This window comes from Microcoleus sp. PH2017_09_SFU_O_A (assembly GCF_020738625.1).
GTDB lineage: Bacteria > Cyanobacteriota > Cyanobacteriia > Cyanobacteriales > Microcoleaceae > Microcoleus.
Genome location: NZ_JAEQCF010000008.1, coordinates 1 through 57,671 on the forward strand (window position 1 = coordinate 1; position 57,671 = coordinate 57,671).

At 46.5% G+C, this 57,671-nt stretch carries 48 protein-coding genes and 1 pseudogene; 24 read left to right on the forward strand and 25 right to left on the reverse strand.

What is annotated here, in order from left to right; genetic code table 11:
* The 3 genes and pseudogenes from JGK16_RS05525 to JGK16_RS05535 all read left to right on the forward strand — a co-directional run.
* Nucleotides 1–345 (forward strand): annotated as a pseudogene (locus JGK16_RS05525) (RNA-guided endonuclease TnpB family protein); the annotation flags it as partial.
* A gap of 124 nt (nt 346–469) precedes the next feature.
* Nucleotides 470–3,772: an Ig-like domain-containing protein gene (locus JGK16_RS05530; RefSeq protein ID WP_293184075.1), complete on the forward strand. Its 3,303-nt coding sequence runs from the start codon at nt 470–472 to the stop codon at nt 3,770–3,772.
* Between the two features lie 34 nt (nt 3,773–3,806).
* Nucleotides 3,807–6,884 carry a calcium-binding protein gene (locus JGK16_RS05535; RefSeq protein ID WP_293189869.1) on the forward strand — a complete coding sequence of 1,026 codons (3,078 nt, stop codon included), beginning with the start codon at nt 3,807–3,809 and terminating at the stop codon, nt 6,882–6,884.
* 162 nt (nt 6,885–7,046) lie between these two features.
* Here JGK16_RS05535 and JGK16_RS05540 read toward each other — a convergent pair whose 3' ends face one another.
* Nucleotides 7,047–7,751: a rhomboid family intramembrane serine protease gene (locus tag JGK16_RS05540; RefSeq protein ID WP_293189867.1), complete on the reverse strand. Its 705-nt coding sequence runs from the start codon at nt 7,749–7,751 to the stop codon at nt 7,047–7,049.
* A 137-nt stretch (nt 7,752–7,888) separates the two neighbouring features.
* Nucleotides 7,889–9,490: an MFS transporter gene (locus JGK16_RS05545; protein WP_293189865.1), complete on the reverse strand. Its 1,602-nt coding sequence runs from the start codon at nt 9,488–9,490 to the stop codon at nt 7,889–7,891.
* 159 nt (nt 9,491–9,649) lie between these two features.
* Here JGK16_RS05545 and JGK16_RS05550 point away from each other — a divergent pair, with 159 nt between their 5' ends.
* Nucleotides 9,650–10,246: a TetR/AcrR family transcriptional regulator gene (locus JGK16_RS05550; RefSeq protein ID WP_293189863.1), complete on the forward strand. Its 597-nt coding sequence runs from the start codon at nt 9,650–9,652 to the stop codon at nt 10,244–10,246.
* Between the two features lie 814 nt (nt 10,247–11,060).
* Here the strand turns inward: JGK16_RS05550 and JGK16_RS05555 are convergent.
* From JGK16_RS05555 to JGK16_RS05570, 4 genes are all read right to left on the reverse strand, one after another.
* A complete protein-coding gene (locus tag JGK16_RS05555; RefSeq protein ID WP_293189861.1) occupies nt 11,061–13,076 on the reverse strand; it encodes a family 10 glycosylhydrolase in 2,016 nt (671 codons plus the stop codon).
* A 185-nt stretch (nt 13,077–13,261) separates the two neighbouring features.
* Nucleotides 13,262–14,668 carry an N-acetylmuramoyl-L-alanine amidase gene (locus tag JGK16_RS05560; RefSeq protein WP_293184088.1) on the reverse strand — a complete coding sequence of 469 codons (1,407 nt, stop codon included), beginning with the start codon at nt 14,666–14,668 and terminating at the stop codon, nt 13,262–13,264.
* Nucleotides 14,669–14,837: 169 nt separating this feature from the next.
* Complete coding sequence (locus tag JGK16_RS05565; RefSeq protein WP_293184090.1) at nt 14,838–15,935, reverse strand: DJ-1/PfpI/YhbO family deglycase/protease; 1,098 nt, start codon at nt 15,933–15,935, stop codon at nt 14,838–14,840.
* 170 nt (nt 15,936–16,105) lie between these two features.
* The gene (locus JGK16_RS05570; RefSeq protein WP_293184092.1) at nt 16,106–16,864 is read right to left on the reverse strand and encodes an SDR family oxidoreductase; all 759 of its coding nucleotides are present in this window, start codon (nt 16,862–16,864) and stop codon (nt 16,106–16,108) included.
* 148 nt (nt 16,865–17,012) lie between these two features.
* Here JGK16_RS05570 and JGK16_RS05575 point away from each other — a divergent pair, with 148 nt between their 5' ends.
* The 4 genes from JGK16_RS05575 to pip all read left to right on the forward strand — a co-directional run bounded on the left by JGK16_RS05575 (nt 17,013) and on the right by pip (nt 22,321).
* Nucleotides 17,013–17,966: an NAD(P)-dependent alcohol dehydrogenase gene (locus JGK16_RS05575; protein WP_293184095.1), complete on the forward strand. Its 954-nt coding sequence runs from the start codon at nt 17,013–17,015 to the stop codon at nt 17,964–17,966.
* Between the two features lie 853 nt (nt 17,967–18,819).
* Nucleotides 18,820–19,587 (forward strand): twin-arginine translocase subunit TatC, encoded by a 768-nt coding sequence (gene tatC, locus JGK16_RS05580; RefSeq protein ID WP_293189875.1) that lies wholly within the window; start codon nt 18,820–18,822, stop codon nt 19,585–19,587.
* A gap of 241 nt (nt 19,588–19,828) precedes the next feature.
* Nucleotides 19,829–21,211: an IS200/IS605 family accessory protein TnpB-related protein gene (locus JGK16_RS05585; protein WP_293189859.1), complete on the forward strand. Its 1,383-nt coding sequence runs from the start codon at nt 19,829–19,831 to the stop codon at nt 21,209–21,211.
* Between the two features lie 165 nt (nt 21,212–21,376).
* Complete coding sequence (gene pip, locus JGK16_RS05590) at nt 21,377–22,321, forward strand: prolyl aminopeptidase (RefSeq protein ID WP_293184098.1); 945 nt, start codon at nt 21,377–21,379, stop codon at nt 22,319–22,321.
* A 200-nt stretch (nt 22,322–22,521) separates the two neighbouring features.
* Here pip and JGK16_RS05595 read toward each other — a convergent pair whose 3' ends face one another.
* Nucleotides 22,522–22,830, reverse strand: coding sequence for a carbon dioxide-concentrating mechanism protein CcmK (locus JGK16_RS05595; protein ID WP_106149684.1), 309 nt, complete (start codon nt 22,828–22,830; stop codon nt 22,522–22,524).
* Between the two features lie 46 nt (nt 22,831–22,876).
* On the opposite strand from JGK16_RS05595, the gene JGK16_RS05600 reads away from it, so the two are divergent.
* Entirely contained in the window at nt 22,877–23,026 is a 150-nt protein-coding gene (locus JGK16_RS05600) for a hypothetical protein (protein ID WP_293184100.1), read from the forward strand.
* A gap of 255 nt (nt 23,027–23,281) precedes the next feature.
* Here JGK16_RS05600 and JGK16_RS05605 read toward each other — a convergent pair whose 3' ends face one another.
* Complete coding sequence (locus JGK16_RS05605) at nt 23,282–23,599, reverse strand: DUF3067 family protein (RefSeq protein WP_293189857.1); 318 nt, start codon at nt 23,597–23,599, stop codon at nt 23,282–23,284.
* Nucleotides 23,600–23,805: 206 nt separating this feature from the next.
* On the opposite strand from JGK16_RS05605, the gene petC reads away from it, so the two are divergent.
* The 6 genes from petC to JGK16_RS05635 all read left to right on the forward strand — a co-directional run bounded on the left by petC (nt 23,806) and on the right by JGK16_RS05635 (nt 29,434).
* On the forward strand, nt 23,806–24,348 hold the full coding sequence (gene petC / locus JGK16_RS05610; protein ID WP_293184104.1) for a cytochrome b6-f complex iron-sulfur subunit: 543 nt from the start codon (nt 23,806–23,808) through the stop codon (nt 24,346–24,348).
* 202 nt (nt 24,349–24,550) lie between these two features.
* Complete coding sequence (gene petA, locus JGK16_RS05615; RefSeq protein WP_293184106.1) at nt 24,551–25,540, forward strand: cytochrome f; 990 nt, start codon at nt 24,551–24,553, stop codon at nt 25,538–25,540.
* A 312-nt stretch (nt 25,541–25,852) separates the two neighbouring features.
* Nucleotides 25,853–26,704, forward strand: coding sequence for an alpha/beta fold hydrolase (locus tag JGK16_RS05620; protein WP_293189855.1), 852 nt, complete (start codon nt 25,853–25,855; stop codon nt 26,702–26,704).
* 91 nt (nt 26,705–26,795) lie between these two features.
* Complete coding sequence (psbQ, locus tag JGK16_RS05625; protein ID WP_293184111.1) at nt 26,796–27,239, forward strand: photosystem II protein PsbQ; 444 nt, start codon at nt 26,796–26,798, stop codon at nt 27,237–27,239.
* Nucleotides 27,240–27,604: 365 nt separating this feature from the next.
* On the forward strand, nt 27,605–28,774 hold the full coding sequence (locus JGK16_RS05630; RefSeq protein ID WP_293189853.1) for an FAD-dependent oxidoreductase: 1,170 nt from the start codon (nt 27,605–27,607) through the stop codon (nt 28,772–28,774).
* A gap of 177 nt (nt 28,775–28,951) precedes the next feature.
* Complete coding sequence (locus JGK16_RS05635) at nt 28,952–29,434, forward strand: hypothetical protein (protein WP_293189851.1); 483 nt, start codon at nt 28,952–28,954, stop codon at nt 29,432–29,434.
* A gap of 252 nt (nt 29,435–29,686) precedes the next feature.
* Here JGK16_RS05635 and JGK16_RS05640 read toward each other — a convergent pair whose 3' ends face one another.
* From JGK16_RS05640 to JGK16_RS05650, 3 genes are all read right to left on the reverse strand, one after another.
* Nucleotides 29,687–30,103, reverse strand: a complete 417-nt coding sequence (locus JGK16_RS05640) for an NUDIX hydrolase (RefSeq protein ID WP_293184117.1) — start codon at nt 30,101–30,103, stop codon at nt 29,687–29,689.
* Between the two features lie 321 nt (nt 30,104–30,424).
* Nucleotides 30,425–33,355, reverse strand: coding sequence for a M1 family metallopeptidase (locus JGK16_RS05645; protein WP_293184178.1), 2,931 nt, complete (start codon nt 33,353–33,355; stop codon nt 30,425–30,427).
* Complete coding sequence (locus JGK16_RS05650; protein ID WP_293202859.1) at nt 33,336–33,584, reverse strand: hypothetical protein; 249 nt, start codon at nt 33,582–33,584, stop codon at nt 33,336–33,338. Before JGK16_RS05650 ends, JGK16_RS05645 begins: the two co-directional genes overlap by 20 nt.
* Here JGK16_RS05650 and JGK16_RS05655 point away from each other — a divergent pair.
* Nucleotides 33,583–34,665 (forward strand): class I fructose-bisphosphate aldolase, encoded by a 1,083-nt coding sequence (locus tag JGK16_RS05655; protein WP_293184119.1) that lies wholly within the window; start codon nt 33,583–33,585, stop codon nt 34,663–34,665. The genes JGK16_RS05650 and JGK16_RS05655 overlap by 2 nt on opposite strands.
* Before the next feature lie 454 nt (nt 34,666–35,119).
* Here the strand turns inward: JGK16_RS05655 and JGK16_RS05660 are convergent, their stop codons facing one another.
* The 4 genes from JGK16_RS05660 to JGK16_RS05675 all read right to left on the reverse strand — a co-directional run bounded on the left by JGK16_RS05660 (nt 35,120) and on the right by JGK16_RS05675 (nt 39,087).
* Nucleotides 35,120–35,887: a glucose 1-dehydrogenase gene (locus tag JGK16_RS05660; RefSeq protein ID WP_293189848.1), complete on the reverse strand. Its 768-nt coding sequence runs from the start codon at nt 35,885–35,887 to the stop codon at nt 35,120–35,122.
* Between the two features lie 774 nt (nt 35,888–36,661).
* The gene (locus JGK16_RS05665; RefSeq protein ID WP_293184123.1) at nt 36,662–37,222 is read right to left on the reverse strand and encodes an MFS transporter; all 561 of its coding nucleotides are present in this window, start codon (nt 37,220–37,222) and stop codon (nt 36,662–36,664) included.
* Nucleotides 37,188–38,315: a transposase gene (locus JGK16_RS05670; protein WP_293184125.1), complete on the reverse strand. Its 1,128-nt coding sequence runs from the start codon at nt 38,313–38,315 to the stop codon at nt 37,188–37,190. The genes JGK16_RS05665 and JGK16_RS05670 overlap by 35 nt, the downstream gene beginning before the upstream one ends.
* 55 nt (nt 38,316–38,370) lie before the next feature.
* The gene (locus tag JGK16_RS05675; protein WP_293184127.1) at nt 38,371–39,087 is read right to left on the reverse strand and encodes an MFS transporter; all 717 of its coding nucleotides are present in this window, start codon (nt 39,085–39,087) and stop codon (nt 38,371–38,373) included.
* A gap of 531 nt (nt 39,088–39,618) precedes the next feature.
* Between JGK16_RS05675 and cas6 the strand changes: the two genes are divergently transcribed.
* Nucleotides 39,619–40,500 carry a CRISPR-associated endoribonuclease Cas6 gene (cas6, locus tag JGK16_RS05680; RefSeq protein ID WP_293189846.1) on the forward strand — a complete coding sequence of 294 codons (882 nt, stop codon included), beginning with the start codon at nt 39,619–39,621 and terminating at the stop codon, nt 40,498–40,500.
* Here the strand turns inward: cas6 and JGK16_RS05685 are convergent, their stop codons facing one another.
* On the reverse strand, nt 40,501–40,827 hold the full coding sequence (locus tag JGK16_RS05685) for an antibiotic biosynthesis monooxygenase (protein ID WP_293189844.1): 327 nt from the start codon (nt 40,825–40,827) through the stop codon (nt 40,501–40,503).
* Between the two features lie 260 nt (nt 40,828–41,087).
* On the opposite strand from JGK16_RS05685, the gene JGK16_RS05690 reads away from it, so the two are divergent.
* Both JGK16_RS05690 and JGK16_RS05695 read left to right on the forward strand, forming a co-directional pair.
* Entirely contained in the window at nt 41,088–41,558 is a 471-nt protein-coding gene (locus JGK16_RS05690; RefSeq protein ID WP_293184134.1) for a response regulator, read from the forward strand.
* Nucleotides 41,559–41,657: 99 nt separating this feature from the next.
* Nucleotides 41,658–41,951 carry a DUF2103 domain-containing protein gene (locus JGK16_RS05695; RefSeq protein WP_293184136.1) on the forward strand — a complete coding sequence of 98 codons (294 nt, stop codon included), beginning with the start codon at nt 41,658–41,660 and terminating at the stop codon, nt 41,949–41,951.
* Here the strand turns inward: JGK16_RS05695 and JGK16_RS05700 are convergent.
* The 9 genes from JGK16_RS05700 to JGK16_RS05740 all read right to left on the reverse strand — a co-directional run bounded on the left by JGK16_RS05700 (nt 41,940) and on the right by JGK16_RS05740 (nt 50,032).
* Nucleotides 41,940–42,566, reverse strand: coding sequence for a HEAT repeat domain-containing protein (locus tag JGK16_RS05700; RefSeq protein WP_293184138.1), 627 nt, complete (start codon nt 42,564–42,566; stop codon nt 41,940–41,942). The genes JGK16_RS05695 and JGK16_RS05700 overlap by 12 nt on opposite strands.
* Nucleotides 42,567–42,740: 174 nt before the next feature.
* Nucleotides 42,741–44,669: a hypothetical protein gene (locus JGK16_RS05705; RefSeq protein WP_293189843.1), complete on the reverse strand. Its 1,929-nt coding sequence runs from the start codon at nt 44,667–44,669 to the stop codon at nt 42,741–42,743.
* Between the two features lie 402 nt (nt 44,670–45,071).
* Nucleotides 45,072–45,911, reverse strand: coding sequence for a HEAT repeat domain-containing protein (locus JGK16_RS05710; RefSeq protein WP_293189842.1), 840 nt, complete (start codon nt 45,909–45,911; stop codon nt 45,072–45,074).
* Between the two features lie 383 nt (nt 45,912–46,294).
* A complete protein-coding gene (locus JGK16_RS05715) occupies nt 46,295–47,164 on the reverse strand; it encodes a phycobilisome linker polypeptide (protein ID WP_293184144.1) in 870 nt (289 codons plus the stop codon).
* Between the two features lie 174 nt (nt 47,165–47,338).
* On the reverse strand, nt 47,339–47,446 hold the full coding sequence (locus JGK16_RS05720) for a phycobilisome linker polypeptide (protein ID WP_293184146.1): 108 nt from the start codon (nt 47,444–47,446) through the stop codon (nt 47,339–47,341).
* Nucleotides 47,447–47,789: 343 nt separating this feature from the next.
* Nucleotides 47,790–48,092, reverse strand: coding sequence for a phycobilisome rod-core linker polypeptide (locus tag JGK16_RS05725; protein WP_363319182.1), 303 nt, complete (start codon nt 48,090–48,092; stop codon nt 47,790–47,792).
* A 151-nt stretch (nt 48,093–48,243) separates the two neighbouring features.
* Nucleotides 48,244–48,732 carry a phycocyanin subunit alpha gene (gene cpcA, locus JGK16_RS05730; RefSeq protein ID WP_293184148.1) on the reverse strand — a complete coding sequence of 163 codons (489 nt, stop codon included), beginning with the start codon at nt 48,730–48,732 and terminating at the stop codon, nt 48,244–48,246.
* Between the two features lie 106 nt (nt 48,733–48,838).
* Nucleotides 48,839–49,357, reverse strand: a complete 519-nt coding sequence (locus JGK16_RS05735) for a phycocyanin subunit beta (protein WP_293184150.1) — start codon at nt 49,355–49,357, stop codon at nt 48,839–48,841.
* Nucleotides 49,358–49,891: 534 nt separating this feature from the next.
* Nucleotides 49,892–50,032, reverse strand: a complete 141-nt coding sequence (locus JGK16_RS05740) for a hypothetical protein (RefSeq protein ID WP_293184152.1) — start codon at nt 50,030–50,032, stop codon at nt 49,892–49,894.
* A gap of 53 nt (nt 50,033–50,085) precedes the next feature.
* Here JGK16_RS05740 and JGK16_RS05745 point away from each other — a divergent pair, with 53 nt between their 5' ends.
* From JGK16_RS05745 to JGK16_RS05765, 5 genes are all read left to right on the forward strand, one after another.
* Entirely contained in the window at nt 50,086–50,220 is a 135-nt protein-coding gene (locus JGK16_RS05745; RefSeq protein WP_293184154.1) for a hypothetical protein, read from the forward strand.
* Between the two features lie 271 nt (nt 50,221–50,491).
* Nucleotides 50,492–53,311 (forward strand): cation-transporting P-type ATPase, encoded by a 2,820-nt coding sequence (locus tag JGK16_RS05750; RefSeq protein WP_293184156.1) that lies wholly within the window; start codon nt 50,492–50,494, stop codon nt 53,309–53,311.
* A gap of 221 nt (nt 53,312–53,532) precedes the next feature.
* Nucleotides 53,533–54,786 carry a DNA replication/repair protein RecF gene (locus JGK16_RS05755; protein ID WP_293184158.1) on the forward strand — a complete coding sequence of 418 codons (1,254 nt, stop codon included), beginning with the start codon at nt 53,533–53,535 and terminating at the stop codon, nt 54,784–54,786.
* A 294-nt stretch (nt 54,787–55,080) separates the two neighbouring features.
* Nucleotides 55,081–55,479: a photosystem II protein Psb27 gene (psb27, locus tag JGK16_RS05760; protein WP_293184160.1), complete on the forward strand. Its 399-nt coding sequence runs from the start codon at nt 55,081–55,083 to the stop codon at nt 55,477–55,479.
* Nucleotides 55,480–55,900: 421 nt separating this feature from the next.
* Nucleotides 55,901–57,550, forward strand: a complete 1,650-nt coding sequence (locus tag JGK16_RS05765; protein WP_293189841.1) for a family 10 glycosylhydrolase — start codon at nt 55,901–55,903, stop codon at nt 57,548–57,550.
* The last annotated feature ends 121 nt before the right edge of the window (nt 57,551–57,671 follow it).

Here is a 57,671-nt window from a genome sequence, read left to right on the forward strand (position 1 = left end):
GTCAAAGATAGACTACAACAAGAGTGCGCTCTCAGAGGATGGAGATTTGTAGAGCAAGACGAATCCTACACCTCAAAAGCTAGCTTCTTGGATCGAGACGTACTGCCAGTGAAAGTTGGTGAAAAACCCGACAATTGGCAACCGTCTGGTAAAAGAATTAAACTAGGTTTATACCGTTCTGCTCAGAAATCAATTCTGAATGCAGATGTTAACGGTGCGGCAAACATCATTAGGAAATCAAAAGTAGCCATAGACTCAATAGTTGAGCGAGTGGGTAGCGGGTTACTGACTAACCCTTTAAGAATTAAACTTTGGGCGGATTCATCCCCCAAAGTTTGTCCTTAAGAATCCCCGCGTCTTCAGACCGGGGAGTGTCAATAATCAATTTTAGGCCAGATTTGTGGCAACAAGCTGATACTAATCACTTCTTAAAGTTAATCGGGATCGTCTTTGATAAGGAGCCAAAATAATGCCCAGTGCAGTACCAATTATTATAGTTGAGCCAACGCCAACGCCAACGCCGGAGACAACGCCAACGCCGACGACACCAACACCGACGACGCCGACACCGACGACGCCGACACCGACGACGCCGACACCGACGACGCCAAGGCCTTCCGACGACACATTGGGCGGCATAGACGACACATTGGGCGGAGGAAAAGGTACCGTACCCTCAATCATCGGGGGCGTACTTCGGGGAACAGAAACCAACGACTCGTTAGTTGGCAGTCCCGGCCCCGACGTGATTTCCGGGCTGCAAGGCAACGACAACCTGCAAGGATCTAGTGGCGATGATTTAGTTTTTGGCAATGATGATGAGGACGTATTGTTTGGTGGCCCCGGCAACGACGTGCTCGACGGCGGTTCAGGACTCGATACCCTGTACGGAGGCAAAGGCAGCGATTCCCTCGACGGGGGAAATAACCCCGATTTGTTGTACGGCAATGACGGCAACGATACGGTAATTGGAGGCGAAGGCAAAGATACGACTTACGGCGGCAAAGGCAGCGACAGCTTGCGCGGTGGGTTGGGCGACGACAGCTTTTTGGGCGATCGCGGCGATGACGTTCTCTGGGGCGATCAAGGTAATGACTCGCTCTTCGGTGGCGAAGGCGAAGACTTGCTATTTGGCAACGAAGGAGGCGACTGGCTCTACGGCAATGGCGGCGCGGATACCATTTTTGCAGGTGACGGCGATGACATCGTGTTCGGCGGTGCTGGGGACGACATCGTGGACGGTGGTGCTGGCAACGATATTCTTTGGGGCGAAGCAGGCAAAGACATAGTAGCAGGAGGCGAAGGGAGAGATGTCTTCGTTATCGGTACCTTCAGTACCCCCGGTGGCAGCAGCAGCAACGGCACTAACCCAGCATTTCTCACCACAGGCGGCCCGGATATCGCCGATGCTGATATTTTCACAGACTTTCGCCAAGGTGAAGATGCGATCGGGCTGAGCGGCGACCTCAAGTTTGAAGATTTGGTAATCTTCCAAAGCACCGACAGCAAAGCCGGCAGCACCATTATTCGCAACGGCGTCAGCGGCGACTTTTTAGCAGTATTGCCCGGAGTAGACAGCAGAACCTTGGGACGCAGCTCATTTGTAATTGCCCCCATAGTTCCAGGCAGCGCCACCCCACTACCAGCTCCGACGCCGACTCCGAGTCCGACGCCGACTCCCACACCGACGGCAAGTCCGACTCCCACACCAACTCCGACACCGAGTCCGACTCCCACACCCACAGACACTCCGACTCCCACAGACACTCCGACGCCGAGTCCGAGGCCAATCTTCCCCACGCCGACGGCAAGTCCGAGTCCAACGCCGACGCCGACAGGAAGCCCGACACCGACAGGAAGTCCGACGCCGACAGGAAGTCCGAGTCCGACACCTGTCAATCAGCTTCCAGTCGCAGTTAACGACAACTTCACTACGGTTTCAGGTCAAGGTCTCACTTTCAACGTTCTGTTGAACGACACCGATGCAGACAAGAACCCTTTGACGGTTACGACTTTTACCCCAACAGCCAAAGGAACTCTGACTCCCTTGGGCGGCGGCGACTTCCAATACACCCCAAATGCTGGCTTCTCTGGTTCTGACAGCTTCAGCTACTCGATCTCAGACGGCAACCGCGGCACTGCTCAGGCAACAGTAACTATCAACGTCAGCAACCCCCCACAGCTAGTTATTAACGATGGTGTGGTGGTTGCCAAAAGTGCTCCGACTCAGACAATCACCGCCGCCGATTTGTTGGTGACAGATCCCGACAACCCTCCATCGGAAATTGTTTACACGATTACTAAAGCCCCCGACGCTACCAGAGGTTTTGTGCAAAGGGGCACCACATTTCTCAACGTGGGCGGCAAATTTAGCCAAGACGATGTCAACAACAACATTGTCAAATACAACTTGTTAGCAGGAGGTGGCAGCGACAGTTTCACGTTTACAGCCTCCGACGGGTCTTCAAAGATCGGGCCGGCATCCTTCAGCATTACGGTGGTAGATAATATTGTCGATCGCACCGCACTTCCTGCCAGCAGCTTTACAGGCAGCAACATCAGCGACTACATCATCGGCGGGGCAGGCAACGATACCATCTCAGGCGGTGCCGGGGACGACATCATCGACGGCAGGGGCGGCGACGACTTTGCATTCGGTGATGCAGGCAATGACTCGCTGCTGGGTTCGATCGGCAACGACAACCTCGACGGCGGACTGGGCAACGACACCATCGATGGCGAAGATGGCATAGATTCGCTAGTTGGCGGACTGGGCAACGATTTGATGTTCGGCGGCAATGACAATGACATCATCTCGGGCGGTGACAACGGCGACACCATTGACGGCGGCGCTGGGAATGATTCGATATTGGGAGAAGCCGGCGAGGACTCGATACTTGGAGGCAGCGGCACCGACACATTATTGGGTGGAATTGGCGATGACTCGATCGAGGGCGGTGCCGGCGACGACATCCTCGATGGCAGCATCGGCAGAGACTTGCTCGATGGCGGTATCAATAACGATTCGATCTCCGGCGGCGATAGCGAAGACACCATTTTAGGTGGAGAAGGCAGCGACACCGGACTCGGAGGTGCGGGCAACGACTACATATTAGGCGAGGGCGGCGGCGACTCCCTGTTGGGCGAAGCGGGCGACGACACTGTAGACGGCGGCGCCGGTAGCGACTGTCTCAGCGGCGCCTTCGGCAACGACTTGGTATTGGGTGGCGATGACAATGACTCGCTTTCCGGCGGTGCGGGCAATGATATTTTGGGCGGCGGGAACGGTTCTGACTTGCTCACCGGCGATGCTGGTAATGATTTCTTCTACTACGAAACTCCGAGTGAAGGTGTAGATATCATTACTGACTTTAATGCTAATGGCACCGGCACCGACAGATTCTTGTTCAGGTCGTCAAATTTCGCAGGTTTAACAAACTCGGGAACTACTAACGATTTCACCAGTTTTATCGTCAGGAATATCGGCAGTGGCGGCGACAACATCAGCAAGCAAGAAGTAATTTTGTTTGAATCTAAATTTGACAACGCTCAAGCAATCAATGCAGTGTTGAAGAATCAAAACGGTTCGAGCAAAACTGGAGCTTTCTTCGTGTACCTGAACAATACTTTTAACCAGTATGTTCTTGGCTTTGACCCGAATGTGGCAGACGACAGTCTCCCAGCTTTCGATTTGGCAGTGTTGAATTCTATTCCTACAGTGCCGGGAGCTCTTAGCACCGTCATTACTGCCTCTGACTTTAAGTTTATCTAGTCGTTTTTGAGTAGCGTCGCAAGGAGTCCGAAAAATGCCCAGTGCAGTACCAGTAATTATTATACCGGAGACCACTCCTACGCCGTCGCCGGGGACAACTCCGTCGATGACGGGGACTTCTCCGTCGATGACGGGGACAACTCCGTCGATGACGGGGACTTCTCCGTCGATGACGGGGACTTCTCCGTCGATGACGGGGACAACTCCGTCGATGGCGGGGACAACTCCGACGATGACGGGGACAACTCCGTCGATGACGGGGACAACTCCGACGATGATGGGGACAGGCCCGGGGATTTCGATCGTACCGGTGCCTCGACCAACTCCGACTGTACCCACGCCTCCCCCACAGCCGCTGTTTGTCGATGGTGTAGTTGTCGCCAATGACGGGAATAACTATTTAATCGGCAGCTTGTTCAACGACACGATTTCCGGGCGCGACGGGGACGACACGATTCTGGGTCGGGACGGGGACGATATCATCAGGGGCGAAGACGGTAACGATTCTCTCAATGGTGGCGCTGGTAAAGATATCGTTGAAGGCGGACGCAGTAATGACACCGTGCGGGGCGGCAAAGGCGATGACTTGGTTTCTGGCGACCAGGGCAACGATGCAGCTTTTGGCGACCAGGGCAACGATGTTGTCTTGGGTTCGGAAGGCAACGATACGCTGTACGGCGGTAAAGGCAATGACTGTCTGCGCGGAGGTGCGGAAGACGACCTGATTTTTGGCGACAAGGGCAGTGACACTGTTTTTGGCGACACGGGCAATGACTGCCTGATCGGCGCTGCGGGCAATGATATTCTTTTGGGCGCCGACGGTGGGGATGTCATCAGCGGCGGTGTTGGTAACGATACTGGTGAGGGTGGCGAGGGTGATGACCTGCTATTTGGAGGAGATGGCAATGATGCTCTATCTGGAGATGCTGGGGATGATATTCTGACGGGCGATCGCGGGTCTGATACTCTGACAGGAGGCGAGGGTTCGGATATCTTTGTTCTCGGTAGGGTGGGTACGTCGGTTTCTAGTAGCGGGTTTCTGACTACTGGCGGCCGCGAGATCGGTGATGCTGATTTAATCAGAGATTTTAAGGCAGGAGATTCGATCGGCTTGGCTGGAGGTCTGAACTTTACACAGTTAAACATCTTCCAGGGTCAAGGCTCGAATTCTAGCAACACGATTATTCAGGACAAGCAAACTGGCGAATTTTTGGCGGTGTTGGTTGATGTGCGGCCTGGTTCGCTAGATGAATCTAGGTTCACTACGGCTCGAATACCGCGCGTAGAAGATAATCCCTTTACTATTCAGGGAACAAGTGTTTCTCCGACACCGAGGGGGACAAGTCCTTCTCCAACTCCGACGGGGACAACGGCTTCTCCAACTCCGACGGGGACAACGGCTTCCCCGACACCAACGGGGACAACGGCTTCCCCGACACCCTCAACGGGGACAAAACCTGTTACGACACCGCCACCGACGGGGACAACTGCTTCTCCAACTCCGGCAACAAGTCCAACTCCGGCAACAAGTCCGACTCCGGCAACAAGTCCGACTCCGGCAACAAGTCCAACTCCGGCAACGAGTCCGACTCCGGCAACGAGTCCGACTCCGGCAACAAGTCCGACTCCGGCAACAAGTCCGACTCCGGCAACAAGTCCGACTCCGGCAACAAGTCCGACTCCGGGGACAAGTCCGAGTCCGACTCCATCGCCATCACCGGGGACAAATCCGAGTCCAACTCCGTCGCCGGGGACATTACCGACACAGGTTCCGAGTCCGACTCCATCACCGGGGACAACTCCGAGTCCGAGTCCTTCTATTGTCCCGACTCCAACTGCGACAACCCCAACTCCTCCGCCTTTCGGTGGTGGGCCAGTTCCGCCGAGTTTTACCACTCCGACTCCTAACGAACTGCCGATCGTCGAAACTGGTAAAACGCTGACAGCTTTGCAGAATTCGCCTCTGTCTCTAAGTATTTCGCAGCCGACAGATCCAGAGGGCCAACCATTGTCGATCGGAGTAATCGGAGTGCCCAATCCGAATTTCGGTCAAGTAGTTGTCGGTACAACTCCGATCGCCCTGAACCAAAAACTGACAGTTCAGGAATTACTCGGCCTGCAATTCCAACCTAAAACTGATGTAATCGGGTCAGCCGGTTCCTTCAGCTACAGCGTAGCGGACGATCAAGGTGGCACGGCGGCAGCCTCAGTTGCGATTAACATCAACTCTTTCAATACATCGTCAACCCTTCCGACTAGCTTGCCGCCGGTGCTTGGCGATGACGGCATCGTATTTACGAATACGAATAATTTGCTGCCGACATTCATCGACGTACTCGCCAACGATTCCAGCCCGCAGAAAGGGCCACTCAGCATTATCAATGTCGGCACGCCAAAACTGGGCATAGCTGTGAATCTCGGCACTCAGGTGCAGTTCATCCCCGGCAACGTAGCGGGTACAACTACTTTCACCTACAGCGTCAGCGACGGATTCGGGACAATTCCGGGCACAGGTACGATCGCCGTTTCCATCTTGGCGGCTGATAGCGGGCCTAACAAATTGGTTGGTGGTTCTTTGCCGGACAATTTGAACGGTTTTGCAGGGGCAGATACTGTTGACGGCCAAGGCGGCAACGATACGATGAACGGCGGTTTGGATAACGACGTGCTCGTAGGCGGCCTGGGTGCAGATACCATGACGGGTGGCGGTGGTAGCAATCAATTCCGCTATACCAGTCCTGCGGATGGCGGGCTGGCCTTTGATGCGGCTTCTTCGGCGGCCATCAATGCTGCGATCGCCGCAGGCGGATACGATGTGATTACTGATTTTACCGGTCTCGGTGTGCCGATCGCCGATCAGTTTAACTTTGCCCCCGGATTCGGGAATCTCAATAGTGGCACCCTAGTTCTGCTGAACGTGCAGACAACTGTTTCTGCAAATATTCTAGGAGGAAGTGCATTCTTGTTTGCCTACGATTCCGGCGGCAATACTTACATCATTTATGACGGCAATGGCAACAACCTCGCCGGCAACGATTCTCGCATTTTGGCGAAGTTAAATGGTGTAACAGGAGTTTCTTCTCTTTCGGGATTTGACTTCACGTTTATCTAGGAATAGATAGAAGACGCTCGCGGTTGAAACCGCCTCTATACAAACAAAACCCACCTCCGTGGGTTGAAGAGTAGAACAGCGGGCAGTTGAAATTACATTATTTTCTTCAGTCCGCGGAGGCGGACTTTCTTTGTATAGACGCGGTTTCAACCGCCATCTTATCTAAATCTGATTTTCATCAGAAAAAAGTCCCAATAAAGGGCCGAGAATCGCGCCAAAAACAAAGCCGCCGGCATGAGCCCAATAGGCAACTCCCCCGGATTCCATGCCCACACTTGCCGGCGCATTCAAGGAAGCTAAACCGCTCAATGCTTGCTGTGCAAACCAAAATCCGAGAAAGAAGAAAGCGGGAACTCTGACTGTAGTAATAAAAATGCCCAGAGGTAGTAAAGTAAGAACTTTGGCTTGGGGATATCTGAGAATGTATGCGCCCATCACGCCTGCGATCGCGCCGCTAGCGCCCAGGGAAGGAATAGCCGATGATGAGGAAAAATACCACTGAGTTAGTGATGCTAAAACGCCGCAAGTAAGGTAAAATATTAAATATTTTACGTGTCCTAAACGGTCTTCTACGTTGTTACCAAAAATCCACAAAAATAACATATTTCCGGCAATGTGGAGAAAGCCTGCGTGCAGGAATTGCGAGCTAATTAGTGTCGTCCATTCGGGAAATGGCGAAACTGGCAGAGACACCCGACACATATTGCTTAACTGGCAAGGAACGACCGCCCAAGAGTAGAAAAATTGCGTTAATTGGCGATCGCCCAAACTGAGTTCGTACAAAAACACTAATACGTTGGCAGCAATCAGTCCGAAGGTAACGTAGGGAGTGATACTGGTGGGATTGTCATCGCGTAAGGGAACCACAGTTTTTTTCTCCTCAACATCAAAATATTGGCAACACGATATCGTATTTGCAGGCCAAAAGTCTTCTGTCGGAAGGAAGAATTTATTAGGATTAGTCAGCAGTCATTAGTTATTAGTCAGTTGGTTGTCTCTAGAATTTATCTATTGTCAGGATTGCCGTAAATCATTTGGGAAACTTTGGGGGGGGTGTCTCCGATGTGAAAAGCGCGGGCTGTTTCTTCGATCGCGCGATCGGCATTTGTGACTCGCTCGAATTGGCGTTTGTGCTCTGCCCAAGATTCGACAATTATCGTTTCTACAAATCGGCTGGGATGGGATAAATCTTGATACAATCCCCACTGAATCGCCCCGTCGCGCCGGCGAGTGCGGCTGACTGCTTCCATTGCTTGTTGGAAACTATTTGCATCGGCCGGATCGATGCAGTATTCTAAAGTAATTAATACCGGGCCGTCGTTGGGACTTGGCTCAAAAGAATGGGCGGGCTGCTGCCAGTGTAAGGAAGATGTTAAATCCATTTTTTCTGCACATCTGAGACGGTAGCGTGTGGCGAGGGCTGTAGTTGCGATCGCTCCAACTGCTGCAATCTGTAAACTAACAGAAATTCCTGCTTGCTGGGCAATGGTTCCCCACAGTAAACTACCTAAAGTCATGCTTCCCTGAAACACTAACAAATATGTCGCTAAAGCTCTCGCCCGCACCCATGTAGGAACGGCTGTTTGAGCAGCTACATTCAAACTTACCATCACTGTCAAAGACGACAATCCCACTACCAGCATCGCTGCACAAACTGCGTAGAAATTGCGCGTATAACTCAATACCAGCATCATTGTGCCAAACACCGCTGATGCCGCAGCTACCGACAAATCAGTGGAAATTCGCTGCCGGATTTTGGGCAAAATAAATGCTCCGGCTAACCCACCGATTCCCCAAAAACCGAGAATTATCCCGTATCTAAAAGCATCTAAACCTAATTCTCGGCGACCCAAAAGTGGCAGCATGGCAAACAAAGCGCTGGCAAAGAAAATATATGCCCCAGCGCGGATCAGGACTGCTTGAAAAGGTGGAGAATAGCGCACGTAGCGGATTCCGGCTTGCATTGCGCCGATAAATCTTTCTGCGGGTAAAGCTGTTTCTTGGGGCTTTCTCTGCCACGTATAAATGACTAGAATGACTCCGATAAAGGAAGCTGCATTCAGCAAAAAGACGAAGCCTGTTCCGGCGGATGCGATGATAATTCCTGCTAAAGCGGGGCCTACGGATCGCGATAAATTGATGACAATTCCGGTCAATGTTACGGCTGACGGCAGTTGTTCTTTGGCAACTAATTCGGGGGTAATTGCTTGCCAGACTGGCATATTTACCGCGCTGCCGATGCTCATCACAAAGGTTAATGTTAGGAGTATCCAGGGAGTTGTGAGGTTGGCAACGGTGAGAATTCCCAAAAGTGCGGCGGCGACAAGCATCCAGCCTTGGGTGAATAATAGCAGGCGGCGTCTGTCAACTACATCGGCGATCGCGCCGGCAGGTAGCGCTAGCATGAAAAATGGCAAGCTGGATGCTGCTTGCATCATGGCAATTAGCAGGGGCGACGGGGATAGGGATGTCATCAGCCAGGATGCCCCTACGTCGTGCATCCAGGTGCCGATGCTGGAAACTCCCGAGGCCAGCCAGAGGGCCCGAAATACGGGCTGGGCTAGGGGACTCCACATTGAGGCGGGCTTTGGTGCGGTGGCGCTCATGTTTGGATAGGGAGAGTTTGCGATCGAACTTTATCTTACATCACCTGAAATTATTGTTTTTTTAATACCATGACTAAAGCCCCTCCTTCTTGACAAAATCATCAAAATTAGGCTAATCTCAAAACGTCGAGCGAGACGACTGGTCTAGTAACATTGTTTATGAGTGGAAAAGTTGCCATCAAAGAAGATACCAAACTTGCTCTGATTAAAGCAGGGCGACGAATCATTGTGGAAAAAGGATACAATCACGCCGGAATTCAGGAAGTTTTGCAAGCGGTAGGGGTTCCGAAAGGCTCTTTCTATCACTTCTTCAGTAGCAAAGAAGAATTCGGTTTGGCAATCATCGAGTACGATTCCCAAATGCACGATCGCATTGTCGAACAGTATTTAGGTGATATCAATCTCACTCCTCTGAATCGGCTGAAGCATTATTTTACCTTTAAGTTAGAGGAATTTGAAACTCTGCAATACCGAGAAGGCTGTTTGTTTGGCAATCTCAGCCAAGAAATGGCCGATCAAAACGATCGCTTTCGCCTGCGGTTGCAAGAAGCTACGGATCGCTGGCGAGATCAGTTTGCTGAGTGCATTGAAGCTGCCCAAACTGCGGGTGAAATCTCCAAAAACCAAAAGGCTCAAGACTTAGCAGAGTTTTGTTTAAATAGTTGGGAAGGTGCTTTGTTGCAAATGAAACTGAGCAAAAGTGATGCTCCGCTGAAGAACTATATTCAGTTTATGTTTGGGATGATTTTAAAGTAGCTCAAAAAGTTGAACGATCGCTGGATCTGTCTCTATTCAACTTGTCCGCAAGTTTGGCAACATACAGCAAATTCCACATTTATGAAGTACACTCGCTCCCCGTAGGGACACGGCACTGCCCAAGGCGTGTCAACTTAAGCCTGAAAGCCTTGATAAATGTCGTTTTTACCTGAGTCCAGATCCCCCTAAATCCCCCTTAAGAAGGGGGACTTTGAGTACGTTCTTGTCCCCCCCCTTCTTAAGGGGGGCTAGGTAGGGCGGTTTTATTGTCCTCAGACAAATTAGGTACGTAGTTGCGCTTCAGCGCTCCTTATAATATTAGGAAAGAGCGCTAAAAGCGCAACTACGTACCTTGGCCCAAACGCGAGCCGACATTTGAGCGATACTTTTGGTAGTTTTATATTTCCTATCCTGACAATAAAACCACCCTACTTCTTAAGGAGGGCTAGGGGGGATCTAGATTTAATAGTCAAACAGCAATCTCTGACTGGATTTGACCTTAAGTTGACACCTATGGGCTCTCGGAGTGTCCCTACACTTCACAAACCTCGAATACGCTACATATAGATCAATACGGTTTACTTAAGATTGTCATTGCGAGGAACGAAGCAAACAAGAGTATCTATTTTTCATAGGGTTTTACCCCAGGGCGGTCTTAAGTAAACGGTATTGAATTATATTACCCACAATGAGGAAACCGCACTGCCGTTTCCCTGCAATTAATCGAGGTAGGGAAACGGCAGTGCCGTTTCCTCCGTTTATATCATCCCGATGTAACCGGAATTGATATCAGGAATATTTTTATGTTTTATCCTCAGATTTCTATGAAAACTCCGACACTTTCTACGGCCATTATGCTAACCGCACACAAAGCATAAATTCCCGTTCCTACCGTTACTTGTACGGTGTCTGCATTGATGATTTTGATGAGTTTCCAGCTATCACCATTCTTTTGATAAAGCGTCCAAGAACGGATGTTTTTATCGACGGGATTTTTCCACTGCAAAACATTGCTATTCCCCACTTTTTGTACTACCACTGATACTGGAGGGGCAGGCGGCTTTCCATTTTGCCAAGGCATCGCGGGAACGAGTGCGGGTTGCGCGTATGTAGTGGATTTAAAATTATCGTAGATTTGCTGGCGGTTGTCGCTAAATGCTTTCATGCTGAAGAAAACATTGCCTAAAGCTAAGCTGTCTTTAGAGTTGCGCGTAATCTCAATTTGATTGTTTATTTCCTGCACAGTCCACTTGTTGCCGTCAAGTCTTCCTAAGTTGTTTCCTACATAAATATGTCGGTTTTGGGGGTTGTTTTCTAGCCACCATTCCAGCAACATTGGATAGCTTTGAGCTGTTTGATCGATGCGCCAGTAAAGTTGAGGATTTAGATAATCTACCCAACCTGATTCTAACCATTTTTTGGCGTCGGCATAGAGTGTTTCGTAGGCGTCTAAACCGCGACTTTGTGGTGGTTGTCCGGGTCGATAAATACCGAAGGGACTGATGCCGAATTTTACGTTGGGTTTGACTGTTTTAATTCCTTGTCCGAGTCTTCTAACTAATTTGTTGACATTTTCGCGGCGCCAGTCTCCTAAACTCATTTGGCCGCCTCTAGAAATATAACTATTGTAAATCTTGCTGTCGGGAAATTCTTGACCGTCAATGGGATAGGGATAGAAATAATCGTCGAAGTGAACGCCGTCTATATCGTAGCGCTTAACTACATCTAAAATTACGTTGTAAGTCTTGTCTAAAACTAAATCAATTCCCGGATCCATCCACAAGTCGTCGCCCCACGGATAAACGCATTCGGGATTGGTAACTGAGATGTGAGGGCGGACGTTGGGAGGGGTTTGAGTGGAAACTTTGGCGCGGTACGGATTGAACCAAGCGTGAACTTCGATGTTGCGTTTGTGGCTTTCTGTAACGGCAAATATTAAAGGGTCATAGTAAGGTTGCGGTGGCTTTCCTTGAGTTCCTGTCAGCCACGCACTCCAAGGTTCTAATTCTGAGGCGTAAAGGGCGTCGCCCGCAGCTCGAATTTGGAGGATAATTGCATTGAAATTCATTTCTTGCAGCCTGTCCAGGATTTTCAGGAGTTCGGCTTTTTGCTGTTCTGTTGAGAGTTTGTTGCTGAATGGCCAGTCAATATTCCACACGGATGTTATCCAAACTCCGCGAAATTCTCGCTGGTGGTTGACGTAAACTTGCGGCCTGGGAACTTTACTGAGAACTATAATATATTGATTGTATATTTGCGGCGCTCTTTTGAGATATACTAATGCTTGATAAACCCAGGCGACTACATCGGCTCTGGTGGCGTTTCCGGCGGGATTTAATAGGTTTAAGTTGGGGGCGTTGACGACTATTTCGGATTGGGTGGCTATGACGATCGCCTTTTTGGCATAATTAGGAATTTCTGTGCTGTCTTGGTAGATGTTTGATAGAACCAGATTGCTTGTCGGTACAGCGTTTGACCCAAATATGCCGCTGACTAAGGCAACTAATGCTTCGGCCCTGGTAATCAGGCTTTCGGGTTTAAACAGGTTGTCGGGATAGCCGGAGATAAATCCTCTTTTATATGCTGCTTGAATGGCTGTGGCGGCCCAGTGGGTGGCGGGAACGTCGATAAAGGGTATGTAGGGCCGTTTGTCGGGTACGGGAAAGGCTTTGCTGACTATGGCGGCGAATTGGGCCCGGGTGAGGTTGCTGTTGGGGCGAAAAGTGCGATCGGGAAAACCGCTGATTACGGCCCTTTCTACTAAGCCATCAATGAATATTTTTGCCCAATGATTTTGAATGTCGGAAAAGCGATTTGTGCTGGAAACCATAGTTGTATTTATAATCGGGAATTGGGAATTGGGAATGGGGCATTGGGCATTGGGAATGGGGCATTGGGGAGCGGTTATTAGTTATTAGTTATTTGTTATTAGTAGCAAGTCACAAATAACTAATAACAAATAACTAATACAACTATAATTGCTATAGCAACTGTCAACTGTCAACTGTCAACCGACTACAGCAAACTGGCATTTTCGTAAAGCAGCCGGATGATATTGATGATTTTTTGTCCGTATAAAGGGTCAGAATTCCAGCGACCTGCAAGTTCGTTGACGGTGGGGGCTACGCCGCGCTTGACAAAACGAAAACGCACGTTTTCTTTAACTAAAGGTTGGTTGATTGGTTCGGTACTGGCGTAAGCTTTTAGGTGCTGAATTTGCGCTCTAATTCCTGTTCTGGCATCGGGAAAGGAAATGCCGGAATTTGTGGGGCTGACGATTCCCATGTCAGCAAAGTTGAATTGTTCTGGTTTGACTGCACCGCCAAAGTTGAGATAGTTTGTTTCTAAACACATTTGGCAAAAAGCTACGTCGTGATTGACGCCTTCTGCGGCTGCTTCTTGGACGTAAATTTGAGGTAGGTTGGGAAATATTACCAGGGCTTTGCTGTTTGTTTTGGTGAGAAATACTGTGATTTGTTGGGCGGTAGTTAAACCGCGTCCCATGATTTTTCCTACGCCGGAGAGGATATCACGGCGCGATCGCAGGGATACTGATGTGGTGGCCTGATCCCAAGTTACGGAAATGTCGCGATCGCGCAAATCGACAGCCCGCACGAATACTACTCCATTGTAGGTGATTCGGCGATCGGCTGTTTCTGGTTTAACATTGAGAGCGTCTAGAACTTCGGAAGGGACAAAAGCATTTCCGTTGACCAAAATGCCTTTGTCTTCGTGGGGCGCACCGTTGATTTGGATATTAATTAAAGGATAAACTATAGGTTTTGGTGTCGGTGTCGGTGTCGGTGTCGGTGTCGGTGCAGGTGTCGGTGTCGGTGTCGGTGTCGGTAAGGGTTTTAAAGGAGTATTGTTTAACCAAGCTTCAAGTCCGTCAGCGAGTCCGAGGGCGACATCACGGCGGCGATTTTGAATAGTTCGCAAGTCATCAATGTTAGTTAAAAAACCGAGTTCTATTAACAGCGAAGGAATATTTACGCGCCGACAGAATGCAAGGCTACCAACACCAGCTTCTGTATCTGCTCTTGCGCCACGATTCGGTATTTGTGGACACCTGCGTAAATAGCCATTTAAAATTAAATCTGCATCTGCTTTTCGTCTGGGGTTGCTACCAATATAAAACGCGCTAGCACCGCGGACTTGGGGATTAGAAAAAGCGTCTATGTGTATTTCAACCGCTACATCTCCCGGCTGAGAGCGACTATTGATCCAAGCGATACTTTCGATTAAGCTAAGAGTATCTGGTACAGAGAAGGTGTCTATACCTCGCTGCCGCAATTCAGGTACTAATAAATCCCGAGTGAGAATAAGTTCCTGGGATTCGGTGGTGCCAAATGCGATCGCCCCGGGATCGCGCACGCTGCCTTCAAACCCGCCATGCCCTGCTGAAACAAAAATAGAAGCCATTTAATAAAAATCTCCACCTTGCAGCTACTTGATGTCTGTTTTTTATGCTCGGCTTTTATTTTACCGCAAAGGCGTATATTTTATTATTGCATCAAAAATTTGTAGTTGCGCTCTGGGTGGGGGTTTTCACCCCTAGGCGCAACTACAAACTTGTTAATCCGCGTGGATATTACATTTTGACAGCGGGGCTAGTCGAAGGTTTTGGCGCTTTAATTTCTTGGGAAACGGCGCGGGCGCGGAAGAGTTTAGCAACGACTTGCTCGCACTTGGACAAATCCGCTTCTATCTGTGTAAAGATGTCAGTTGATACCGGATCTGTGAACTTCGCTCGCAGGTTGTTGATATCGACAACACCTGTTTGCAAATCGCCGAGAGTGCTCCGCAGCAAGAAGGTTTCATCTGTTCCTTGCACCGAGGCTTTTAATTTAGCGTATTTGTCAGCAAGTTGGGCGGGAATTGAGGGTTTTTCGCCGAAATCGCTGAGGCGGTTTTCGAGAGCGAGGATGTGTTTCTGTTTATTTTGGATCATTTCCGCCAGGAGCGATCGCAAATCGGCATCTCCGGTTTTTTCCGCATAATTCTGAAACGCTTCGCAAGCATAGCGTTCCCCTGCGAGGGCGGTATTCAAACCTTTCACAATGTCCGCTTGTGTCGAGCCGCCCCAACCATTAGCTAGTTTCCACCATTCTGCACTCGTATCAGTTTCTTCTGGCAAACCAACTGCTTTACCGCCGTAACCGAGGCGCGCTAAAATAGCGGTGGTAAATATTCCTAAATCTCCCGGTTGGCGGGAAGTAATCAAGTTACCGTCAACTACTAAAGGTTCGTTGATGTAGTTAGCTCCGGCATTAATCATGTCTGTTTTAATTGCCAAGAAACCCGTCGCATTTTTGCCTTTGAGCGCGTCGGCTTCAATCAAAAGTTGCGGGCCGTGACAAACAGCAGCGACTATTTTTCCTTGTTCCATCGCTTCTTTGACAAACCGCACTGTATTGGGATTTGTCCGCATTGTATCGGGAGCCATACCGCCGGGAATTACGACTGCATCAAATTCTTCTGCTAATGATTCAGTGGTAGTTCCGTCAGCTTGCTGGGCGACTTTACCATTTTTCCCTGCATACTTTTCGTTTGTCCGCGAACCGAGGACAACTACGTCAAATCCTGCTTGTTTTAAGGCGTTGTAAGGAACCAGAAATTCTGAATCTTCTACTCCATTTTCGATTAGTATGGCAACTCGTTTGGTGTTAGTTCCGTTATTTGTTGTCACAATCACTTTCCCTCAGGCTATCTTTTTATCTAAACATAAGTCACTTCTCGTTTTTTGAGCATCTGGCTAAAGTGATAAAGTAGTTATTCTTAAAAGCTGTTAAGGTGAGTCTTTAGAGATATTTTATAGTAGAGCAACACGATCAACAGTCAACAGTCAACAGTCAACAGTCAATGCACGTAAGAGGCTCCGTTAATGTCGATCGTTGTTCCGGTAGCGTGCACAGCCAAACCCGATGCTAGAAAAGCGATCGCGTTGGCGACATCTTGAGGAGGGGCGATTTTGCCGATCGGGATATCGCGCACAATCTGTGCTTCGCCACACTCCCTAATAAACTTATCCGACATTTCCGTACTCACAAATCCCGGCGCCACAGTAAAAGCCAAAATATTATCAGCCGCAAATCCTCTAGCAATGCTGCGAGTTAGAGAAACGATCGCACCTTTTGATGCAGCGTAGTGCAGATAATTCGGGTCATCGCCGCGAAAAGCAGCGCGACTTGCTATATTAATAATCGTACCAACCTTGCGAGTTTTAAAATGTAGAATTGCTTCCCGGCACAAATCAGCAACCGCAACTAAATTAACTTGTAGAGTTTGCTGCCAAGCCGACGACCAAATATCAAAATCGTCCTCGATACCAGCCGACTGCATAATCCCAGCATTATTAACTATAATATCAATATGACCGCGCCACTTTACAGCATCTTGCCACAAAAGAGAGGCCGCGTTTGGTAACATCAAATCTGCTGCTAATAAATAACAGCGATCGCCCGCCACACTTGCTGCTACCGATTCCGCCGCTTCCTGACTGCGACAGTAATGCAAAATCACCTCGGCCCCAGCATTAACAAGAGTCCGCACCGTCACTGCACCAATCCCTTTCGAGCCGCCCGTCACTAAAATTACCTTTCCAGTTAAATCAATCATTTCTCTCTCTCTCTTTTCTCTTTCTCTGCGCCCTCTGCGCCCTCTGCGGTTAAAAAAAATAAATCCCATTCACAAGCGAAATAGAATTTCCTATATGATAATTGTACATGATTAAATGTCCTCTTAAAAATAAATCAAAAAAATCGCCATGAAAGCAGTTGTGTTCGATCGCTACGGCAGCGTTGACGTATTGCAGTACCGAGAAGTAGAAAAGCCGATCGCCAAATCGAACGAATTGTTAGTCAGAGTTCGCGCTAGCAGCGTCAATCCCGTAGACTGGAAAATCCGGCAAGGACACCTGCAACTACTTACAGGATTTAACTTTCCTCGAATAATCGGTTCCGACATCTCGGGAGTTGTCGTAGAAGTCGGCTCGGAAGTCACCAAATTTCAACCCGGAGATGAAGTTTATACATTCTTAAATCCAATCGCTGGCGGTGCTTGTGCCGAATACGCTGTCGTGCCAGAATCGAGTGCATCAATTAAACCTCACAACATCACCCATGTCGAAGCAGCAGCAGTACCCATCGCAGGTTTAACGGCTTTGCAAGCGTTGAGAGATTTGGGTGAAATTAAAGCAGGATACAAAGTATTGATTAACGGTGCTTCCGGCGGAGTCGGGATTTTTGCGGTGCAAGTTGCTAAAGCAATGAATGCGGAAGTAACGGGAGTTTGCAGCGCCAAGAATATAGAATTTGTCAAGGATTTGGGAGCAGATTGTGTTCTAGATTATGCAGAAATTGATTTTACTCAACAACCCGAAAAGTATGATATAATTTTGGATGCTGTCGGCAAAAAGACATTTGCTGAATGCGAAAACGTGCTGCAACCGGAGGGAGTTTATATCTCGACTTTGCCGAGTTTCGACAACCTCCCACCGATGTTGACTAGCTGGTTTATTCCTGGTAAAAAAGCTAAATTCATTCTAGCCAATGCCAACCCAGCCGACTTGGAGATTTTGCGGGAGTTAATCGAATCCGATAAAGTTGAGCCGATTGTCGATCGCACTTACAGCTTGCCTGAAGTAGCCGCCGCCCACGCGTACAGCGAAACTGGCCGCGCTGTCGGCAAAATTGCGATCGGCATTGAAGAAGTCAGTTGACAGTTGACAGTTGACAGTTGACAGTTGACAATTAGTAGGGGCGGTGGATGGTGCGTGCCCGCCCTCTTAGTTGACAGTTAATAGTTAATAGTTACCAATTACAATTACCAATTACCAATTACCAATTAACAATTAACAAATCTAAAATTGCCCCATTACCGATTTCCGATTCCCCATTACCAATTCCCCATTCCCTATGACTGTGCCCTCAGACTTGGAGACATCCGAACAAGATTCCGACAACAACCTCGAACAAGTTAGCGCGGAAAATAGCATTTCACCAGTCGCTGATGATTTGATGGCTGTCAACAACTTAGAAGGTGCAGAAGTTAACTCAGAAAATATTGCACCAATTGCAGATGATTCTACGGATGTCGGCAACTTAGAAGCTGAAGAAGTTAGTTCGGAAAATAGCATTGCACCAGCCGCCGACGATTTTACGGATGTCAGCAACTTAGAAGCTGAAGAAGTTAGCGCGGAAAATAGCATTGCACCAATCACCGATGATTTCACGAATGTCAGCAACTTAGAATCTGAAGAAGTTAGTTCGGAAAATACTATTGCACCAGTCGCCGATGATTTTACGGATGTCAGCAACTTAGAATCTGAAGAAGTTAGTTCGGAAAATACTATTGCACCAATCGCCGACGATTTCACAGATGTCAGCAACTTAGAAGCTGAAGAAGTTAGCGCGGAAACAGAAAATACTATTGCACCAATTGCAGATGATTCTACGGATGTCAGCAACTTAGAAGCTGAAGAAGTTAGCGCGGAAAATAGCATTGCACCAATCGCCGATAATTCTACGGATGTCAGCAACTTAGAAGCTGAAGAAGTTAGTTCCGAAAATAGCATTACACCAATCGCCGATGATTTTCTCGGTTCCCGCAACCTCGAAAACGAATATCTCGACGAACTTCCCGACGAAGTTGAGATGTCTTTGTTCGACCATTTAGAAGAATTGCGTCAGCGACTTTTCTACTCGCTAATTGCCGTAGCAATAGGTGTAGTTGGTTGTTTTTTAACAGTTAAACCGATCGTACAATTGCTAGAAGTACCCGCCGGGCCCGTCAAGTTTCTGCAACTAGCTCCCGGTGAGTATTTCTTTGTTTCTATCGAAGTGGCGGGATACAGCGGTTTGCTGATTGCAAGTCCGTTTATTTTTTACCAAATAGCGCTATTTGTGCTACCCGGTTTGACTCGCAAAGAACGCGGGTTGCTCGGGCCAGTGTTTTTCGGTTCTAGTTTCCTCTTTTTGGGCGGGCTGGTATTTGCTTATATTGCTCTGATTCCGGCGGCGCTGAACTTCTTTGTTACCTACGGGGCGGATGTTGTAGAGCAGTTGTGGTCGATCGACAAATACTTTAAATTTGTACTGCTGTTAATGTTCAGCACGGGTTTAGCTTTTCAAATCCCGATCGTCCAAGTATTGCTCGGCGTTTTGGGCATAGTTTCTTCTAAGAAAATGCTCTCCGGCTGGCGTTATGTAATCTTAGGTGCGGCTGTTTTGGGTGCTGTTTTAACGCCTTCTACTGACCCTTTGACGCAAAGTCTTTTGGGAGGTGCGGTGCTCGCTCTTTACTTTGGCGGCGTTGGTTTGGTGAAGCTTTTAGGGCGGTGAAAATTAGGAATAGCAGAGAATGCAAAAGATCGATCGCTCCCGGTAGGGATACAGACCCAGCCTAAGTCCCTACAAGGGTTGATAGCTGTTGACAATTTATCTAGATTTACCTAAGATTGAGAGAGTGGATTCTGGGTAAAACATGAATTGACCGGGAGAATCAATGGCTACCCTAACTTATTGCAAAGGCTTGCCCACGCCTGTACATGAACTTAACGAACTCGGAAAAACAGATTTTGAGATGTTTTTAGGCGCTTACGCCCCGATTTTTAGGGCTGCAAGCATTGAAACAGTTGACCACTTACTATTTGATGCAGAGTTCAAAAAATCCGAGTGGAACACGCATTTACAGCAAACCTACGGCATCAATAAGCGCCACGCCAATGGTGTAATTAGTTCTACCAAGGGTCGTGTAGACAGTGCTAAAGAACACAGAATTTTACACCTGAAAGCTCTTGAAGGAAAAATTAAATCTATTACTACATGGCTCAAGAAAGCCGAGCGCAAGCTGGTATTAGCTCGTAAGTTTTATGCTAAGAGAAAATGGCAAAACTCAAAAACAGGTTGTAATTTTCCCATAGCCTGCTCACTTCAATATAAATCCACAAACTGGCAGAATTTGCGCTTTCAAATTCACAATAAAAAACGCAAACTAACTCTAGTAACGAAGAAAACTGAAGACTTAAAGATTAAGCCAATCAAGGTTTTTATACCTCGATGTGATATTTTTGTAGTCGGCTCTAAGGATGAGTCTTTTGGCAATCAAGTCTGCCAGTGGAATAGGGATAAAATAACTTTTCGAGTCCCCAAATGCTTAGAGTCGCGATTTGGAAAAACCCTGTCCTCTCTTGTTGGTGATTTCAGCCGTAACATCAACAGACTGCCAGAATGCGGTGCTAAAACCTGGCATTTCTATCGCAAGAATGGAAAGTGGGTAATAGCCGTGCAGTTTACCCCAAATCCCGGGTCGCGGGTTTCGAGAGAGAGAATGTACGGCTGCATTGGTATCGACATGAATCCCGGTTCTATTGGGTGGGCGTATGTTGATTCTGAAGGGAATCTCAAAGCCAAAGGACAAATCCCATTGCAGATGGGCTTACCGAATGGTAAGCAACAGGCTCAAATTGTTGATGCCTGTCTGCAACTAGCTGCAAAAGCCACAGAATTTGAATGTCCTGTGGTTTGTGAAGAACTTGACTTCTCAACAAAAAAGCAATCGCTGGGAGAGAAAGGTAGAAAGTATGCTCGGATGTTGTCGGGTTGGGCGTACCGTGAGTTTTATAAACAACTCAGTTCTATTTTGTCGAATCGTGGAATTGAGCTGATTGCAGTCAATCCAGCTTATTCAAGCATTATCGGAGGCGTGAAATATTTAAGAATGTATGGCTTGGCGAGTGACGAAGCTGCTGCGCTGGTAATTGCTCGTAGGGCTATGAAATTAAGTGAAAAAATACCTCGCTCCTTAACCGCCTATTCTGAGGTGAATTCAGAAAAGCACGTCTGGAGTGAGTGGAACCAACTGAATAAAAAAATCAAACATTCCGCTGTAATATCACGTCGTTGTGATTATTATAGCGTTTCTAACTGGAGTTTCTTGGTCAACCTCGACAACGAGGAAGCGTAAGCGCTAAGAAAGAATGTTTAAAGCTTATACCGTAGAGCTTACCTAGATTTGCCTAGGTTTTTATAAGCGGTTGTATGTCAAGTTCGATCGATCGCTTATATTTATTTACGAGTGCGATCCTCAGGATGTAAAATAAACACGATCGAGTTATAAATCCTTGAAAAAATGCGAGAACTTTACCCGCCTAGACAACCTTATAACGAAGGAGAACTCAAAGTTTCTGACATCCATACCATTCATTTTGAAGAGTCGGGAAACCCAGAGGGAAAACCTATTGTATTGCTACACGGGGGGCCAGGAGGTGGATGTCCTCCTTTTTACCGACAATATTTTGACCCGGAAAAATGGCGTTTGGTGATGTTTGACCAACGCGGATGTGGTCAAAGTAAACCTCATGCAGAATTGCAAGAAAATACAACTTGGGATTTAGTCAGCGATATTGAGAAACTTCGAGAATATTTAAATATTCAGCAATGGGTTGTTTTTGGTGGTAGTTGGGGAAGCACTCTATCTTTAGCTTACAGTCAAACCCATCCCGACCGTTGCAAGGGTTTAATCTTGCGGGGCATTTTTATGTTGAGACAAAAAGAAATTCGCTGGTTTTATCAAGAAGGAGCAAGTTATATTTTCCCGGATGCTTGGGAAGAATATGTTAAACCTATCCCTATAAATGAAAGGGACGATCTGCTAACAGCTTATTACCAACGCTTGACAAGTCCAGATGCTCACATTAGATTAGAAGCGGCTCGTGCTTGGTCAATTTGGGAAGGGAGTACGAGTAGATTATTTCCAGATTTAGATTTAAAGCAAAGCTTTGGAATTGATGCTTTCGCGGAGGCGTTTGCCAGAATTGAGTGCCATTATTTTATAAATAAGGGATTTATAGAGCCGGAAGATAAATTGCTTTTAGATATCGATCGCATCCGCAAGATTCCGGCGGTTATCGTTCAGGGAAGATATGATGTTGTTTGCCCGATGATGTCGGCGTGGGAACTGCATCGTGCTTGGCCTGAAGCTGAGTTCATTGTAGTTGCCGATGCCGGACATTCGATGAGCGAACCGGGAATTCGCACCTGTTTAATTGAGGCGACAGATAAGTTTGCAGACTGATAGTCATCCAAATTGCTAATGGTTAATTGCTAATTTTTAATTAGTCCTATAAAGATTTTCCGCGTGATGGTAATTTCTTGCTGAGTATTGGGATATCGTTCAATTTTAAGGTTGATAAAAAATATAGAGGTGCGATCGCCCGCGCCTCTATATTTTACTAAAAGTTAAAATTCCATACCAAAGTTTTGTCAAAACTTTGTCTACATTCGGAACTGTTCTACTTCAGGCGTATAGCCGATCGGCAAAATGTAATCGAGATTCTCGTGGGGACGAGCAATTATGTGATACGATAGCAACTTTCCGCCATCGACCTTTTTAACTGATTCAATTCCAGCAGCAACGGCTGCTTGCACTTCAGAGATATCTCCTCGAACTATAATTGTCCAGTAAGCACGGGTTATTTTTTCATAGCGAACTAAAGTAACTCGGGCTGCTTTCACCATTGAGTCTGCAACTTCTACGGCAGCGGGAAATCCTAAGACTTCAACCATTCCAACTGCAACACCCATTACAACATTCTCCTAAGTTTCACAAGATATCTGAGACTCATTGTATGTGAAAGTGTTGACAGAAATTGGTTCGGATGATTTTGGTCAGCTAGAAGCCCGATCGCCCAAAATTAAAAAAACTCCAGAAGCTGTTGCGACATTTAAATCCCACAGCAGTCTTCGCGCCGGAAAGCCCGCCACATCAGAGTTTGAATAAAATAAACTGCAAAAATTAGCTGCGCGACAGCTTAGTTTCTCACCGCCAGCAAGTTGGCTGACAAATTTGCCTGACGATTTTTGGGACTTTCAACTTAAAAAATCCAGCCCCGCCCAGACACAAAACTTTACAAGCTGCGAAGGGGCGATCGACCGTTGTGGTTTCCCTTGCAGCGAGCAGAACGCTCGCACTCCGGTATCATTCGGATATGACTGATGACTGATGACTGATGACTGATGACTGATGACTAATGACTCAAAACTCGTCAAGCAACCACTCCGAGGCTCTTTCGCCCAAATCCAGGGGAATGCTGACAGCTTTGCCCAAGCGCGGACGATCGCGAGTAGTGACAATATATTCTCTCACCTGTTCGGTGCTGCCCCAGCCATTGAGGTAATTGGCCACCGCGTCCAAATGCTCGAAATAATCAGCCTCCGTCATCGGAAAAGACACCTGTTCCAAATATTTCCACATCACCTGCACAAAAATCTTGCCCCGCGTCCGCCGCAATCTGATATCGTAAGACTTTCCCCATTTTTCTAGGAGTAGCTGGTGTAAATCCTTGCCCGTCATGGTTGCTCCTGAGTGAATCTGTTAAACATTAAAAGACAAAGTTCAAAAAATGTAATAATACTCTAATAAAGGCTGGAAGGCGCATTCTTAAAAGGAATTTTCGCTGCCTCAAATTTGTGCGAGCAGATTAGCACCGATAGTCCGAGTTGTCTGCACGTACAAGTTGGCTCACAAACAAACGTAACTTAAAACCGTAAAGGCAGGTCATGGCTCAAACTTCTGCTGGAAATCCCGATGTTCCCGATATGGGGCGTCGCCAATTTATGAATTTGCTGACGTTCGGTACAGTCACAGGTGTGGCACTGGGCGCACTTTATCCCGTTGTCCAATATTTTGTTCCTCCGTCGAGTGGGGCTGTTGGCGGTGGCGTGACAGCTAAAGATGCCTTGGGTAACGACATCATCGTTAGCGAATATTTGACTTCGCACCCTGCGGGCGATCGCAGTTTGGCCCAAGGCCTCAAAGGCGACCCCACCTATCTCGTGGTGCAAAAAGACTTAACTCTCGCCGAATACGGCATCAACGCAGTCTGCACTCACTTAGGTTGCGTCGTGCCTTGGAATGCTAGCGAAAACAAGTTTATGTGTCCTTGTCATGGTTCTCAGTACAACAGTGAGGGCAAAGTGGTACGCGGCCCCGCACCTTTATCTCTCGCCTTGGCCCACGCCACTGTCGCAGATGACAAGGTGGCCTTTACCCCTTGGAAAGAAACAGATTTCCGCACCGGCGAAGCACCTACCTGGTCATAGTTATTAGTCATTAGTTAGCAGTTAGTAGTTAGTAGTTAGTCATTAGTCGTTAGTGGTTAGCAGTTAGTTTCAATAACCAATAACCAATAACCAATAACCAATAACCAATAACTAATAACTAATGACCAATGACCAATGACCAATGACTAATGACCAATGACTAATCACTAAATTGTCTGAACCTTTGAGATTGAATACTCTGATGCCACAAACTAACTTATCTGCGATATTTCGCCGCAGTGCCAGGACGATCGCCAAAACTGCCTTAATTGCGATCGCCGCCGCCGGATTTTTTCTTAGTAGCGACATCGCACTTCCCCAAGCAGCATTCGCTTACCCTTTCTGGGCCCAGCAAACAGCACCCGCTACTCCCCGCGAAGCAACTGGCAAAATTGTTTGCGCCAACTGTCACCTCGGTGCCAAACCGACTGAAGTAGAAGTCCCCCAATCTGTTTTACCTGACACAGTTTTTGAAGCAATTGTCAAAGTTCCCTACGATCAAAGCGTGCAGCAAGTTACCGGCGACGGTACTAAAGGCGGCTTGAACGTAGGCGCAGTTGTGATGTTACCCGAAGGTTTCAAGATTGCTCCCGCTGACAGAATTCCCGAAGAAATGAAGGAAAAAGTCGGCGATCTTTACTTCCAACCTTACAGCGAAACCCAAGAAAATATTGTGTTAGTGGGCCCGCTGCCTGGTGAACAATACAAAGAATTGGTATTCCCAGTTTTGTCGCCAAATCCCGCAACTGACAAGTCAGTTCACTACGGCAAATATCTAATTTATGTCGGTGGAAACCGCGGTCGCGGTCAGGTTTATCCTACTGGCGCCAAGAGCAACAATACTGTTTATAATGCCTCAGTAGCTGGCACTATTTCTAAAATTGCTCAACCCGAAGATGGTGGCTATGAAGTGACAATTCAACCAGCAGAAGGTGCAGCGGTTGTTGATACAATTCCCGCAGGCCCAGAACTGATTGTTACTGAAGGACAAACAGTTGCAGCCGCCGAACTTTTGACGAACAATCCTAATGTAGGCGGTTTCGGTCAAAAAGATGTAGAAATTGTGCTACAAAGTGCCAATCGAGTTACAGGATTGATGGCTTTCGTAGCTTTGACTATGTTGGCTCAAATTATGCTGGTTCTCAAGAAGAAACAGGTGGAAAAAGTTCAAGCTGCTGAAATGAATTTCTAAGCTGGACTTTCATGAGTTGGGTAAGGCGCTCAGTTATCATTGTCAACAAATACGTCTTGTGTAGTGCCAGACTGCTGCCTTACTATTAAGCCTAGATCCCCCCTAACCCCCCTTAAGAAGGGGGGAACAAGAGTATTCTTAAAGTCCCCCTTTTTAAGGGGGATTTAGGGGGATCGAGACTTAGATAGAAACCTGAGATACAAAAGGTTTTAGGCAATTGTTGAGACTAATGGTGCTTTGTGCGTACCCAACTATTAAGTAAGTAAGGCGGGGAATACCCGCCTTATTCTTTGATAAATAACAAGTAAAATAATGCCAATTGATGAGAAAACAATTCAAGTAGGGTCACTGGAATGGTTTTATCGGGAAGCAAATCCGGTAAACGAAAGTGATAAATCACCAGTGTTGCTGCTGCACGGTATACCGTCCCAAAGCTTTACCTGGACTGCGATTATGCCAGATTTGGCGACGAGTGGATTTCGATCGATCGCGCCGGATTGGGTGGGCTACGGGCGATCGACAAAACCAGACAAACGCGACTTTGCTTATACTCCCGATGCCTTTGTAGACGCCCTCACAGGCTTTATTCAAACCCTAGAAGTAGACCGAGTTTCCCTAGTCGTCCAAGGATTTTTAGCATCTGCCGGCATTCAATACGCTTTACGAAACCCCGATAAGATCGATCGTTTAGTCATTATAAATACACCAATTTCAGCAGATATCAAATTGCCTTGGAAAATGCAGCAGTTGGGGCTGCCTTTTATTGGCGATATGCTGACGCAAGACCCACTTTTGGTGGACAGAACCCTCGAAGGCGGAAGTCGCATCAGGGTATTAGACAAGGATTTAGATGTTTACCGACGCCCGTTTTTGAAGAGCTCGGATGCAGGGCGATCGCTAATGAACACCATCCGCAACATTCAACTGCCAAAGTCAATGGCAGAAATTGAATCCGGCTTACAAGGATGGACAAGCCCAACCTTATTTGTGTGGGGTTTAACCGACCCTTGGCTGAGTGTTGAACCAGCTAAAAAATTAGTCAATTCCATGAAAAATGCCGAGTTAGTCACCCTAGAAGAAGTCTCCCATTATCCTCAAGAACATTGGTCAGAAAAAGTTGGCGGTGCTCTGATAACTTTTCTGCGCCAAAAGGAGGTAAAATAATATTTTGTACCTAACTCTCGGTGCAAAGTAGGGGCGGTGTCCCGGTGCCGGCCCGCAACGAGAAATCTAAAATCTAAAGTCTAAAATCGCTATGACTCGTCCCCGTTCCTTTTTTGCCTTGATGATGGCATTTTTGATGGCATTTCTGGTTAGTTGCAGCAGTGTCGAAGCAAAAGTTCCCACGACTTACACAGCAGCCCAGATCCAACAGATTCAGCGCTATGTTCCTACTCTGACAGAGTTCCGATCGCGCATGAACAACCTAGGAACCCTAATTCAGAAAAAAAATTGGATTGATGCCAAAACTTACATTCACGGGCCTCTCGGCGAATTGCGCGGCACCATGAAAACCGTGTCGGGCAGTTTGTTGCCGAAATCTCAACAGCAAGCTATGGATTTGACCAAGAGTTTGTTTGCTGATTTGGTAGAGATTGATAACGCTGCTAAAATGGCTGACAATGCCAAAATCACCGCTAGTTATAGCAAAGCTGTGAAGGATTTCGATACTTTCTTGCAGCTACTTCCTAAAGCCTAATCGCTTTAGTTTGTCGCGCAGATCGGACGTAGGGTTGAAACCTGGTTTACACACAAAAACACGGCGGTTGAAACCGCGTCTACACAGACGAACACGGCGGTTGAAACCGCGTCTACACACACGAAGTCCGCCTCCGCGGACTGAAGAAAATAACGTAAAACGTAATTTTTACTGCCACGGCGGTTGAAACCGCGTCTACACACACGAAGTCCACCTCCGTGGACTGAAGAAAATAACGTAAAACGTAATTTTTACTGCCCGTTCTTCAACCCGCGGAGGCGGGTTTCGTTTATGTAGCCGCGGTTTCTAACCGCCCGGTATTCTTCTGTACAATCTAAAATCTAAAATCTAAAATCTAAAATAGAATGGTTCGCGTTGCAATTATTGGTTGCGGTATTGTCGGGGCTTCGATCGCCTTTGAACTAAGTAAATTTCCCGAATTAAAAGTCACTGTATTCGACAAACAGCCCCCAGTACAAGGTTCTACAGGTGCAGCCCTCGGCGTTTTGATGGGAGTTATCAGCCACAAAACTAAGGGCAGAAATTGGCATTTAAGGGAAACCAGCCTTCAGCGCTACGAAACTTTGATTCCTGAATTGGAAGCAGCTACGGGGCGGAAAATTCCATTTAACAAACAGGGAATTTTGCTGCTGTGTTCGGAAGGAGAAGATTTAAGTAAGTGGGAAAAGCTAGCAGCAACTCGCAAGTCTCAAGGTTGGAAATTAGAACTTTGGGAGGTGGAACAAGTGCGCGAGTTTTGCCCTCATCTTGATTTAAATCATAACATAATTGCTGGGATTTATTCGCCTCAAGACCGGCAAGTCGATCCAACTACTTTAACTTTAGCTTTGGTTGATGCTGCTAAGCTCAATGGAGTTAATTTTCAGTTTGGGGTAGAAGTTCAAGGCATCAAGAGCGGGCAAGATGCCTGTTCCACAACAAACTCCCTATCTTGTGGAACAGGCATCTTGCCTGTTACTGAAAATAGTACCAACCCCACAATAAACTTAATATCTTGTGGAACAGGCATCTTGCCTGTTACTGAAAAATTCGATCGACTAATTGTATCTGCTGGCTTAGGTACTGCTGCTGTCACTGCATCCTTAAATCAATTGGTGGACATTCGCCCGGTGTTGGGACAGGCGCTGCATTTGCGGTTGAAAAATCCCTTGGGAAACCCAGATTTTGCGCCAGTAATTACCTGCGATGACATTCACATTGTACCTTTGGCAAATCAAGAATGTTGGGTGGGGGCGACGGTAGAGTTTCCCGAAAACGGCGGGGAAGTGCAGGCGAATGCTGAGATGTTGGAGGAAGTGATGGCAAGGGCGATCGCACTTTGTCCAGCCTTAGCCGAAGCTGAAATCATCCGAAAATGGTCGGGATTGCGCCCGCGCCCCGAAGGACGCCCAGCCCCAATTATCGAAGCGCTTCCCAGTAACAGCAAGGTTTTCATCGCTAGCGGCCACTACCGCAATGGTGTTCTGCTGGCCCCTGCTACCGCGCGATCGATCCGAGAGATGATTTTGCAATAATTAACAAATGTTAATATAATCAATAAAGTGGTTGAAACCGCGTCAACACGAGACTTTACCCGAGGAGTGCGGGTTGAAGACTAGGTAATTGAAATTACGTTATCTTCTTGAGTCCGCGGAGGCGGACATTGTTTGTCTAGGCGCGGTTTCAACCGCCGTCTTATCTTACATCTAAAAATGTCCGACAAACCCTTAGGAAAGCCACGCATTTTGTGGCGAGTAATCTTGCTATCTGGAGTCAGCTTGCTGCTATATTACGGCTGGTACAAATGGATTATTCAAGAAGAATTGCGGAGTTATAACGGCAAGGGTTGGTCGGGGACACTTTGCTTATTGCCCTTTGTTTTAGGAGTAGCCATCCCCCAAGCTTTGCGGATATTCGACCCCGACGTTCCCGGATGGTTTGGTTGGTTTTCCTTCGTAGGAATTGCTTGGATTTACATCGTGCAGTTCAAACTTTATAACACAGTTAACGAATTGTACCGCCAAGAAGGAATTAAAGAACCGCTAACAGTTTGGTGGATGTTTGTACCAGGTTTAAATTTAATTGTTGGCTTGCGGCAAATTCATTTCTTAAGCCAGTTTTGGGCAAGAAAACAGGGCATTGAAGTCAAGGATAACTTAGCCGAAAGCCTTCCTTTTCTGTCAGCTAACGCTTGAGGTAAAACTTTTCACACCGATATCATAGGTTTGTAGTGAGGACTTCAGTCCTTTCCATTTACACCGGAATATTGATTTTCCGACTGTAGTGCGATAGACAAATTAGGTACGTAGTTGCGATGAAAGCGCTCTTTATAAGATTAGGAAAGAGCGCTGAAGCGCAACTACGTACCTTGGCCCAAATGCGAGCCGACCTTTCTCTATGTTTGAGTTAGTTAATTAGGACTAAAGTCCTCACTACGAACCTTTTAATCAGCAAAACCGATTCGGTAAATTAGCAAGAATAAGTTTAAGTTCCGGTTCATTAACCCGCTTAATTGCTTTCGGAATAGTTACCCACTGTCGCTTTCTACAGCTAGCTTCCGGCCATTTTTCCAGAACAGTTTGTACTTGCAGTAAAAATACTTCGACCTGACAAATATAGCCAGACTTTTGGTACTCATAAGTTCCCAGCAAATCAGGGAACACCTTACCCAACAAACCTGCTTCTTCCCAAGCTTCCTTAGCAGCAGAATCTTGAGGAGTCATGTCAGGTTCAATTAACCCTTTAGGAATCACCCAACGCTTACCCGTTGAAGAAGTAATCACCATTACTTCAATTTGTCCGTTTTGAATGCGGTAGGGAATGACAGCCGATTGTTCTACCAATACAATAGTTCTTGTACTCATGATTTATGCAATCTTTAGGGTGCAAAGGCTGCTTCAACTTGATTGACAGTTGAAGATTCAAAACAAAAAAGTTGATACACCCCGATTATCTATTAGAACTTACCCACCGATACAGCAAAATCAGTTCCTTTTATGAAAAATAATTGCTGAAAGCTATTTTTTCATAAAAAAAGCCCGGTTTATTTATTGAGTGGGATTGCTTAAGTTCTATTTGCGCTCTCAGTCGAGACAATAACTAAGTCAGAAATAGAAATATGTAGGATTTTACCTGTGCTTAAAATACCAAACTTCAAGGCAATACAGCTAAAAAATAAGATTATTTTAATAACAGGGCGATCGCCAATCGCAAACTGCACCCAACACAACTAACGGCGTTTCGAGACTTTTGGCAAATTCATCCACAAAATAGATGGCTGCTGTTGAGCTGGTAAAATGTCTTCCAGGATACCTAATGCTAGAATTATTGTAACTGTTAGCTGGTAGGGTGCGTCGCCCGAAACAATCCTCGATCGCAGCGACAGTCTCATAGCGACGCACCTTACCAGAAAGAATTGGTTGAAAGCCCCAAGTCTTTGAGGGAGAAATTAAAATCAGACTATTCATTACTCCAATCCTCTTCCTTCTAGGTAGAGGTCGCTCTTTCTTCGCCTTAGCCTCCAGATTTTCCATCCGACTCTTCAAATCTTGATTGTCCTTTTTAACCTGATCTAACTCCTCGCGCAACTGCTTCACCGCTGCATCAGAACCAGCATTTTTCTGCACTCTTTGCACAGCTTCATCAGCCATCATGCGGACGCGGCCGTCTGGAGTTTGGTCAGCTAAAGAACGTAAAATTCTGATAGCTTTGCGAGTTTCCATCTGTCCTAAACCGACAACAACAGATACTTGAGTCAAGAAAAAAGTCTCTTTAGAAAGTTCTGCCAATCGATGCAAAATCCGTTCCAAATTGAGCTTAGTTTGACCTGTCGAAATTGTCCCCAAAGAGCGAATTGCAGCCAAGCGCAAAGCTTGCGGAGTACCGACGGCTGTGTATTTCAAAATCAGGTTGAGCGCATCTTCCGAAGTTTTCATTTGCGCCAAACCGGAAATAGCACCCGATCGCACAACCTCATTCCAGCCCTCGCGCTCTTTCAAAACCAATTTTAACTCTTTGAGTACCTGTTCGTCCGTGGGTTTTTCGTCGGGATTCGCGCCTGCGATCGAACCCATAGCACTCGCTGCGGCCGCTTCTACATAATAGCTGTCATCGCCTTTTTCAACGATCGACCTCAGCGCCTTATAAGTCTCGTGAGTCTTGATTTTACCCAGCGCATTCACCACCGCACGGCGCACCCGAGCATCTTTATCCTTCAAACCAGTTACTAAACCATCAAAAGCTTGGTCGAGTTTAATATCAACCAACTGACCGGCTACTTCCGCCCGCACAGCCCAAAACGGCTCTTTTTTGAGAACTTCTGACAGCGCTTTCACAGCTTCCAAGCCTCCCTTTTTCGCCAAAGCGTGGGCGGCGTAAATCCTAGAAACCGGGTCTGGATCGAACTGTAACTGAGCTTTAAGTTCGGCAACTCCATACTCTAGAGCAACTGTTTTTAGGTATTTATTGCCGACATCAAAACTGATATATGCGGGCTTATCTTCTAGGGGAAAATAGAAACTTTGCTCGCGTTCGTGAACTCGAACCGTGAAAGTTTTTATATTAGCAGCATTTCGCTCATCTGCATCTTTTTCTGGTTTGTAACCGAAGCCGAGCGGAATTTTTAGGTCAAAGACATCTTTGCTGTTCCCGTTACCATTTTTGTTGTCTTTTACCTGAGTTTGGGTAATAGTAACCTTGGCTAATTTGCTGTCGCCGTCCCAGGAATAAGCAACTTTGTAATCTGGATGACCGCCACGATAAACGTACTGGTCAAACAAAAATGTCAGATTGCGACCGGTAGCTTTTTCGATCGCCCTTAGCAAATCGATCGTTTCCACAGTTTGGTGAGCGTTATCGCGCACAAAAGTGTGAATTGCTTTGTAAAATAGTTCGTCGCCCAACTCGGCGCGGATCATGTGGTAGACGCAAGCGCCTTTTTCGTACAAATGGCGATCGTACAATTCAATCGCTTCGCGGTAAACGTGAGTCACCATCGGGCGGCGGTAGCGAGAACTGTCTTCAGCTAAATAATTGCGGGCTTCACCTAACATATAATAAGCCGCATCTTCTTTGCCGTATTCTTGGTCAGTCCACAACACCTCACAATAGGAAGCCATGCCTTCTTTGATCCAAGCATGAGACCAATGTTTAATTACGACTAAATCGCCGAACCATTGGTGAGCTAATTCGTGGGCGACCAAGCTTTCTGTACCGCGATTGTCCAGGCTGGCGCGTTCATCTAACAAGCACCTATCTGTTAGCAAAGTTGTCGAAGTATTTTCCATGCCGCCGAAGATGAAATCATCGACGCAGACTTGAGCGTATTTAGGAAAAGGGTAAGGATAGCCAAATGCTTTAGAGAAAAATTCAATCATTTTCGGCGTTTTGCCCATGCTGCGCTTACCGTCAGCTTCGCGGCCTTTTTCCACGTAATAATTAACTGGTTTGCCGTTCCATTCATCTTTGATTTCAGCAAAATCTCCGACTGCTAAGGTCATTAAATATGTCGGGTGGATTTGGGTTTGCGACCAGTGATAAATCTTGTCGTCGCCATCGTTTTTTGTGCTAACTAATTCGCCGTTGGATATTGCAAAAAGTTGTCTGGGAACTTGCACGCGAATTTCGGAAGTTGCCAACTGTCCGGGATAGTCGAAACAGGGAAACCAGAAGCGAGAATCTTCGTCTTCGCCTTGAGTCCAAACTTGTGTTGGTTTGTCGGGATAGTGTTTGTCTGGCCCGACAAAATAGAGGCCGCGCTGGGGTTTTTCGACCGAGTATGCGATCGCAATTGTAATCGGTTCGTAAGCTGTTGTTGGTTCGTGCAGTTGAATTTGCAGCACTTCGCCGTCGCTGTCGAAATTCTGCTCGGTTTCCCCGACTTTGACAGATTTAATGTTCAGGTTGACAGCATCTAAGGTTAATTTGTCAATACCGCTGCGGACTGGATTTATGCGGATGCTGCAAGTGCCGCGAAAACTTTGTTTGGGAATATCGAGCACTAAATCGAGGAAAATATGCTCTACTTGTCCGGGGCGATCGGGGTTGTAGTGGGGTCTAGCACCGGGCATCTCGAAGGATTTGTGGCTGTTTTCAGAATCAAAGTAAGTGTGTGACATTGTGATGGAGGAGTTGTGAGTCGATCGGCGATCGCAGGCAGCAGCTATCGGGCGGAACTGCCAGCTTAATTACAGAGTAGCGCGTCCTAGTTGCTGTTGTCGCTAATGTTGTTAAAAATTCAGGCGATCGTTGCCAGGATGGAAAAAAAGATTTTTCAGTTACAATATCAGTAAGGCTAATGTCTGCAATCATCAGCCTGCCATTGAAATTGAGAGGGTAAATCTGCATGACAGCTACACTATCAGTTCCCAGTGCGATCGAATCTTGGCTAGGCGACGAAGCCGAAGACTTGCTCACCCATCAAGCAAAAATTTCTAAAGATTTGTTGCACCTGCCGGGCCCGGATTGGGTCGATCGCATTTTCGCTCAAACCGATCGCTCTCCTCAAGTTTTGCGATCGCTCCAGCAACTATATTCTAGCGGACGCTTGGCAAATACCGGCTATTTATCCATCCTGCCAGTAGACCAAGGAATCGAACACTCAGCGGCCGCTTCTTTTGCACCAAATCCCATCTATTTTGACAGCGAAAACATCATCAGACTAGCAATCTCCGCAGGATGCAATGCTGTCGCGACAACTCTCGGAGTGTTAGGAAGCGTATCTCGCAAATACGCGCACAAAATCCCTTTCATTCTCAAACTCAATCACAACGAACTGCTAACTTATCCCAATCAATCCGACCAAATAATGTTTGCTTCCGTCGAACAAGCTTGGAATTTGGGAGCCGTTGCAGTCGGAGCCACAATTTATTTTGGTTCCCCGGAATCGACCAGGCAAATCCAAGAAGTGAGTCAAGCTTTTGCCCACGCTCACGAGTACGGAATGGCAACAATTCTGTGGTGTTATCTCCGCAATGATATCTTCAAACAAGACAAAGATTATCACACAGCCGCTGATTTGACCGGGCAAGCAAATCACTTGGGAGTGACAATTCAAGCTGACATTATCAAGCAAAAATTGCCGGAGTGCAACAACGGTTACGAAGCTGTTGCTAAAGCTAGCGGTCACAGTTACGGCAAAACCGACAAGCGGGTTTATACTGATTTGACGACGGATCACCCGATCGATCTAACCCGCTATCAAGTCCTCAACTGTTATGCAGGAAGGATGGGTTTAATCAACTCCGGCGGTGCTTCGGGAAAAACCGATTTTGCTGAAGCAATTCGCACGGCGGTAATCAACAAACGCGCAGGCGGCTGCGGCTTAATTTCCGGCCGCAAAACTTTTCAGCGTCCCTTTGAAGAAGGTGTAAAATTGTTCAACGCCATTCAAGACGTTTATTTGTCGCCCGAAATCACGATCGCCTAAAACTTCACAGCACACTAAAATTAGGGTGCGTGCCGCGCACCCAATGCTATAAGGTTCGTAGTGCGGACTTGAGTCAGTAGAATAAAAGCAAGGTTCGTAGTGCGGACTTTAGTCCGCAAGGTGCATCTCAATGCAAGCGAATATATCCGTAGGGGCGAAGCATGACCGCAGTCAATATGAGATGATAACTAATAACTTATATGCGGTCATGCTTCGCCCAGAATAAGAGCGGACTCGCATTCCGCACTACGAACCGTTTTTGTTATGCTAATCTACCGGACATGATATCAGTTCTAATCTCAAGCAAAAAAGTTGAGGAAACGGTCTGATTTCCATACTGTGCAACTATCAACTGTCAACTATCAACTGTGCAACTGTCAACTGTCAACTATCAACTGTCAACTATCAACTATCAACTGTCAACTATCAACTGTCAACTGTCAACTATCAACTATCAATGAGCGGTATAACCCCCATCAATTACCAATTCAGAACCAGTAACAAACTTCGATTCATCCGATGCCAGATAAAGAATACCGTAAGCAACATCATCAGGTTCACCCACGTGTCCCACCGGATGTAAGCTATCAAGAATTTTCCGTCCTTCAGTCACATCACCTTGTTCGGCCAACAACTTCTCTACCAGCGGTGTCCAGATAAATGCCGGATGAACTGAATTAACCCGAATCTTATTTTTGGCATACAATAGCGCATCTGTTTTGCTCATCAACCGCACTGCTCCCTTTGAGGCATGATAAGGAGGCATATCCGGGCCGCCAACCAATCCGTAAACAGAAGACAAATTAATAATGCTGCCACCTCCCGTTTCTAGCATCGAAATCAAAACGTGTTTAGTACAGAGAAAAACACCATTTACATTTATTGCCATCAACGAATTCCATTCATCTTCGGCGATTTCGTGGGTGGGTTTATTGATACCAACAATCCCTGCATTATTCACTAAAATGTCAATTTTTCCCCACTTTTCTCGAACTTCAGACACCACCTGTTTAACGCTCGCTTCTTGTGTAACATTTAGATGCCAGTATTCTGCTTTTCCGCCTTTTTCGGTAATCTCTTCTACCAAACCTCTGCCTTCCTTCTCAGCTATATCCGTTACCGCTACACAGGCTCCTTCTTTCGCCAGCAACAGACAAGTCGCCCTACCAATTCCCGAAGCGCCACCTGTGACAACCGCAACTTTCCCTTCTACTCTATTCATAAAAACCTCTTCAAGAAATGAGTTAAAACTGTGACATCGGATACACCAACTTGGCTACAAGTATGATGTAGCGAAACTAACCAATTTGCCGATCCATCCCGACACCAACCAGGCTACAGGTATCATGTGGGGATTCTGGCGAATATGCTACGCAAATAGTATAGTGTATCAGGAACCTGCTTGTACGATGTGTGGGTTGAACCAAGCCACAATTACTTGTTGTAACTCAATCAATTTTTGTCGAAGTATGGCATTCGCGCGATCGTCCACGATCGGAAGCGAGAACCAGGGAGATATCAGAAAACTAGGATTTAACGTTCAGATTTTTATTTTAATTAAGAGAATGATTGCACGCATTTTTGAAAGCTGGTCAACCGCAGATATGTCAATACGGTTAACTTAACGCTTTTTGACGAATTTCCGAGCGCGATTTGATAGGCAATACAGGCATTTTTTGCAAGTCAGATTGTTCTTAAGTTAACCGTATTGGCAGATATCAGGCAGAGCGACGCAGATATTTTTGGGTGCATCTGGGTTTGGAAGAGGGCGAAGCATGACCGCATCTAAGTTATTAGTTATACTCTCATATTTGCTGCGGTCATGCTTCGCCCCTACACATATATTTGCTTGCACAAAGATAGACCCATAATCTTAAGAATATCCAGGAAAGCATCGGAATAAAATTGTTACAAAAATAACTTTTAAAAGTTTTGGTTGGCATCAAAATTCCCAAAAAATGAGCAGTCGATCGACCCGCCATACACAGCCTAGAAACTACCGGAACATGACTCCTAAAGTGATTGCTGCGGTTGCCAGCATCAATCCACCTGCTAGACCATAAGTTGTTCCTAAACTTACCCATTGGCTCAATGGTTGACTCACAAACGGTGAAATAAATTGACCTAGGAAAAAGCTGGTGGTAAGTCCGCCCAAAATTCGCCCTCGCAGAGATGCGGGAGTTGATGAAGTCAAACATACGTTCATATTTGGCATCAGTAACCCCACACCTAAACCAGCGATCGCCAAACCAATCAAAACTATCTCATAGGTGCGAGCCCAACTAATCACCAGATAACCAATCCCCATCAACCCAAAGGCGATCGCATAAATGTTCGTGAAGGTGAAACGAGCTTTCAGGCGTTGATAACTCAGGGCGCTGATCGAAGTAGCGAGAGTAGCAAGGGCGATCGCCAATCCACTTTGCGAAGCATTAGCACCCATTAACTGCTGAAGATAAAACGGAATCTGCACCGGAATCATTTGACATACTCCCCGGCGTAAACGCACGGGGATTCTAAGGTCAAACAGCAATTGCAGGCAAAACCTGTCTAACATCACCTAACTTAGCGGTCGATGCCCCAACCGCACAAATATTTCTAGCAGCATTTTCATCTCGTCCATTCACAGACTGACAAGATGGACAACGCCATTCTCTGACTGATAAATCCAGATTTTCTAGAACATGACCACAGGAAGAACAGGTTTTGCTAGATGGATACCATCGATCTATAAAAACAATGAGTTTTCCTTTCTTCTGGGCAACCCATTCTAAAATCTGGAGAAATTCTCCCAAAGCTAAATCTGATATCTTCCTACCCCATAACCTTTGCATTCCTTTCAAGCTCAAAGTCTCAAAACACAGGATATCAAATTTATCTGTCAGGTGATGGGCTAGTTTCCAGAACCAGTCAGTACGGTGATTTGAAACATCTTCATACTTACGAACTAAATTCTTTCTAGCCTTCTCTCGATTATTTGAACCTTTGACTTTCCTTGAGTGCTGACGACTAGCTTGCTTAATCTGGTTTAGGGATTGCTTGAGGAATTGGGGGGATTCAATCTTGGTTCCATCTGAAATAGTCAGAAAGGTTTTCAAGCCAAAATCAAATCCAGCGATTCTACTCGTCTCGGATTTGATTTTGGGTTCTCTTATTTCTTGGTCAACAACCACCATCATAAATAATTCCCCTAGGGGTGTGCGCTTAATGGTTAAGGTTTTGACTGTTCCTTCTATTTCTCTAGAGTTCCAATACTGATAAACCTGATTTCCAATCCTAACTCTATTGCCTAAGAGAAATTTGTATCCTGCTTGCTTGAGGGTGAAGGATTTGTATCTTCTAACTTTTTTGAATCCCGGTGGTCTTACCCCCTTTTTATGTTGCTTGAAAAATAGTTGGTAGGCTTTCTCAATGCGTTGACAGATATCCTGCACTGCTTGAGAGCCTACTATTTGCCAAAAGGGTTTACGCTTCCGCAGTTTGGCTAGATGAGCCTGAAGTTTGGAGCAGTTTAAGTGTTTTCCCCACATTCTGTAGTACCTTTTATGTAGGGCAATACAGTGGTTGTAGATAACTCCGGCGGCGTTAATTGACCGTTTGAGAAATCTATTCCGCTTATGTTGATACAGCTTAAACTTCAGGGTTTTCATGCTGGTATTTTATCTCAGATTCAGAGAAATTCAAAGAGAAATCAAGAGAAAGCCGTCAAGCGAAGGACGGGGCTTTATACCCAATTTTTCGGTAAAACACGATTTGAGTAAGCAGTGCAATACCGTAGGTTGTCAGTAGCAGCGTCCACGGGACTGGCTCAGAGGCGATCGCACCCGTTTGTTGAACAGCATCTTGATGGCGATCGGGTTCGGGAAGTACCAGCAAAATTAATGGCAGAATCAACCACGCCATCAGGTAAATTAGAAACGGTTGCCGCCAATTGCGATCGGCCAAATAGCCGCCGAGGGTGAGAAAAATCATGCCGCCGAACCCCATGAAAGCTGCTTGCAATCCCAGGAATTGCGATCGAGCCGCACCGATGTAATAATCAGCAATCAGCGTGGTTGCAGTCGTCATAATACCTGCCACGCTGAAGCCCAGGAGCATCCGTCCCAGCAAAATTAGTCCAATTTGATCCAACAGGAAGCCAGAGCTGCCTGCGAAGCCATAGAGAAACACAGATAAACCCAGCAAGCCTTTGCGCCCAAAGCGATCGATCGCAATTCCGGCAATCGGCGCACCGATCGCGATAAACAAAGCTGGGGCTGTCAACACCAATCTCACCCAATAATCGGCATTAGGAACAGCCGAAAAGTGCTGCCGCATTGCTGGGAGGGAAGGGGCGATCGTGGCTCCTGCCATCACGGTTAGGGTGCTGACTAGCAGCAGGGTTGCTTTAACGAGAAAAGTGTCAGAGCTGCGTGGTTTCATAGATTATGAGAGGAAATTATCTGCCTTTATCTGTGTGGATCTGCTTGTCATTTGCGATCGACCTATCAAATTGTTACATACCAAGATTTTTTTTCACCCATCTGCTTAGATCGACCCCAAATATCAGGCAGGTAAACACAGATGAGCGCAGATAATTTCAGGGTATTTTGGAGATAATGCAATTTCTGTCTATTCAAAATGGTTGACTAGGGTTTGAAGTCGATTATAATCTCACATCTTGTACCATTCTGAATAACAGACAAGATGCCTGTTCCACAAAGAATGGATTTCTTGTGGAATGGGCTTCTAGCCCGTTCCTAAAAAGCTAATTGGGAATGGTGCAAGACCTCAGTTATAATCCTACTTGACCAATGTATTCTGCTACAGAAGTTACTGCGAGCGGCGGATATTGAATCTTCGCAATATTTTCTAGCTTGCCCTTACCATAAACCATCGTGAATAGATACAAATCTTAAATTTAAAATCTAAAATCATAACTTATTTTTTTGAAAAAAGCTATATAATTAAAAAATGCCTCACAGCCTTGTTTTAAACCTACTGCCAGTTGCACCAATCCCATCCCAATTTTTAACGGGACGGCATCTCCACGCCTTATTTCTCAACCTTGTGAGTGCTGTAGACAGCGATTTGAGCGCGTACCTGCACGACCAATCAAACGAAAAAGCTTTCACATTAAGCCCTTTCCAAGTAAGCAGAAAAGAAACTTACAAAACTAGCAACCCACAGCCACAAAAGAGAGTTTTGCCTCCGGCTGCGCGCACTATTTTGCAGGCCCTACAGTGGGAACACAAGCAAGCAATTGGGGAAAATACAGCGATTTGGTGGCGCATTTCTCTGCTGGATGACGGTTTGTTCGATCGCCTAACTCAACTGTGGCAGCAACTCAACTTCGAGCGCCCGTGGCATCTGGGCCCGACAGATTTGTACGTGACTAACATTGTCAGCCAACCCACTGCAAACCAGCCGTGGGTGAATTTTTGCAATTACGCCGAATTGTTGGACAAAGCTTCGGAAACTGAGCGCCAAATTGCGTTTACCTTCTGCACTCCTACTAATTTTCGGCAAGGCGTGTACGATAGTGCGATGCCGACTAGAGAGAGTATATTTGGTAGTTTGGCAAATCGTTGGAACAAGTACAGCGAAATTGCGATCGAACCTACTTTCACAGAAGCTATTTTTCCCAGTTTCTTCGATATCCGCACCGAAGTTTGTACGGATTCTCGCAGTAAATTTATTGGTTGCGTCGGGGAAGTTAGTTACCGAATTATGGGAGATGTCAATCCGCTTGCTGTCAAGCAAATTAACGCTTTAGCACATTTTGCACTTTACAGCGGAGTCGGGCGCAAGACGCCGATGGGAATGGGAATGACGCGCCGATTGCCAAATTTTTAATTATTCACTTTTCTGCTTAATTTCACTGACGATTTCATAAACATCAGTGTCGGGAATTTTTGCAAACAAAGGCGTCATCTGCTTCAATATTTGCTGATAAGATTCGCTTTGATTGGCAGCCATCTCTTCTACGCTTTCCCAAAAAATGATGGCAATACCTTTGTCTGTATTGGGTAATTGCAGTAGGTATGCTCCCTTAAAACCTGTGGCATAAGTCGCAACGGCTTTTTCAAAAAGTTCTTCTGCTTCTTTGAATTTTCCTGGTTTAAATTCGCCAATGGCAACGTAGGCGAACTGATGTCTGAGAAAGTCTAAAAATTCTGACATATCCTTATTCCTCAAAAAATCGTGATATACCAAGTTATATTTTAGGCGATCGCCAGAAAATTGTAAAATTCGCCCCTTTAGTAGCTTCGCGCTCAGCACAGCCACGGATTTATGAGATATTGCAGCTAGCTGCGATCGCACTTTACCCGTAAAAACACGTAAAAAACGGTTTTTTGCAATAACCCTATTGAAATTTGTAGAACTTATCTGCAAAAATTCTAACAGAAAAATATCAATAAAGTAAATAATCGCTACAAAAAATGCCAAAAATATTAGTAATTGAAGACAATAACTTAATCCGAGAAACCGTTTTAGAAATTCTGAACTTGGGCGATTTTGAAGCTGTCGGCGCCGAAAACGGAAAACTTGGTGTCGAGTTAGCGATCGCCCAAATTCCCGATCTAATCTTGTCTGATGTCATGATGCCGGAATTCAACGGCTTTGAAGTTTTCGCGATTTTGCGATCGCACCCTGCCACCGCCAGCATTCCGTTTATTTTTCTGACAGCCTCCGAAATGGAAAAAGCCCTCGAACTCAAAGCAGACGGCTATCTCAAGAAACCTTGCAGCATGACAGAAATCCTCGGGGCGATCGCAACTCAACTAGAAAAACCGACTGTTACCAACCCAAAATATCAAAAAATACAAGACAATTCCGCCCGCTCAAATCTCAGCTCGCGCGCCAGGAATCAAAAATCTCGCTTTGAGATTGCATCGCTTTGCTCCCAATGACGCCCGCAGTAACATTACTGATACATAAATTCAGGGAATATCAAATTGGTTCCAGCCGGAGGTGACTTAGACTGGGTATGTTGATTTGGTAAAAAAGTCATGAAGGCACAACCCAAAGGCCGCCTAGTTTGGAATCACTCTACCCACCTTCCCGGTTTGATACCAATTTTAGAGCGCCTCACTCTCATAATGGGCATTCAAACCGTTACCCCAGGCGTCATTAACAAAGTTAAAGGACACATCCCCCACATGACATTAAGAGTGTCAGTACCCATTCGCGGGGGATTTAAAATCATTGCCAGACAAGGCAAAACCGTACAAGAAGTCTTTATATTAACCACTCTCACACAAAGGGACTTGGAAGAGACGATCGCCCAAACCCTAGCCAAATGACAATTTTTCCTTAGCAAGCAAAGCCCGGGCTCTAACTGCCAAAGTTTCATCGCTTTGGGCTATTTCCTCAAGTTTTGCCGAAACTTCCGCTAACCAATCCGGTTTAACAGTCGCAGCACCAGCCAAAGCTTGCAAACCTCCCGCCGCTGCGTAGCGAACCACCCATTCCGGATCTCGGGACGCTTGCAGCAGCGTTTTCACAGTGCGAAGTTGAGCGTCTAAAGCTTGTTCTGCGGGCATCAGTTCCCAGCAAATCGTTCCCAAACCCCTAGCCGCCGCCCGCCGCACGCTCAAAGCAAAGTCATTCGCCGCCGCATCCAGCAAAATCTCTAAACCCCTAGGATCGCCAATTCCCGCCAAAGCCCGAACAGCCCAAGCTCTCGCTCCGTAATTGTAGCCGTCAAGCTGTTCTAGAAGTGGCTGTACCGCAGGTTCTCCGATTTGAATCAGCCCGTCAACGGCGGCAACGGCAGCTCCTGGGTTGTTGTAACCGAGGACTGTAATTAATGTGGGAATTGCTTCTTGTGAAGAAGCGGCCGCCAGTGCTTTTACTGCGTTTAACAAGCCCTCGGAAGAATCTGCTTGTTCTACAGATTGAATTAGTTCTAATGCCATTTACTTATCAAATGTATCGTGACCATTGTAATTGTAGGTTGGCTCGATCGCGCGATCGAACTTTTTGTTGCGTGGGTAAGGAGCGGTGATTAACTTGAAAAGCTTCCCCAGCTCGAAATAGGACAATCTTGGTTAAAGAGTCGAATTCGCCAAAAACTCGACTCCATACCTGCGCTAGGAATTCTTGCGCTGTGCATCCTCACCCTCTTGACGCTTCCTATAAGCCTTAGCCCAAGCATAGCGCTGCGGATCTTTTTTAAGCAGATATTCCACAACTTGCCGACGCTTATTCTCATCCTTAGTATTTTTGACAACCTGCTTGAGTTCGGAATCTATATCTTCTGATTCAGCACCGCGTTTAATTGCCTCCTTAAACCAACGCTCACCCTCTGAAAATTGACTCCGCTCAAAACAAATAGCTCCCATCAAAGTGTAAGGATGATGACTCTGAGGCTGATACTCAATAGCTTTGAGCGCGCACTTTTCAGCATCACCTAGTTTATGAATATCTCGGAAAGCACCGCCCCTCGTTGTTAGCAAAGCTGACTTGAGCTTATTTTCTTTGATTTGGTCGAAGTCCAGATTTTCTGTCACCTTCAATGCACTGTTTGGTTCATCTGCCTTGCGCCAATGACTGCTGGCGTTGGGCAAGTTCCATTTGTTTCCAGTGCGCTCATATTCCTGCTCATAGAAACACGCTTCAAGCCTGTGGTACGCTATAGCAATCCTTCCATGACTAGCTAAAAGTTTTTGTTGTATTAACTGAACAACTAACACAGGATCTAGACGCTCTTCTTTCTCCAATTTTACCATAATTGCGTAAAACGGATCGAAGGGGAAATCACGATCTATAATCCGATACTTGACCTTGAGAGCAGCAAATTTCTTTTCTTGTGCAAAAGTAATTATATCCTCACGTCCATTCTTTTGTGACCAATCAATATCAGCCTCACTTAACTGCTCTCCCGATTTGATCTTAGACTTGAGACTAGCCGCATATTTGTCAATAGCAAAAGTAATTACATCCTCACGTCCATTCTTTTGCAACCAATCAATATCAGCCTCACTTAACTGCTCTCCCGATTTGATCTTAGACTTGAGAATAGCCGCATATTTGTCAAGCGCAAGAGTAATTGTCTCAGTCAGTTTACGCTTTTTAAGAAAGTTAATATCCTGCTCACCTAGCTGATTGTCTAAATCAATTTTTTTAAGAACTTTATACAGATGGCTAGAGAGGGATGAATCCTCAGATTCATTAGCTTTATACTTAACTTTCAGTTCAGCAAAGTGTCGTGTCTGTTCTATCTCCAAAACAAGATTAAGCGTTTCGCTAAGTTGATGCTCTTCCAGCCAGTTAAGTTCTGACTCGCTCAACTGCTGATCTACCTCAAGATTTTTCAGGACTTGATAGAGCGGACTTGATGCAGATGTTTCTGGGTATTCACTAGCTTTGTACTTATCCTTGAGTTGGGCAAATTCAGCTTCCCATACAGCTTTTTGTTGCCCAAAAATTTCGAGAGTATCCACCAGTTTGTTATTGACAAGCCAGTTAGCCTCTACATCACTTAATATTTCTCCTGCATCCAGTTGCTTGAGGATTTGATACAAGGGGCTATCCAGTGAACAATCTGGATATTGAGTTGCTCGGTACTTAGCCTTTAGTGCAGCAAATCGCGCCATCTCTTCAACAATAGCAACTATTTCAGTAAGCCCCTGTTCTTGCAGGTATTTAACTTCTAAGTCAGTTAGCTTATTTTCTGAGTCAAGTTTCCAAAGGATAGGATACAAAGGACTGGATAGCCGTAAATCGCGATGTCTGGTTACTTTGAACTTAGACTTGAGTTGAGAAAATTTAGCATCTAGTTTTCTTGGTTCTTCAGCCTTACGTAGTGGCTCTTGCTCGATAGCTTCTATTGTTTCCAAAAGCTCATGCTCTAATAACCAATTCCACTCGAAGTCGGTAATTTCAAATTCTAAATCAGCTTTTCGCAGAATGAGATAGAGAAGACTAGAGGGAGATGAATCTTCATATTTTGTTGCTTGATACTTAGACTTCAGCACTGCAAAATGTTGCACCTGGACTTCAAAAGGATCGTTGCTCATGGTGAATCACCCGATTTATACTTCTAGCTGCTACACAACCATCTCCCAGCATTCCGCGATCGCCCGGAGTCAAAACCAAAACTTTTTTAACTGAGGACTTATGCAGATGGTAATATTATTTTAACACGAGCTATTTCACCAACTACAGCTATAAACCTCAGTATTTTTACTGAAATTTATAAAAATTCGTACCTAAAGCCTCGTTTTTAATTCCATCAAATCATCAGCCATCGGTTCACCCGAATAAAAGGGAGAAAATAGTAGTTCTCAACTGCCTGAAATACAGATAGGGGGTAGGGAAAGAGCACGGCGCTGTGTCCTGAAATCTGCTATGTCCTAAATATACGCCAGACAATTAAGAATCGCTAAAGCAATTCTATTGCAGTTATGAACGAATTTTTTTCAAAGTAAACTATCCATTAAGTTCATAACTTGGATAGCTTCATCTGACAAAGATAGTAATACTTGTTGATTGAGGTGATGCTCCAAAACTCCTTTTAGCGCAATCAATTTCATGCTATTTTCAGCTAAAGTTTCAGCAATAGCTGGCGCTGCGGGTAAATAGCCGATCGCCCCCAAGTCCATCAAAGCCGATCGCCTCAACTGCAAATTATCCCCATTCAAAGCAGTTACCAACCGCTCTCCGTAAATGCGATCGCCAGTCAACTGATACATCGCTCGCGCCGAAGCGTACTGCACCCGCTCCACAGAATGCTCTAAAAAAGGTGAAATTAGCGGTATTGCCTCTGTCGCTTCCAGCGTACCCAAAGCTTCAATTACCGAGTCGTAAGGCTGCACGAGGTGCGATTTTCCAGGCACTCGCAGGGCTACAGCTACGCCCCCATCTAAGAGTTTCATCAGCGGTGGAATGGAATCGCGATCGCCCAGCATTTCTAGAGCTTGAGCCGCCGCTTCCCGCACGTAATAATCCGCGCATTCCAAACAGCGAGTTAGCGCCGGCAAGGCTTGTTTATCGCCCAATTTTCCTAGAGCTCGTGCCGCATTTCGCAGTAGGGAATAGTCGCCGATTTTTGTCTGTTCTGATTCTTCTTGCAAGGCGGCAATCAAAGCTGCAATCGCTGCCGGTTCCTTGACTCGAAATCTGCCTACCCACCAAGCAGCATAATAGCGGAGACTGTAGTCTTGGGAGTGCAAATTTGCGATCGCCTGTTCTATTGTTAAAGACTCGCCCTCAGCTACACCCGCTGGTGGTGAGTCGGATTCATCATAATTCATAGTCATAATTCATAGTGATTAGGGAAATCGGCGATTGAAATCGCTGCTAGACAAACAAAACCCGCCTGCGCGGGTTGGGGAAACTCGGCGATTGAAATCGCGTCTAGACAAACGAAACCCGCCTGCGCGGGTTGGGGAAACTCGGCGATTAAAATCGCCCGTTCTAGCGGACTTTGCTATTAATTATGATCCGACGATGATGCAGGCAATGATTCTGCGATCGCACAGAACCGGACAATCATAAAAAATTGATTTCTGCATCTAGTCGGATTACACTAGCTATTAGACCTTAGCCAATGGCCATTAATCTCTAGTAAATTTACTAATGACTAACGACCGATGACTACTGTTCGCGAGCGGGGACAGCACTAATAACTGATGACTAACGACTAAATTGGAGTAATGCTGGCGATTTTCCCGCCCAAGCGTTGAAATTTCTGCATTTGCGAGGACAAATCCTCACCAGGTACGATAAACGCCTTGCTGCTGTGGCGCACCCTGGGATAGCCACCCGTCCGAATGCCCGACACTTCAACGCGGAAAAGCCGCCCTTCTTTACCGTAAGCTGCCGCACCACCAAAACCGCTGCTGGGAGTTACGTTTTGTGTCGAAGACCGGTATGCCCAACCTTCGTTGCCACCAGAAGGCCCAACTACAGCAGTAGCGCTGTTAGTGCCTAATTCGACAGCTAAGCGGGAGTTATTTCCTTCGAGTTGAGATGTATCGCTGTTGGCATAGCCGCGATATAGCCGGAACATCCGGGTAAAACCAACGGTTTTTTGACCTGTCTGAGTGTTAAAGCCCCGGTAGTAAGGGACGATATTATCACCGAAACTTTCTTGATACTCTACTGAATCGATGTAAGAATCAATATCAGCATCGTAGCCTTCTGTTTGGTACAAATCTAAGTGATAAATTACTTCAGATTCGTCGTAGGGAGCGCGACCGAGCAAGTGTTTGTAGTTTAGTTCGATCGTCCGAGTTTGGAAGCTGCTGTACAAAAACTTGGTTTTGTACAGTTCCGATTTTGCCACTGCCCGCACAAATTCTCGCACCGTTAAACTGCCGTCTCGCAGGAGAGATTCAGCACTTGTCAGGCGCTCGGATTTCATCAAATAGTCGTTGCCCAGCACCTGACGGTAAACTGCACGAATCACAGTTTCAATGTCGTCTTTGGTGTAGTTCGGGCGCAATTCTACCTTAGGTGCATCGCTCAATGCGGATGTTCCCAGTCTGGACGCTGCTGTGGAAATAGCCACCAGATTTTCTCCTAAATTAATAACAAAAATTTAAAGCTTGGTTGAACTTGAGATTTTTAGGACTAAGGCCAAGATGTGTCAAATTTGGGTGCACTCCCGGCGCAGCTTGTATGTACACATCAATTAATCCTAATTTGCTAAAGACGTTTCAAAAAACATCTTTACATACAAACTTTAAGCTGTGGTAATACTTACCACTTTGCCACCACGTTTGTTGATTTGCTGCAAGCGGGTCGAAAGTCGATCGTAAGACACGAGATATTCGGTAGTTCTACACCGCACTTGGGGTGAAAACTTAGCCGCCGAACCTTCGATTCAAAAAACTTTTTCCGTTGACACTCTCAGCGCTCTTCGCGACTGAGATTCTTAAGAAATTTCGTTCTTAATATCCCTATTGCTAGGGTTCCTGGGCGCAATCCTCTTACCAAAAAATGGTGGGCTGCTATCCTTGCCTTTGGGCAAGCTCCTCAAGCGTTTAAGGGGCTAAGCCCTTGGTAACGCGAGAGTCCCCGCGTACCTTTAATATATGGTAGGAATTTGCTTCTCAGGTTTGCACCTGTGTATCCATCCCAACAATAGAGTGTAACGGCAAAAGCCCTTTTTACACTGCTAAAAATGTGAAAAATCAAGAAAGATTCACGGCGGTTAAAACCGCCCGTGCCGCTTTCATGGAAGGTCTAAAGACTCGCTCGTTTTCCGCTTGCCGAACTTTTTTTATAAGTTTCGGACTCAGGAACTCCCGCACAAAATCTTTAACTGAAATCTGCCCTTCCAGCAGGAAAGATTTGGCACTGGTAACTCGTTCGCTCGACATTAAATACTCGTTACCGAAAACTTGGCTGTAAGCGACACAAATTACTGCTTTCGCATCGTCTTGCGTCCACCGAGGGCGCAGTTCTACTCGTCTCGCTTTTTCAAATGCTTTTATTCCTAACTTTTCTGCTTTTCATGCTTGAAAAACTAAAAAGTTCTGAAAAAAGTATTTGGAAGACTCCGCTAAGATCGCAGATGCCCGGAATCGTAAACAACAGTTAACACTCAAGCTAACAGCAGCTTACATTTCCGGGCATCACGCAAATCTAGCTTAGAGCGTTGACTGCGTAGTCGAGGTAGGAATTGGCTTCAGTTGCAGCATCGCCACTCAAACCGTGGTTGGCTTTGATGTACTTGAGAGCTTCAACATACCAGCTAGGAGACAATTCAAATGTCCGGTTGATTTCGTCAATACCTGCAATCAGGTACTCATCCATTGGACCTGTGCCGCCTGCAACTAAGCAGTAGGTTACCATCCGCAGGTAGTAGCCGATGTCGCGGGAGCACTTAGCTTTACCGGTTGAGGTAGAAGCGTAGTTTGGCCCTTGCATTTGTTGAGTGTACGGGAACTTGTTGTACACAGCTTGAGCTGCACCGTCGATCAAGCGCGCAGAGTTGGCGCTCAAAGACTTGGCTGCTTCCAAACCTGCTGCTGCTTGGCGGAAACGACCGAAGGCTACTTGCAATTCGGTGCTGCTCAGGAAGCGGCCTTGAGAATCGGCGGCGGTTACTGCTTCAGTCAAAGGGGTTTTCATTGTTCTGCTGTCTCCCTAATGTTGTTTTGTTTGTACCAAAATGATTGCTTGCAAATAATGCGATCGCTCGCTTCTTTACAGGAAGAAATGTTCGGGCTCGCTATTTTTAGCCGACTGCATTAGCTGCGCGGTCGAAGTAGCTGCCGATTTCGGACATCAGCGAGCTGCAATCACCACGGGTAATGCCGTTGGGGTCGTTAGCAAGCGCGATCGCTGCTTCTTTCATTTTTTGTACGCCGGTTGCAACGGATGCACCTGGAGTTCCCAGAGCTTGGTATGTTTCGCGCAGACCGTTCAAGCAACGATCGTCCAAAACGCTGGCGTCGCCTGCAAATGTGGCGTAGGTTACGTAGCGCAAGATGATTTCCATGTCGCGCAAGCAAGCTGCCATGCGGCGGCTGGTGTATGCGTTGCCACCGGGGGCGATCAACTGAGGCTGTTCAGCAAACAAAGAGCGAGCTGCATTAGCGACGATTGTGGATGCGTTACCGGTGATGCGGTTTACTGCGTCAATCCGCTTGTTGGCGTCAGAAACCATGCTGCTGAGAGCATCTAGTTGGCCAGCAGCCAAAAATTCGCCGCGAGCGTCTGCTTGGGAAACCACTTTTGTAAATGCGTCAAACATGAACGAACTCTCCTACTTTGAGTTAATTGAGTTTGGTTGCGGTATAAAACCGTTAAGTTAAATTTGTTCAGGCTGTTGGGCCTGCAAGGGTTGAAGGTTGACGCCAGCTACTGCGCTGGCCGGCTCGATCTCTCCCTTTCCGCTACCTTCACTATTGTGACATTGCAACGGACATTTAAGAAACCTTAGAAAATTTTACATCTTTTATGAGATGCGACAAACCTTGTCAATCAGTGTTTTTGTTAACTTTCGCCTGTCGTTTCAACCCTCTGATAACCTTTATACAATGCTGGTTCCTCTTTGTTTATTACAAATTATTACGAAAACTTATTTCTGTGAGAAGGTAAATCGATGTGGGGCAAGTGGTGGCAAATCTAATCCCTGGGATAGATGCCAGATTGCAGCGGTAAACTGCCGATCGAGAGATTGTCTGTGATATTCGAGGGTTCGATGGGGAGAAAATCCGATGGGATTCGGGGATTAGGGCAGACAGGGAAAGGATTTGACGAGTTTCGATCCCTTGAAATATAGAATTCAAATGCAGCACAACATAAGTCTAGAGTTGGCTTCGATCGCCCTTTTTGTCACTCTGCCATCGCCCTGAATTGTCCCGTGGGCCGATCGCCTCTGTTGGCTTTCCCAGGGCAAAGCCGAATAGTGAAGAAAAGTTAACAAAATTTAAGTTTTGCTAAAACAAGCCCGGGGGAATAGGGAAAAAAGCAAAAATTATGTCCGATGCAGGATGTCGGCAGAATGTGGTGTTGGTAAAATCCAACAGATTGGCAGGGCGATCGGCACAACCTCAGCTTTTGAACGAAATATCACCATTTAAAGACAAAACTCAGCCGCTGGGTCTTGGGTAAAAGCCGGAGAAATTGCTAATTTTTAGTTGTAAGGTGGATAAGTGCTATCAGCGGTAGGTCTACAAACGGTGCGAGAGAGCCGCCAGACGCAGTGAAGTTGACAGCTTCCTGCTCTCTCGGCATCGAACCGGGGCCCAATACGAGTCTCAAGTTCAGCAGTTTTTGATTCAGAACTCAAAACTAAAAACTCTTTTACTGCCATCAGCCACATTCATCGGCTGTAACTTGTTCGGCCGCAGTCCCCTAATTGCCCCATGCTCGATCGTAATTTATGTCTTCAAATTCTCCATCTTCTTGGCACACCGTACCAATTGATAAAACCCTCCAGCAGCTAAGCAGTAACAAAGACGGGGGCTTGAGCAGCCAACAGGTGTCCGAACGCTTGCAGCAATACGGCCCCAATGAACTCGAAGAAACAGGAGGCCGCAGTGCTTGGTCGATTTTTGTCGATCAGTTCACCAACATCATGTTGTTGATGCTGATAGGTGTGGCGGTGGTTTCTGCATTCTTAGATATCAGGTCAAATACTTTTCCGAAAGATGCGATCGCCATTTTTGCGATCGTCATACTCAACGGCATTCTCGGCTATTTCCAAGAGCAAAGTGCCGAAAAAGCCCTCGCAGCCCTCAAAAACCTCTCTTCCCCCCTAGTCCGAGTCCTGCGGGACGGCAAAACTTCGGAAATCGCAGCCAAGGAACTCGTACCCGGAGACGTGATGCTGTTGGAGGCTGGGGTAAAAATAGCAGCAGACGGGCGCTTGATCGAAGCTTCCAACCTGCAAGTCAGAGAATCTGCTTTGACGGGAGAAGCGATCGCAGCTACCAAACAAGCCGATCTCGAACTTCCCGAAGATGCTTCGTTGGGCGATCGACTCAACCTGATTTTTCAGGGGACAGAAGTTGTTCAGGGACGGGCCAAGGCGATCGTCACCAACACCGGAATGCAAACGGAATTGGGCAAAATTGCCGCCATGCTTCAGTCAGTAGAAACCGAACCAACTCCCCTACAACAGCGGATGGGACAGTTGGGAAATGTTCTAGTCTCCGGCGCCCTAGGCTTAGTGGCAATTGTCGTCATCGGTGGGATGATTACCTTCAACAACGGCAGCATTGGGTTCGATACCAGCAGATTTGAAGAATTGTTAGAAGTTTCTCTCAGCATGGCTGTGGCTGTCGTTCCCGAAGGACTTGCGGCCGTCGTCACAGTTACTTTGGCGCTGGGAACTAGGCGGATGGTGAAGCGAAACGCTCTAATTCGCAAACTGCCGGCTGTAGAAACTTTGGGTTCGGTAACAACCATTTGTTCCGACAAAACAGGTACTCTGACTCAAAATAAAATGGTAGTGCAGCTACTATCTACAGGCGACTGCACTATCAGTGTTGCAGGCGACGGCTATGCCCCGATCGGAGATTTTACCGATCGGCATACCTCGACCCAAATTAATAATTTAGAAGAATATCCAGAACTCGAATCTTTATTAATTGCTTGTGCAGTTTGCAACGACGCAGTATTGCAGCACGAACAGCAAGAATGGAAGATTTTGGGCGATCCTACGGAAGGAGCTCTGCTATCTTTAGCGGGAAAAGCAGGCATTTATAGGGAAAAACAGTCTCAATTGCTGCCGCGCACGGCGGAGTTTCCTTTTTCTTCCGAACGCAAGCGGATGAGCGTAATTTGCGAAGTACCCGGACATTCGGGACATTCGGGCTTTCCCGCACCAAACGGACAGCAGCAGAATTATTTGATGCTGACGAAAGGTTCTCCCGAGTTGACTTTGGAGCGCTGTCAAGGAATTATAGTCGGCGATCGAGTACAACCTTTAAACCAGGAAATGCGCGATCGCATCCTCGCCGAAAACAATAACATGGCAAGCGGGGGTTTGCGAGTCCTCGGGTTTGCATACAAAATCTGGGAAAACGTGCCGCCCGAAGGTTCCGAGGAAATCAGCGAACAAGAGATGATTTGGCTGGGACTCGTCAGTATGCTTGACGCGCCGCGCCCGGAAGTACGGGAAGCCGTGGTGAAGTGCCGCGATGCAGGGATTCGGGTGGTGATGATTACAGGAGATCACCAGTTGACGGCACAGGCGATCGCCTACGATTTAGGTATTGCGACAGAGGGCGATCGAGTTCTCACCGGTCAAGAATTAGAAAAGCTCAGTCAAGAACAACTAAAACAACAAGTCGAACACGTCAGCGTTTACGCCCGCGTCTCCCCCGAACACAAATTGCGGATTGTCCAAGCTTTGCAAAGTTTAGGCAAATTTGTCGCCATGACAGGCGACGGAGTTAACGACGCGCCCGCCTTGAAACAAGCCGATATCGGCATTGCAATGGGGATTACCGGCACCGATGTCAGTAAAGAAGCTAGCGATATGGTACTCCTCGACGACAACTTCGCAACAATTGTCGCCGCCGCCGAAGAAGGACGAGTTGTTTATACCAACATTCGCCGCTTTATTAAGTACATTTTGGGCAGCAACATCGGCGAAGTTTTGACAATTGCCGCTGCACCTTTATTGGGTTTGGGAGGAGTACCGCTGACGCCCCTCCAAATTTTGTGGATGAACTTAGTAACAGATGGCGTTCCGGCTTTGGCCTTAGCCGTGGAACCAGCCGAACCAAACGTGATGAGAAAACCTCCTTTCAGTCCGCGCGAAAGTATTTTTGCCCGGGGTTTGGGTTCTTACATGATTCGGATCGGGATTATCTTTGCAATTTTGACGATCGCGATGATGTCCTGGGCTTACGGATATACTCACACTCCCGGACACGGCGATCCAGATGCTTGGAAAACCATGGTATTTACTACTCTGTGTTTAGCGCAAATGGGTCATGCGATCGCAATTCGATCTAACACTCAGCTAACGATCGAGTTAAATCCCTTCACTAATGTTTTTGTGTGGGGAGCTGTGATTGTGACTACTGCTTTGCAATTAATGTTGATTTACGTTCCACCGCTGAGAGCATTTTTCGGAACTCACTATTTAACGCCTTTTGAATTGATGATTTGCTTCGGATTCAGCGCCCTAATGTTTGTCTGGATTGAAATGGAAAAACTGTTCGTGCGCTTATACAAAGCTCGCAAATAGTGTTAACGGCTGACGGATAATGAGCGCTGTTTCATTATTCGTTAGGTCGCTGACACTTGGCAAGATTTTCAACACCATCAAGTCATAGCAAGCACAACGATCCGCAAAAAATGGAATTCCACCGATTTGCCCTTGAATTAGGTAAGGTACACAATGCACACCCTACGATGACTGTATTACCAATAACTAATAACGAATAACAACTAACCAATAACAATATTATGTATTTGAAAACACTGCACCTACGGCAGTTTCGCAACTACTTCGATCAAAAGGTAGCCTTTGACGCTCCCAAAACCATATTAGTAGGAAATAACGCCCAAGGCAAATCTAACCTGTTAGAAGCGGTAGAGTTGCTTTCGACATTAAAAAGCCACAGAGTATCGCGCGATCGCGACTTAATCCTCGACTCAAAGCCGATCGCCCAAATAGATGCTACACTCGAACGTCAAACCGGAGCGATCGACTTATCTTTAACACTGCGCTCCGGGGCGCGCCGCAGCCTGAAGCTCAACGGCGAACCGCTGCGCCGCCATTTAGACTTCTTGAGCGTCATCAATGTAGTACAATTTTCCTGTTTGGATTTAGACTTAGTGCGCGGCGGGCCCGAAGGAAGGCGCAACTGGATCGATCGGCTAGTCATCCAACTAGAGCCGATTTACGCTCACATTTTGCACCAGTACAACCAAATTTTGCGCCAGCGAAACGCTCTGTTAAAACGTTCTAGAGAAACCAGAAAAACAGAATTTTCCCAAAGTTTGGACAAAATGCGATTTATCGGATCTGAAACTCCCGAAGACCAAAATATCGCAGAATCCCCAATGCCCAATGCCCCATTCCCAATGCCCAATGCCCAATCCCCCATTCCCAGTTCAGAATTAGCCTTGTGGGACGCACAGTTGGCGACAGCCGGGGCTCGGGTAATCCGCAGGCGCGATCGTATTTTGGAACGTTTGATGCCTTTAGCGCGCAATTGGCACGGTTCAATTAGCGGTTCCACAGAAGTTTTAGATGTCAAATACGATGCTAATATTGAAGTCAGCTCGGAATTAATCGGTAAAGACAATCTCGAAGGAGTGCGGCAAGCATTTTTAGAGAAAATTCAAAAAAGGGCGATCGCAGAACAATTTCAAGGAACCACCTTAGTCGGCCCGCACCGCGACGACATTACATTTACAATTAACAATACTCCAGCGCGCCAGTACGCATCCCAAGGTCAGCAGCGAACTCTCGTACTAGCATTAAAATTAGCCGAATTGCAGCTTATTGAAGAAGTCGTGGGCGAAGCACCTTTACTATTGCTCGACGACGTACTTGCAGAACTCGATCTGAGCCGCCAAAATCAACTTTTAGAAACAATTCAAGAACGATTTCAAACTCTGATTACTACCACTCACCTAGGCGCTTTTGACAGTCAGTGGCTGCGCCAGACTCAAATTCTATCCGTCGTTTCCGGACAAATCAATCAATTTTAGATTTGAGAGTTGAGATTGATAAATCATATTATGTCTGCTCACTTATCCCTAATAAAAATAGTTTGTAGTGAGGACTTTAGTCCTAGTAGTGGATGCGGACTAAAGCCCGAACGATCAAACCAATTTGATTGTGGTCGTTCGAGCGGATATGATATCAATCTATGTGAGATTGACAAATTTTACTTTTCATGGTATCCATGCAAAAATCTTGAAAAGTTGACATAATTAGGTCAATTCGAGATAGGATAAAGGTTAATTTTGATTGCCGCTTTCGCCTCCATTTTTCTAAGCCTTATGAAGCATTACATTTCCCGTCTGTTAGCTCTGGTATTAGTTGTTGTCATCGGCGTAGCAGGCTGTACCAATGTTCCTGCCACTCTGAGCGGAGACTACAGCAAAGATACATTAGCATTAGTCACCAGCTTGAGAACAGCGCTTACTTTGCCAGAAGGCACGCCGGAAAAAGCAGCCGCTCAAGCCACTGCTCGCACAAGTATCAATGATTTTTTCGCAGCATACCGCCGCGATCCCGCTCTTACAAAGCTGGCATCTTTCACCACAATGCGGACGGCATTAAACTCTTTGGCTGGACATTACAGTTCCTATCCAAACCGTCCCGTTCCTGAAAAGTTGAAAAAACGTCTTGAGTCGGAATTTCAGCAAGTAGAATCTGCTCTCAATAGAGGAGCTTAATCTCAAACATTAGGGATAAAAGATAATTTGAATAATTCATCTTTTATCCTTAATATTTGATAATCAACAATTTTTAGTAGAAATATCAACTGCTTTTAGCGCCGGCTGTACCCAGGCGCTTTTTTTGCAGGATTTTGCTGTAGGGTTAGCCGCCATTGACATTTGCATTGTGCGATCGACTTGTGCCATAACTAGGTCAGTCCATTTTAGATTTGAGATTGACTGACTCCACAGATTAGTCTGGGAAATTTAACTTTGATCTAAGATTAGGGTTCTCCACAACTCGATTGGGGGGCTTGCACCTGTTGTTGGACGGGGTAAACCTAAAAAAAAGTAGAAAATTTGTAGCTGTGCGTCTGCGCGATCGCCAAAAATGCGATCGCCACCCAATTTCAACTAAAAAACCAGATTCAATTATCCCATGAAAATTGCACCAACTCGCATCGCCAACTTTCAATCCCAGCGACGCTGTTTAAGTGCGGTAACTGCTGTTTTAACCAGTAGCTTCATCAGCCAGCTTGTTTTGCCATTTATCGAAAATCAACCAGCTTTTGCCGAAACATCAGCCTATTGTCAATTATCCAAAGAGCAAGTCAATCAAAAAGAAGACTTGCGCCGCGCCGCCCTGTCAGGAAAACCGGAATCCCAGCAAGCATATTTTGCCGTCTTGAGCAAACACGCACGGGAAATCGCAGAATGCCGCCAAAAAACTTGGCCCGAAACCCAAGCAGTTTGGTTGCGTTTATATCCCTGCGATGTCAGGCCCGGAGAGATCGATCGCGTATTAGACAAAGTTGTCAACAAAGGCTACAATCAAGTCTACGTCGAAGTGTTTTACGACGGTCAAGTGCTCCTCCCAGCCGCAGATAATCCAACTGCTTGGCCTTCGGTTTTGCGAAATCGCGGCTACGAAAAGTATGATTTGTTGGAAAAGGCGATCGCCAAAGGCAAACAGCGAGGATTAAAAGTATACGCCTGGTTATTTACCATGAACTTTGGCTATACCTATGCTCAGCGTTCCGACAGACAGCAAACCCTCGCCCTCAACGGCAAAAATCAGACAAGTTTAACAGTAATTCAAGACGCAGGTTTAGACGACCAAACCGGAGAAAGTCACGCCACCCACGCCTTTGTCGATCCCTACAATCCGCAAGCAAAGCAAGACTATAGTTTGTTAGTAAATCAAATAGTCAAGCGCAGGCCGCAAGGAATGTTATTCGACTACATTCGTTATGTGCGGGGCGTCGGGCCTGCCTCAGTTGCTACCAAAGTTCAAGACTTGTGGATTTACGGTTCAGCATCACAGCAAATGCTTTTACAGCGGGCTAACAATCAGCAAGGACGAGATTTAATTCAGCGATATTTGACTAAAGGATTTATCAATACTAATGACGTTCAAGCAGTAGTCAAACAGTATCCAACCGAGCAAGAACCTCTTTGGCAGGGGCGAATTCCGCGAGCGATACCAGTAGCAACTCCAGCTTCTAGAAGAGGGAATAGCACATCAAAAGCAGCTTCAATAACTCCCGCTACCAAATCGCAAAACCCTGCAACTCCCACACCAAAACCGACACCAACACGGCCGCTTCCCGATACCGGCATTCTGCAAAAAGACCTCTGGCAACTGAGCGTTGCTCACGCAGTCCAAGGAATTTTAGATTTTTTTGGGATGGCGACTCAACCAGCTCAAAGAATGGGGATTCCTGTAGGAGCGGTGTTTTTTCCTAATGGAAATGAAAAGATAAATCAAGGGGGATTTGATTCGAGATTGCAGCCTTGGGACAGGTTTCCGGCTGGGGTGGAATTCCACGCGATGTCTTACGGCAATTGTGGGAATGTAAGCTGCATTGTGCCGCAGGTGCAGCGGACGTTGAGTTTAGCGCCTCCGGGAGCAAAAATCATTCCTGCTATTGCCGGAGATTGGGGAAAATCTCTGAAAAATCGTCCGTCTTTGGAGATTCAAATGCGGGCAATTCGTGCTGCAACGCCGCAAATTAATGCGGTGAGCCATTTTTCTTTTGGGTGGCAAGAACCGGAGGATGAAAGGGCGCGGCAAACTTGCCGGTTGTAGTCTAATTATTTGTAGAGACGCAATTCGTAGCGTCTCTATAAGCGGCAATTTGTGCGATAATTTTTGGAAATGTTCCTTCCTGTTAGGAGCGCAGCGTCATCCAAGTTTTATTAGGACAATA

Excerpts from the sequence above, each read along its gene's own strand:
- JGK16_RS05530 (WP_293184075.1), top strand. The coding sequence starts at position 470 with ATGCCCAGTGCAGTACCAATTATTATAGTTGAGCCAACGCCAACGCCA.
- JGK16_RS05535 (WP_293189869.1), top strand. The coding sequence starts at position 3,807 with ATGCCCAGTGCAGTACCAGTAATTATTATACCGGAGACCACTCCTACG.
- JGK16_RS05545 (WP_293189865.1), bottom strand. The coding sequence starts at position 9,490 with ATGAGCGCCACCGCACCAAAGCCCGCCTCAATGTGGAGTCCCCTAGCC.
- JGK16_RS05550 (WP_293189863.1), top strand. The coding sequence starts at position 9,650 with ATGAGTGGAAAAGTTGCCATCAAAGAAGATACCAAACTTGCTCTGATT.
- JGK16_RS05555 (WP_293189861.1), bottom strand. The coding sequence starts at position 13,076 with ATGGTTTCCAGCACAAATCGCTTTTCCGACATTCAAAATCATTGGGCA.
- JGK16_RS05560 (WP_293184088.1), bottom strand. The coding sequence starts at position 14,668 with ATGGCTTCTATTTTTGTTTCAGCAGGGCATGGCGGGTTTGAAGGCAGC.
- JGK16_RS05570 (WP_293184092.1), bottom strand. The coding sequence starts at position 16,864 with ATGATTGATTTAACTGGAAAGGTAATTTTAGTGACGGGCGGCTCGAAA.
- JGK16_RS05575 (WP_293184095.1), top strand. The coding sequence starts at position 17,013 with ATGAAAGCAGTTGTGTTCGATCGCTACGGCAGCGTTGACGTATTGCAG.
- JGK16_RS05585 (WP_293189859.1), top strand. The coding sequence starts at position 19,829 with ATGTTTTTAGGCGCTTACGCCCCGATTTTTAGGGCTGCAAGCATTGAA.
- pip (WP_293184098.1), top strand. The coding sequence starts at position 21,377 with ATGCGAGAACTTTACCCGCCTAGACAACCTTATAACGAAGGAGAACTC.
- JGK16_RS05595 (WP_106149684.1), bottom strand. The coding sequence starts at position 22,830 with ATGGGTGTTGCAGTTGGAATGGTTGAAGTCTTAGGATTTCCCGCTGCC.
- JGK16_RS05605 (WP_293189857.1), bottom strand. The coding sequence starts at position 23,599 with ATGACGGGCAAGGATTTACACCAGCTACTCCTAGAAAAATGGGGAAAG.
- petC (WP_293184104.1), top strand. The coding sequence starts at position 23,806 with ATGGCTCAAACTTCTGCTGGAAATCCCGATGTTCCCGATATGGGGCGT.
- petA (WP_293184106.1), top strand. The coding sequence starts at position 24,551 with ATGCCACAAACTAACTTATCTGCGATATTTCGCCGCAGTGCCAGGACG.
- JGK16_RS05620 (WP_293189855.1), top strand. The coding sequence starts at position 25,853 with ATGCCAATTGATGAGAAAACAATTCAAGTAGGGTCACTGGAATGGTTT.
- psbQ (WP_293184111.1), top strand. The coding sequence starts at position 26,796 with ATGACTCGTCCCCGTTCCTTTTTTGCCTTGATGATGGCATTTTTGATG.
- JGK16_RS05630 (WP_293189853.1), top strand. The coding sequence starts at position 27,605 with ATGGTTCGCGTTGCAATTATTGGTTGCGGTATTGTCGGGGCTTCGATC.
- JGK16_RS05635 (WP_293189851.1), top strand. The coding sequence starts at position 28,952 with ATGTCCGACAAACCCTTAGGAAAGCCACGCATTTTGTGGCGAGTAATC.
- JGK16_RS05640 (WP_293184117.1), bottom strand. The coding sequence starts at position 30,103 with ATGAGTACAAGAACTATTGTATTGGTAGAACAATCGGCTGTCATTCCC.
- JGK16_RS05645 (WP_293184178.1), bottom strand. The coding sequence starts at position 33,355 with ATGTCACACACTTACTTTGATTCTGAAAACAGCCACAAATCCTTCGAG.
- JGK16_RS05655 (WP_293184119.1), top strand. The coding sequence starts at position 33,583 with ATGACAGCTACACTATCAGTTCCCAGTGCGATCGAATCTTGGCTAGGC.
- JGK16_RS05650 (WP_293202859.1), bottom strand. The coding sequence starts at position 33,584 with ATGCAGATTTACCCTCTCAATTTCAATGGCAGGCTGATGATTGCAGAC.
- JGK16_RS05660 (WP_293189848.1), bottom strand. The coding sequence starts at position 35,887 with ATGAATAGAGTAGAAGGGAAAGTTGCGGTTGTCACAGGTGGCGCTTCG.
- JGK16_RS05665 (WP_293184123.1), bottom strand. The coding sequence starts at position 37,222 with ATGTTAGACAGGTTTTGCCTGCAATTGCTGTTTGACCTTAGAATCCCC.
- JGK16_RS05670 (WP_293184125.1), bottom strand. The coding sequence starts at position 38,315 with ATGAAAACCCTGAAGTTTAAGCTGTATCAACATAAGCGGAATAGATTT.
- JGK16_RS05675 (WP_293184127.1), bottom strand. The coding sequence starts at position 39,087 with ATGAAACCACGCAGCTCTGACACTTTTCTCGTTAAAGCAACCCTGCTG.
- cas6 (WP_293189846.1), top strand. The coding sequence starts at position 39,619 with ATGCCTCACAGCCTTGTTTTAAACCTACTGCCAGTTGCACCAATCCCA.
- JGK16_RS05685 (WP_293189844.1), bottom strand. The coding sequence starts at position 40,827 with ATGTCAGAATTTTTAGACTTTCTCAGACATCAGTTCGCCTACGTTGCC.
- JGK16_RS05690 (WP_293184134.1), top strand. The coding sequence starts at position 41,088 with ATGCCAAAAATATTAGTAATTGAAGACAATAACTTAATCCGAGAAACC.
- JGK16_RS05695 (WP_293184136.1), top strand. The coding sequence starts at position 41,658 with ATGAAGGCACAACCCAAAGGCCGCCTAGTTTGGAATCACTCTACCCAC.
- JGK16_RS05700 (WP_293184138.1), bottom strand. The coding sequence starts at position 42,566 with ATGGCATTAGAACTAATTCAATCTGTAGAACAAGCAGATTCTTCCGAG.
- JGK16_RS05705 (WP_293189843.1), bottom strand. The coding sequence starts at position 44,669 with ATGAGCAACGATCCTTTTGAAGTCCAGGTGCAACATTTTGCAGTGCTG.
- JGK16_RS05710 (WP_293189842.1), bottom strand. The coding sequence starts at position 45,911 with ATGACTATGAATTATGATGAATCCGACTCACCACCAGCGGGTGTAGCT.
- cpcA (WP_293184148.1), bottom strand. The coding sequence starts at position 48,732 with ATGAAAACCCCTTTGACTGAAGCAGTAACCGCCGCCGATTCTCAAGGC.
- JGK16_RS05735 (WP_293184150.1), bottom strand. The coding sequence starts at position 49,357 with ATGTTTGACGCATTTACAAAAGTGGTTTCCCAAGCAGACGCTCGCGGC.
- JGK16_RS05745 (WP_293184154.1), top strand. The coding sequence starts at position 50,086 with ATGTCCGATGCAGGATGTCGGCAGAATGTGGTGTTGGTAAAATCCAAC.
- JGK16_RS05750 (WP_293184156.1), top strand. The coding sequence starts at position 50,492 with ATGTCTTCAAATTCTCCATCTTCTTGGCACACCGTACCAATTGATAAA.
- JGK16_RS05755 (WP_293184158.1), top strand. The coding sequence starts at position 53,533 with ATGTATTTGAAAACACTGCACCTACGGCAGTTTCGCAACTACTTCGAT.
- psb27 (WP_293184160.1), top strand. The coding sequence starts at position 55,081 with ATGAAGCATTACATTTCCCGTCTGTTAGCTCTGGTATTAGTTGTTGTC.
- JGK16_RS05765 (WP_293189841.1), top strand. The coding sequence starts at position 55,901 with ATGAAAATTGCACCAACTCGCATCGCCAACTTTCAATCCCAGCGACGC.